The sequence below is a fragment of the Cytobacillus mangrovibacter genome (genome assembly GCF_042865275.1).
GTDB classification, from domain to species: Bacteria; Bacillota; Bacilli; order Bacillales; family Cytobacillaceae; genus Cytobacillus; species Cytobacillus mangrovibacter.
In genome coordinates this window covers 1-57,671 of the sequence record NZ_JBIACJ010000005.1, presented here as the reverse complement: position 1 = coordinate 57,671, position 57,671 = coordinate 1, and the positions used below count along the sequence as shown (strand labels likewise).

The 57,671-nt window shown below is 36.6% G+C and carries 55 protein-coding genes and 3 pseudogenes; 44 read left to right on the top strand and 14 right to left on the bottom strand.

Annotated elements, in window-relative coordinates; genetic code table 11:
* Positions 1-46 precede the first annotated feature (46 nt).
* Complete coding sequence (locus tag ACFYKT_RS10630) at positions 47-610, bottom strand: hypothetical protein (protein ID WP_389219277.1); 564 nt, start codon at positions 608-610, stop codon at positions 47-49.
* A 266-nt stretch (positions 611-876) separates the two neighbouring features.
* Here ACFYKT_RS10630 and ACFYKT_RS10625 point away from each other — a divergent pair, with 266 nt between their 5' ends.
* Together ACFYKT_RS10625 and ACFYKT_RS10620 are read left to right on the top strand one after the other, a co-directional pair.
* Complete coding sequence (locus ACFYKT_RS10625) at positions 877-1,089, top strand: DUF3951 domain-containing protein (RefSeq protein WP_389219276.1); 213 nt, start codon at positions 877-879, stop codon at positions 1,087-1,089.
* A gap of 68 nt (positions 1,090-1,157) precedes the next feature.
* On the top strand, positions 1,158-1,583 hold the full coding sequence (locus tag ACFYKT_RS10620; RefSeq protein WP_389219274.1) for a VOC family protein: 426 nt from the start codon (positions 1,158-1,160) through the stop codon (positions 1,581-1,583).
* An 86-nt stretch (positions 1,584-1,669) separates the two neighbouring features.
* Here the strand turns inward: ACFYKT_RS10620 and ACFYKT_RS10615 are convergent, their stop codons facing one another.
* On the bottom strand, positions 1,670-1,831 hold the full coding sequence (locus ACFYKT_RS10615; protein WP_389219273.1) for a hypothetical protein: 162 nt from the start codon (positions 1,829-1,831) through the stop codon (positions 1,670-1,672).
* 180 nt (positions 1,832-2,011) lie between these two features.
* Between ACFYKT_RS10615 and ACFYKT_RS10610 the strand changes: the two are divergent.
* From ACFYKT_RS10610 to ACFYKT_RS10600, 3 genes and pseudogenes are all read left to right on the top strand, one after another.
* Positions 2,012-2,212: pseudogene (locus tag ACFYKT_RS10610) on the top strand (RNA polymerase subunit sigma-70); the annotation flags it as partial.
* A 272-nt stretch (positions 2,213-2,484) separates the two neighbouring features.
* Positions 2,485-2,754, top strand: a complete 270-nt coding sequence (locus tag ACFYKT_RS10605; protein WP_066396186.1) for a helix-turn-helix domain-containing protein — start codon at positions 2,485-2,487, stop codon at positions 2,752-2,754.
* The gene (locus tag ACFYKT_RS10600) at positions 2,751-3,131 is read left to right on the top strand and encodes a hypothetical protein (RefSeq protein ID WP_066396183.1); all 381 of its coding nucleotides are present in this window, start codon (positions 2,751-2,753) and stop codon (positions 3,129-3,131) included. Before ACFYKT_RS10605 ends, ACFYKT_RS10600 begins: the two co-directional genes overlap by 4 nt.
* A gap of 533 nt (positions 3,132-3,664) precedes the next feature.
* Here ACFYKT_RS10600 and tet read toward each other — a convergent pair.
* Both tet and ACFYKT_RS10590 read right to left on the bottom strand, forming a co-directional pair.
* Positions 3,665-5,041 carry a Tet(L)/Tet(K)/Tet(45) family tetracycline efflux MFS transporter gene (tet, locus tag ACFYKT_RS10595; protein ID WP_066396181.1) on the bottom strand — a complete coding sequence of 459 codons (1,377 nt, stop codon included), beginning with the start codon at positions 5,039-5,041 and terminating at the stop codon, positions 3,665-3,667.
* A 33-nt stretch (positions 5,042-5,074) separates the two neighbouring features.
* Positions 5,075-5,137 carry a tetracycline resistance efflux system leader peptide gene (locus ACFYKT_RS10590; protein ID WP_157087879.1) on the bottom strand — a complete coding sequence of 21 codons (63 nt, stop codon included), beginning with the start codon at positions 5,135-5,137 and terminating at the stop codon, positions 5,075-5,077.
* 357 nt (positions 5,138-5,494) lie between these two features.
* On the opposite strand from ACFYKT_RS10590, the gene ACFYKT_RS10585 reads away from it, so the two are divergent.
* The 4 genes from ACFYKT_RS10585 to ACFYKT_RS10570 all read left to right on the top strand — a co-directional run bounded on the left by ACFYKT_RS10585 (position 5,495) and on the right by ACFYKT_RS10570 (position 9,264).
* The gene (locus tag ACFYKT_RS10585; protein ID WP_066396180.1) at positions 5,495-5,728 is read left to right on the top strand and encodes a hypothetical protein; all 234 of its coding nucleotides are present in this window, start codon (positions 5,495-5,497) and stop codon (positions 5,726-5,728) included.
* 169 nt (positions 5,729-5,897) lie between these two features.
* A complete protein-coding gene (locus ACFYKT_RS10580; protein WP_066396171.1) occupies positions 5,898-6,359 on the top strand; it encodes a hypothetical protein in 462 nt (153 codons plus the stop codon).
* Positions 6,360-6,580: 221 nt separating this feature from the next.
* Complete coding sequence (locus ACFYKT_RS10575) at positions 6,581-8,974, top strand: hypothetical protein (protein WP_066396167.1); 2,394 nt, start codon at positions 6,581-6,583, stop codon at positions 8,972-8,974.
* On the top strand, positions 8,971-9,264 hold the full coding sequence (locus tag ACFYKT_RS10570; protein WP_066396164.1) for a hypothetical protein: 294 nt from the start codon (positions 8,971-8,973) through the stop codon (positions 9,262-9,264). Before ACFYKT_RS10575 ends, ACFYKT_RS10570 begins: the two co-directional genes overlap by 4 nt.
* 74 nt (positions 9,265-9,338) lie before the next feature.
* Here ACFYKT_RS10570 and recJ read toward each other — a convergent pair whose 3' ends face one another.
* Positions 9,339-11,054 carry a single-stranded-DNA-specific exonuclease RecJ gene (gene recJ, locus ACFYKT_RS10565; RefSeq protein WP_389219270.1) on the bottom strand — a complete coding sequence of 572 codons (1,716 nt, stop codon included), beginning with the start codon at positions 11,052-11,054 and terminating at the stop codon, positions 9,339-9,341.
* 107 nt (positions 11,055-11,161) lie between these two features.
* Between recJ and ACFYKT_RS10560 the strand changes: the two genes are divergently transcribed.
* Both ACFYKT_RS10560 and ACFYKT_RS10555 read left to right on the top strand, forming a co-directional pair.
* Positions 11,162-12,205, top strand: coding sequence for a hypothetical protein (locus ACFYKT_RS10560; RefSeq protein WP_066396161.1), 1,044 nt, complete (start codon positions 11,162-11,164; stop codon positions 12,203-12,205).
* Between the two features lie 5 nt (positions 12,206-12,210).
* The gene (locus ACFYKT_RS10555) at positions 12,211-12,375 is read left to right on the top strand and encodes a hypothetical protein (RefSeq protein WP_157087836.1); all 165 of its coding nucleotides are present in this window, start codon (positions 12,211-12,213) and stop codon (positions 12,373-12,375) included.
* 25 nt (positions 12,376-12,400) lie between these two features.
* Here the strand turns inward: ACFYKT_RS10555 and ACFYKT_RS10550 are convergent, their stop codons facing one another.
* On the bottom strand, positions 12,401-12,586 hold the full coding sequence (locus ACFYKT_RS10550) for a hypothetical protein (RefSeq protein ID WP_066396158.1): 186 nt from the start codon (positions 12,584-12,586) through the stop codon (positions 12,401-12,403).
* 590 nt (positions 12,587-13,176) lie between these two features.
* Between ACFYKT_RS10550 and ACFYKT_RS10545 the strand changes: the two genes are divergently transcribed.
* The 4 genes and pseudogenes from ACFYKT_RS10545 to ACFYKT_RS10530 all read left to right on the top strand — a co-directional run bounded on the left by ACFYKT_RS10545 (position 13,177) and on the right by ACFYKT_RS10530 (position 21,378).
* On the top strand, positions 13,177-18,108 hold the full coding sequence (locus ACFYKT_RS10545) for a DUF4011 domain-containing protein (RefSeq protein WP_066396156.1): 4,932 nt from the start codon (positions 13,177-13,179) through the stop codon (positions 18,106-18,108).
* A 735-nt stretch (positions 18,109-18,843) separates the two neighbouring features.
* The gene (locus ACFYKT_RS10540; protein WP_389219267.1) at positions 18,844-20,457 is read left to right on the top strand and encodes a recombinase family protein; all 1,614 of its coding nucleotides are present in this window, start codon (positions 18,844-18,846) and stop codon (positions 20,455-20,457) included.
* Positions 20,429-20,965 (top strand): annotated as a pseudogene (gene sigK / locus ACFYKT_RS10535) (RNA polymerase sporulation sigma factor SigK); the annotation flags it as partial. The gene ACFYKT_RS10540 and the pseudogene sigK, both read left to right, overlap by 29 nt.
* 83 nt (positions 20,966-21,048) lie before the next feature.
* A complete protein-coding gene (locus ACFYKT_RS10530; RefSeq protein ID WP_389219265.1) occupies positions 21,049-21,378 on the top strand; it encodes an antibiotic biosynthesis monooxygenase family protein in 330 nt (109 codons plus the stop codon).
* A gap of 175 nt (positions 21,379-21,553) precedes the next feature.
* Here ACFYKT_RS10530 and ACFYKT_RS10525 read toward each other — a convergent pair whose 3' ends face one another.
* Positions 21,554-21,886, bottom strand: a complete 333-nt coding sequence (locus ACFYKT_RS10525; protein WP_389219263.1) for a hypothetical protein — start codon at positions 21,884-21,886, stop codon at positions 21,554-21,556.
* A 172-nt stretch (positions 21,887-22,058) separates the two neighbouring features.
* The gene (locus tag ACFYKT_RS10520) at positions 22,059-23,033 is read right to left on the bottom strand and encodes a F510_1955 family glycosylhydrolase (RefSeq protein ID WP_389219261.1); all 975 of its coding nucleotides are present in this window, start codon (positions 23,031-23,033) and stop codon (positions 22,059-22,061) included.
* Positions 23,034-23,505: 472 nt separating this feature from the next.
* Here ACFYKT_RS10520 and ACFYKT_RS10515 point away from each other — a divergent pair, with 472 nt between their 5' ends.
* A complete protein-coding gene (locus tag ACFYKT_RS10515; RefSeq protein ID WP_389219259.1) occupies positions 23,506-25,305 on the top strand; it encodes a M3 family oligoendopeptidase in 1,800 nt (599 codons plus the stop codon).
* 64 nt (positions 25,306-25,369) lie between these two features.
* On the opposite strand, the gene pssA is transcribed toward ACFYKT_RS10515, so the two are convergent.
* A complete protein-coding gene (pssA, locus tag ACFYKT_RS10510; protein ID WP_389219257.1) occupies positions 25,370-25,909 on the bottom strand; it encodes a CDP-diacylglycerol--serine O-phosphatidyltransferase in 540 nt (179 codons plus the stop codon).
* A gap of 122 nt (positions 25,910-26,031) precedes the next feature.
* On the opposite strand from pssA, the gene ACFYKT_RS10505 reads away from it, so the two are divergent.
* Positions 26,032-26,814, top strand: a complete 783-nt coding sequence (locus ACFYKT_RS10505; protein WP_389219255.1) for a phosphatidylserine decarboxylase — start codon at positions 26,032-26,034, stop codon at positions 26,812-26,814.
* Positions 26,815-26,870: 56 nt separating this feature from the next.
* Here ACFYKT_RS10505 and ACFYKT_RS10500 read toward each other — a convergent pair whose 3' ends face one another.
* Complete coding sequence (locus tag ACFYKT_RS10500; protein ID WP_389219253.1) at positions 26,871-27,011, bottom strand: sporulation histidine kinase inhibitor Sda; 141 nt, start codon at positions 27,009-27,011, stop codon at positions 26,871-26,873.
* A 519-nt stretch (positions 27,012-27,530) separates the two neighbouring features.
* Here ACFYKT_RS10500 and ACFYKT_RS10495 point away from each other — a divergent pair.
* From ACFYKT_RS10495 to ACFYKT_RS10460, 8 genes are all read left to right on the top strand, one after another.
* Positions 27,531-28,046, top strand: coding sequence for a YqeG family HAD IIIA-type phosphatase (locus tag ACFYKT_RS10495; RefSeq protein ID WP_389219251.1), 516 nt, complete (start codon positions 27,531-27,533; stop codon positions 28,044-28,046).
* Between the two features lie 3 nt (positions 28,047-28,049).
* Positions 28,050-29,153, top strand: coding sequence for a ribosome biogenesis GTPase YqeH (yqeH, locus tag ACFYKT_RS10490; RefSeq protein WP_389219249.1), 1,104 nt, complete (start codon positions 28,050-28,052; stop codon positions 29,151-29,153).
* 242 nt (positions 29,154-29,395) lie between these two features.
* Positions 29,396-30,226: a shikimate dehydrogenase gene (locus ACFYKT_RS10485; protein WP_389219247.1), complete on the top strand. Its 831-nt coding sequence runs from the start codon at positions 29,396-29,398 to the stop codon at positions 30,224-30,226.
* A gap of 5 nt (positions 30,227-30,231) precedes the next feature.
* Positions 30,232-30,528, top strand: a complete 297-nt coding sequence (gene yhbY, locus ACFYKT_RS10480; RefSeq protein WP_389219245.1) for a ribosome assembly RNA-binding protein YhbY — start codon at positions 30,232-30,234, stop codon at positions 30,526-30,528.
* Positions 30,529-30,552: 24 nt separating this feature from the next.
* The gene (locus ACFYKT_RS10475; protein ID WP_389219243.1) at positions 30,553-31,122 is read left to right on the top strand and encodes a nicotinate-nucleotide adenylyltransferase; all 570 of its coding nucleotides are present in this window, start codon (positions 30,553-30,555) and stop codon (positions 31,120-31,122) included.
* On the top strand, positions 31,112-31,678 hold the full coding sequence (gene yqeK, locus ACFYKT_RS10470) for a bis(5'-nucleosyl)-tetraphosphatase (symmetrical) YqeK (protein ID WP_389219241.1): 567 nt from the start codon (positions 31,112-31,114) through the stop codon (positions 31,676-31,678). The genes ACFYKT_RS10475 and yqeK overlap by 11 nt, the downstream gene beginning before the upstream one ends.
* Positions 31,679-31,682: 4 nt before the next feature.
* Entirely contained in the window at positions 31,683-32,039 is a 357-nt protein-coding gene (gene rsfS, locus ACFYKT_RS10465; protein ID WP_389219239.1) for a ribosome silencing factor, read from the top strand.
* A complete protein-coding gene (locus tag ACFYKT_RS10460) occupies positions 32,036-32,782 on the top strand; it encodes a class I SAM-dependent DNA methyltransferase (protein WP_389219237.1) in 747 nt (248 codons plus the stop codon). The genes rsfS and ACFYKT_RS10460 overlap by 4 nt, the downstream gene beginning before the upstream one ends.
* An 88-nt stretch (positions 32,783-32,870) precedes the next feature.
* On the opposite strand, the gene comER is transcribed toward ACFYKT_RS10460, so the two are convergent.
* Complete coding sequence (gene comER, locus ACFYKT_RS10455; RefSeq protein ID WP_389219235.1) at positions 32,871-33,698, bottom strand: late competence protein ComER; 828 nt, start codon at positions 33,696-33,698, stop codon at positions 32,871-32,873.
* 90 nt (positions 33,699-33,788) lie between these two features.
* On the opposite strand from comER, the gene ACFYKT_RS10450 reads away from it, so the two are divergent.
* The 3 genes and pseudogenes from ACFYKT_RS10450 (at position 33,789) to ACFYKT_RS10440 (ending at position 37,603) form a co-directional block, all read left to right on the top strand.
* Positions 33,789-34,415, top strand: coding sequence for a helix-hairpin-helix domain-containing protein (locus tag ACFYKT_RS10450; RefSeq protein WP_389219233.1), 627 nt, complete (start codon positions 33,789-33,791; stop codon positions 34,413-34,415).
* 93 nt (positions 34,416-34,508) lie between these two features.
* Positions 34,509-34,964: pseudogene (locus ACFYKT_RS10445) on the top strand (ComE operon protein 2); the annotation flags it as partial.
* Positions 34,965-35,278: 314 nt separating this feature from the next.
* Positions 35,279-37,603: a DNA internalization-related competence protein ComEC/Rec2 gene (locus ACFYKT_RS10440; RefSeq protein WP_389219231.1), complete on the top strand. Its 2,325-nt coding sequence runs from the start codon at positions 35,279-35,281 to the stop codon at positions 37,601-37,603.
* A 191-nt stretch (positions 37,604-37,794) separates the two neighbouring features.
* Here the strand turns inward: ACFYKT_RS10440 and ACFYKT_RS10435 are convergent, their stop codons facing one another.
* Complete coding sequence (locus tag ACFYKT_RS10435; RefSeq protein WP_066396109.1) at positions 37,795-37,929, bottom strand: YqzM family protein; 135 nt, start codon at positions 37,927-37,929, stop codon at positions 37,795-37,797.
* A gap of 351 nt (positions 37,930-38,280) precedes the next feature.
* On the opposite strand from ACFYKT_RS10435, the gene holA reads away from it, so the two are divergent.
* Complete coding sequence (gene holA, locus ACFYKT_RS10430) at positions 38,281-39,303, top strand: DNA polymerase III subunit delta (RefSeq protein ID WP_389219229.1); 1,023 nt, start codon at positions 38,281-38,283, stop codon at positions 39,301-39,303.
* 166 nt (positions 39,304-39,469) lie between these two features.
* Here the strand turns inward: holA and rpsT are convergent, their stop codons facing one another.
* Positions 39,470-39,736, bottom strand: a complete 267-nt coding sequence (rpsT, locus tag ACFYKT_RS10425; protein ID WP_389219227.1) for a 30S ribosomal protein S20 — start codon at positions 39,734-39,736, stop codon at positions 39,470-39,472.
* Positions 39,737-40,007: 271 nt separating this feature from the next.
* Here rpsT and gpr point away from each other — a divergent pair, with 271 nt between their 5' ends.
* The 13 genes from gpr to deoC all read left to right on the top strand — a co-directional run bounded on the left by gpr (position 40,008) and on the right by deoC (position 55,428).
* A complete protein-coding gene (gpr, locus tag ACFYKT_RS10420) occupies positions 40,008-41,132 on the top strand; it encodes a GPR endopeptidase (RefSeq protein WP_389219746.1) in 1,125 nt (374 codons plus the stop codon).
* Positions 41,133-41,292: 160 nt separating this feature from the next.
* Positions 41,293-42,495 carry a stage II sporulation protein P gene (gene spoIIP, locus ACFYKT_RS10415; protein ID WP_389219225.1) on the top strand — a complete coding sequence of 401 codons (1,203 nt, stop codon included), beginning with the start codon at positions 41,293-41,295 and terminating at the stop codon, positions 42,493-42,495.
* Positions 42,496-42,763: 268 nt separating this feature from the next.
* Positions 42,764-43,108, top strand: a complete 345-nt coding sequence (locus ACFYKT_RS10410) for a YqxA family protein (protein WP_389219223.1) — start codon at positions 42,764-42,766, stop codon at positions 43,106-43,108.
* Positions 43,109-43,312: 204 nt separating this feature from the next.
* On the top strand, positions 43,313-45,148 hold the full coding sequence (gene lepA, locus ACFYKT_RS10405) for a translation elongation factor 4 (protein ID WP_389219221.1): 1,836 nt from the start codon (positions 43,313-43,315) through the stop codon (positions 45,146-45,148).
* Between the two features lie 220 nt (positions 45,149-45,368).
* Positions 45,369-46,502, top strand: coding sequence for a radical SAM family heme chaperone HemW (hemW, locus tag ACFYKT_RS10400; protein WP_389219220.1), 1,134 nt, complete (start codon positions 45,369-45,371; stop codon positions 46,500-46,502).
* Between the two features lie 153 nt (positions 46,503-46,655).
* The gene (gene hrcA, locus ACFYKT_RS10395; protein ID WP_389219218.1) at positions 46,656-47,687 is read left to right on the top strand and encodes a heat-inducible transcriptional repressor HrcA; all 1,032 of its coding nucleotides are present in this window, start codon (positions 46,656-46,658) and stop codon (positions 47,685-47,687) included.
* A gap of 62 nt (positions 47,688-47,749) precedes the next feature.
* On the top strand, positions 47,750-48,346 hold the full coding sequence (grpE, locus tag ACFYKT_RS10390; protein ID WP_389219216.1) for a nucleotide exchange factor GrpE: 597 nt from the start codon (positions 47,750-47,752) through the stop codon (positions 48,344-48,346).
* Between the two features lie 26 nt (positions 48,347-48,372).
* Positions 48,373-50,205, top strand: coding sequence for a molecular chaperone DnaK (gene dnaK / locus ACFYKT_RS10385; protein WP_389219214.1), 1,833 nt, complete (start codon positions 48,373-48,375; stop codon positions 50,203-50,205).
* A gap of 138 nt (positions 50,206-50,343) precedes the next feature.
* Complete coding sequence (gene dnaJ, locus ACFYKT_RS10380) at positions 50,344-51,465, top strand: molecular chaperone DnaJ (protein ID WP_389219212.1); 1,122 nt, start codon at positions 50,344-50,346, stop codon at positions 51,463-51,465.
* A 21-nt stretch (positions 51,466-51,486) separates the two neighbouring features.
* Positions 51,487-52,425: a 50S ribosomal protein L11 methyltransferase gene (gene prmA, locus ACFYKT_RS10375; protein ID WP_389219210.1), complete on the top strand. Its 939-nt coding sequence runs from the start codon at positions 51,487-51,489 to the stop codon at positions 52,423-52,425.
* A 66-nt stretch (positions 52,426-52,491) separates the two neighbouring features.
* A complete protein-coding gene (locus ACFYKT_RS10370) occupies positions 52,492-53,241 on the top strand; it encodes a 16S rRNA (uracil(1498)-N(3))-methyltransferase (RefSeq protein WP_389219209.1) in 750 nt (249 codons plus the stop codon).
* 6 nt (positions 53,242-53,247) lie between these two features.
* On the top strand, positions 53,248-54,600 hold the full coding sequence (mtaB, locus tag ACFYKT_RS10365) for a tRNA (N(6)-L-threonylcarbamoyladenosine(37)-C(2))-methylthiotransferase MtaB (RefSeq protein WP_389219207.1): 1,353 nt from the start codon (positions 53,248-53,250) through the stop codon (positions 54,598-54,600).
* A 156-nt stretch (positions 54,601-54,756) separates the two neighbouring features.
* Positions 54,757-55,428 (top strand): deoxyribose-phosphate aldolase, encoded by a 672-nt coding sequence (gene deoC, locus ACFYKT_RS10360; RefSeq protein ID WP_389219205.1) that lies wholly within the window; start codon positions 54,757-54,759, stop codon positions 55,426-55,428.
* A 286-nt stretch (positions 55,429-55,714) separates the two neighbouring features.
* Here deoC and ACFYKT_RS10355 read toward each other — a convergent pair whose 3' ends face one another.
* Positions 55,715-56,635, bottom strand: a complete 921-nt coding sequence (locus tag ACFYKT_RS10355; RefSeq protein WP_389219203.1) for a Na/Pi symporter — start codon at positions 56,633-56,635, stop codon at positions 55,715-55,717.
* 229 nt (positions 56,636-56,864) lie between these two features.
* Here ACFYKT_RS10355 and rpsU point away from each other — a divergent pair, with 229 nt between their 5' ends.
* Entirely contained in the window at positions 56,865-57,038 is a 174-nt protein-coding gene (rpsU, locus tag ACFYKT_RS10350) for a 30S ribosomal protein S21 (protein WP_217039787.1), read from the top strand.
* 15 nt (positions 57,039-57,053) lie between these two features.
* A complete protein-coding gene (locus ACFYKT_RS10345; RefSeq protein ID WP_389219201.1) occupies positions 57,054-57,497 on the top strand; it encodes a GatB/YqeY domain-containing protein in 444 nt (147 codons plus the stop codon).
* The last annotated feature ends 174 nt before the right edge of the window (positions 57,498-57,671 follow it).

The window sequence follows — 57,671 nt, the reverse complement described above, 5'->3', positions numbered from 1 at the left end:
GCAGGGTAAGATACTAATTCACTTTGCTGGAAATTTCCCTTTTGTTTTATTGGATGATATCAGGACTCCATGGCGGAGGTTCGATTGATTTATCCTTTAAATTTTGTCTAACTAATCCAATCTTGTCCGCATAAAAATTCAGCATCTTAAAAACAGTAAATCGATGATAGTTACCGTTAAATTGTGGCTCATTTCTTGTAGTAGGATCTACTTCCCATAAAGGAAGGAATACGCTTGCTCTCTTATCCCCGAATTTATTAATAGGGACACTGAAATTTATATATTCGTTATAGCCATTAGCGATTGCAATAACAGTTACTTCGCCCATATTTTTCATAGGAAATCGAAGGTCTTTTGGAACTGTTACCTTAATATTGGCAATACCCTCCGAGCTTGTAAGCATATGTCCAATTATTTCTCCTAATGAATTAATTACAATTACTCTAGCACCTTTAATCGGTTTCCTTGTATGACCCGAAGGTTGTACAGTTGTTGATACTGTCATAGTAAGGGTGGCTGTTACTTTATCTTCTGAAGCGAGTATGGCACCACCCCCACTTGAAAATAGGGAAAAAATAATGATACAAGTTAATAAAAATTTTTTACACAAGGAGACCACAGCTTTCTGTTGTTTTCCTTTATTTTCTGCCTTACACGTTGAAAGCATGCATTCTGAAGGAAGGCTTTTATTTGCTAGGCTGTGTTAAAGCAAATTGTTGATTTTTACACCCTAAGGAAAGCGAGTGACTGGAGCGAAAATCAACAGGCTAGTTAAATAGAGCCTTTTGTAAAATGCTGTTTCTTTAGAAGAAAGGATTATACTGCCCTTCGATAGAATAGTATATTAAGTAAACTATTCTAGGAGTGATTTATGCAATGGCCTATATTTACACCTTGTTTATTATTGCTGTCATTGTTTATGCTTGCTACAGGGTTTTTAAGAAGAAATCTGCACCTTCCAATAGATACACGCCTTATGATGAAATTACTATGAGTAATAAAATCGATGTTAATCAGGGTTTGCCTATTCAAGACACAAAACATAACAGTGAATATGAAGAAAGAACTGATAATAACAAGACCGTATAATTGGCGTTCATTTATAGTTTGTGTTCCTAATTAGAGATATTAATAATCATTAGAAAGGAAACTGAAAAATGACTGAGAAATTATTAAGGATAGGAACTACGTATATACCAATATCCAATGTTGAGCAATCTTCTGATTGGTATATAAATAAATTGGGAGCAGAGTTAAGTTATAAAGATGAGGATAAAGCTATTTTAAACTTTGCTAATCAGAGCATTTTTCTTGTGAGGTCTAATGAAAATCAAAGCTCCAACTTTATTGATATTTACGGTAATGAGCGTTTTTCATTAACATTCGAAGTGAATGGATTGAATGCACTAGAGGCGATACATAGGGATTTTATAGAAAAGGAAATAAGAGTAGATGAGATTGAAGATAGGGGACACTCAGGAAGAAATTTTGTTTTTTATGATTTAGATGGTAATAAATTTGATGTATGGAGTGAACTAAGCCCAAGTTTTAAAGAAAAATATCTTATTTATAATGAAACTTAAAAGCGTGAATCCATATGTGAATTCACGCTAAAAACTCATTGTAATATACCTTTTCCCCCACATGGAGTAATTTGCAAACCACTTCGTTAATCCTTTTTCTCTGGTATCTTCCATAAGAAAGCAATAACAATAACGGTTGCAGCTAACAACAAAATCGTTTTTAAGGAAAAGCCTTCATAAATAATCTCTGCAAGGCTTGCTAATAACACAATTACAAAAACGAGGGCTAATACTACACGGTTAATCAAGTTTTTCCCACCTCAAAGTATTCTAACTTTATTTTAGCGAAAGAATGCAAGCGTTGTCCAATAAAAAGACGGTTGGAAATAATTCCCCATAGAAAATATATGAGTGGACAGACAAAAACAACTCCCAAGCTACATAGGAATTATGTATAGGCAAAAGTCCTTGAAAGCGGGGGTGGAAAAATGTCTGGGATTTTAACTGCACTTGGCTATTTAGTTAAGGAGATTGTCTTTCTTGTTTCTTATGTAAAGAATAATGCATTTCCTCAACCGCTATCTGCTGCTGACGAAAAAAAGTATTTGCAGCTGATGGCTGCTGGCGATTCACATGCCCGAAACATGCTGATTGAACATAACTTAAGGCTTGTCGCCCATATTGTCAAGACAATATGAATATGAAGCAATGTCAAAACCACATTAATATATCCTATGTTATTAATGCATCCTTTGAACTGATTAGAAAGGGTAAATCTAAGTTTCTTGTTGTAAAGGACAAGCCTGTATTGTCATTAATATAATTTTTGTTTATGTAGAAGAGTTGTCTAAATTATCATCTAATAACCTTCAATAAAAATCATCCTATATTGTATATGTTTTCCAATCAGGGGTCATATTATATATATGATGACATTACGGTCAAGAAAGGAGAAAAATACATGGAAGAATTAGTTAAAGAAGATAGGTTTGGTCTGACCCCTAAATTACCAAAAACATTAGAAGAAATTGAAGATGGCTGTATTTTAACTCCTGAAGATTTGGCAAATTATATGGGCTTATCTGTAAGGCAAGTAAGAAGGTATTGTGAGCAAGGAAAAATTAGATCTCTTTGTTTCGGAAGGAAATATGTAGTATACGGTTCTGACTTCAAAGAATTTTTGAGAAAATCATTAATACGACCTTCTTCAATCAGGGAGTTGGCAAATTGAGAAAGAACAGTCTCAAATTAATAGTGCTTTCTTTTTTCAAAGAAAATGAGATTGATTATGTTTTTCATAAACATGATTTGATTTTTAGTTGTTTTCAGTGTAATAAAGAAGCCAACATGGATGTTGCTACATCCTATTGGCATTGCATCAATTGTCATTCAAAGGGAAACTTAAAGGAATTAATCGAGAACAAAGAACTTTTCAAACGGGGTATAAACTTATACAACCCTAAAAAAGAAAAAAACGAATTACTAGGAAAATTAAAACAGCTTATTAGTAAACAGGATGATGACAAGTTAAAAAAACAACTTGAATCTGTATATGAAAAAACATATACTTTAACAAATTATTTGCTAAACGAAAAAGAGTCAATCTAAATAATAACTGATTAGGTTGGAAAGAGGATAATGGAAAAGTTAAAACAAAAATCAAACAAAAAGGGCAGCTATTCCCGCAATTGTTCAAATACCGAAATTCTTTTCCCTTAACAAGCAAAAATATTTTTTTTATACCAGGTGATGTAAATAAGGATTCATGGCAAGAGGCAACGCTTCTGTAGCTTTATAAAAAAGATTGATTATTTATAATAAAGTTTGATTATAATCATCTCATCTCTATAAATTTCTAGAGGTGAGATGATTTTTTGTTGGATATTAATGTTACTTTCATTGTAAAGATTGTGAAGAAATATACTTAAACTAATGGCGCAGGTTAGTGGAAGAAGGATTTTCACTTTTGATAGAAAATTTATAAAAAAAGAGTGGCTATTGCTATGCAGCTAAAGGAGCAGAATAGTTGAAGAAGGAAAATTTGCTATGTATAACAATTTAAAGAATTTAACATTGGATTCATTTTCTAAAGAAGAATCCATTTTGAAAAACAATTATTCAAAATGGATTCTTTGACTCTTTTATATATTTTTTCTTGAGTGTTTATATATATTCATAGTAACCAGCCAGCTAATGACGATGATTCCCGCAAAAAGAAGTAGCATATTACTGTACAAATGAGTGGATGGATCAGCGTTTATAAGTAGTAATTTTCGATCTAGCAAACGTATCGATAATAACCCACCTACAATTGCAATACCCATTCCTTCTGATAAAAAGCTTGTGAAATTAAGCAAACTCATTCCAGCACCAGCTTCCTTTTGTTCCAAACTACTTGAAACAATTGTGGATATAACTGTTTTCGTAAAAGAAAGCCCCCCAAAAACAAAAATTAATATAATTGTCATGAGCCATGGTGTTGTCTCTATAAAAAGGGCAGCTACTAAAAAGCTGATAGAAAGAAATGCAACTCCAATTGTTAACACAAATAAAGAACCTTTCTTATCAACAAGCAATCCACCAATATAACCGAAAATAATAACACTCATTGCCCCAGGAAAAATAATCCCATTTCCAATTGCGACAGTACTTAATTGATACACATCTTTCATCATATAAGGGACCATAGAAATAAATCCTGCTACAGTTCCAAATATAAGTCCTCCACAAATGATTCCAATCATAAATGAGACATTTCTTCCTAGCGCAGGATCAACAAAAGGATTAGATACTTTCCTAATATGTTTAACAAACATCATAAAAAATATTATGCTAACGATTAGGAAGAAAATTATATAAGATGTCGTAAACATCATAAAAAATACAATACCTACAGACATGAATATTATTCCTACAGTATCAAAAGAGCCTTTTATTACATCTTCCTGTTTTAATAATTTTGCAAGGAATGGAACAGTGATAATCGTCACAACTGGCAAAAGCAATAAATAAGACCAATGGATATATTCGGCAATCACTCCGCCAATAGATGGTCCCACACCTTCTCCCATTGCTACAATGGACCCAATAAGGCCAAATGCTTTACCCCTATTTTCTTTTGGAATATAGCGCGCGACAACAACCATTACAAGTGCTGGAAATGCAGCTGCACCCGCACCCTGAATAAACCGAGCCAAAATAAGTACGGGAAAGAAAGAATGTCCAACAAACCCGATAACTGATCCGATGCAGTTCACTATAATCCCAAATAGGAGTAGCTTTTTGATGCCTAGCTGGTCCGATAGCTTACCATATACAGCTGTTCCTATGGAAAAAGTTAATATGAACGCTGTGTTTATCCAATTTATACTTGCTGGTTCCTTATCAAAATAACTGGCGATATCAGGTAATGAAACATTCAAAACCATTTCATTTAAAACGCTGAAAAAAGAAAGAACACAGAGCCATAATAAAATTTGATTATGGCGCAAATTTGACTGTGAATGAGATATATTCACATTTTACCCTCCAATAATGAGGGTCTACGTAGTTTATAGGGTTATTGATACGTTCTCCCTCTTTAAATGTACCCAATTATATTTATTGCACTTCATAAATAACTCCTCCTAAAATATGATTCATATATTTTATCACATATAGCATAGGATACAAAACTATTCCTCGTTCTTTGAGAAGCTGTGATTACAGCTTCTTTTTAATGATTGTAATGAAGCAACATTCCTGTTATGAAAAGAGATTTAGAAATATCATTTTTTATTACAAGCCATTAAGTTTGTGAAGAAATACACTTAAAGTAAAGGGTGCTTTTATCCCAGAAGGATTAAGGCACTTTTTTGTTGAAGTTATTAAACTAAAGGAGCAGGTTAGTTCAATAACAAAACTTGATTTTTCTATGTATAACAGTGAAAATATTGTAAGAAATCACGAGTAACAAAGAGGACTGATTTAACTTGAAAAGTAGATTCTCAATCGCAAAAGCAGAATGGTCGGATGAAAGAGAAAACCAATATAAAAAGGACTGTTTTAACATTGTTTTTAATTTTGGAGATAAGATAAAAGCTAACGATAATACCGTGTATCTAATAAAAAATGGAGAGGAAATAGAAATAGAAAAACCATTAAAACAAAAAACATTTTGGTATGAAACATGGTTGAAATTGAAGGATTTTTACCAGATGGATTGAACGCATCTTTTTCACTAACAGGTGCGTTAGTTTAATAGCGATATTCAATAATCGGGAGCTATTCTTCAATAAGGAGAATAGCTCTTTCTTATTGAAGTAAAGGTGCAGGACAGTTCAATAGAGGGGTGGATTTTTATAGTAAAATCTTAGAAGGAGGGGGGAGAGAAAATTGAGCAAAAAGAAAAAAGTGCTGTTTTGTATTTCAATAGGTTTAAACATATTATTTATCGCAATTGTAGCTTGGGGAATTATTAAGATGAATTTTGTTAAAGAACAAGTTCTTGTCACAGAGGTTCAGCATAATTTAGTGGAATTGGAAGGTTTGATTGCACATCAGATTAATAATAATTGGTCAGAACCGAATTTGGTGACAGCTGAATTAGGAGATGTATTAAATGGGATTTGGCTCGGCATGACTACTGGGGAACAATTAGGAACACTTTCTAAAAGGGATAAAAAAACTTTGGAGCATTTGTATTATAAATTAAGCCAATATCCAAATGATGAATTATATAGCTTTGTTGATTTGACAGAAGAGGATAAAAAGAATTTTGAAGACCTACGGGAAACACTTCGTAAGGTAGGATTAGGATTAAATATCACTATAAGTGCTTATAAAAACATTCACTAAATCCCCTCATTTCATTATTTATTTTTCCAAATCTCTAAGAAAAAATTCGTGGTAAAAGATGGATGTTTTTTTGTTATGTATAGATATAACAAGACATTTATATAAACGGACATATCGGACATAAAACATACTTTTATGTTGATATTTCGAAATTTATATCGACAAAAAAGTATGAATAATGTCCCTTGTGTCTGAACATACTATATATAGAGGTGATAAGTATGGAAATTGATAAAGTTGGATTTAATCACAGATTAGTCTCAATGCTAAACGATCTCGGATTTCATACTGTCGAAGAATTGGTTGAATTGTTCAATAAGATGGGATATGAAGGAATAAACAAAGACCTTCCACTTCCTTCGACAGATGACCCCGATTATATGCACATCAAAAACAGAAGGAGAGACCGTTTAGCTAGCTTTAAAAAGCGGGTTGTCCCAAGGTTAATTGAATTAGGCTATATTGAGGATTTACCAAGCCCCGAGCAAATTGAACAAGAAACAGGCAGAAAATTACTTGGAATCGTTGATGCGGCAAAAATCATAAAATGCGATCCAGGTACCCTTGAACAAAATTACTTGGGGACTATTATTAAAGAAACTTCATATATTGTCGCTTATGAAGATTTTTTACCCCACAAGGTTCAGCAAAAATACCTCTTCTTTGAAGATGATTTAAAAGAAATTTCTTCAAGGTACGCATTTAATCTTACAGAAATCGCTAGTGAATTAAACATTAATTCTAAGAACCTGGCCCAAACATTAAAAAGAAAATTATCCGATGAAGAAATGAAATTTGCTCAGCTTAACATGAGACATTGGAACAAAGAATGGATTGTGAATAATATTGAGGAAATTATATCCAGGAAAAATAAGTCATATTTAGAAGGTGTAGATTATACGATTTACTTTAGTAATCAATTGAACAGTTTAATCGATTCTTATTTCAAGGATCGTTTAAAAGGCGTTGAAATTGAATTTGATGGAAAGACATATTTTCCTGAACCAATAAAAAAAGAGACAGCTGCTAAACGATATAGAGGTGCACTTGAGAGATACTTTTATAAAGTTCTTTGCGGAAGAGCAGGAATTGAAAATTATTGGGGAATGGTAACAAAAAATTCATTTAGGGAATTAATGCCAGAAGAAGAGGCTCGGATTCGTGAATTGAATTTTGACCTTTCACAATTTGAATCGAATGACCTCCTTTCAATTTATAAAGGGTTAAAATCGGATGGTTCTAAAAAGGCTTGTACCAATGTATTAAAGCCATTTCTCTATTATTATCTTATGAAAAGGGAAGAAGAATATTATGAAAAACTAGAAAGAAGTTATAATGAAAGCTTCGTATTTGACAGTAAAATGGAGCGTGACAAACTATTCTTAATGAAAAGGCGCTTTGATAAAGCCCTTAAAAACGAAACACCAACAAAAGCTTCTAAGCCACTTAATCCAAGAGTAAAGTTTTACGGTACTAGAAAAGACATAGTTGAATGTTTTAAGACTTTGCTTCGGAACGAAGTTGGTGCGATTAATGGAGGTTTACGGTTTCCGATTAAGAGTGCTGCTGTAATGTTAACTGGATTTTTAACAGGTATTCGTCCACTTGAAATGATTGAAATTGATATTGACAAGCATTTAGATATTGAAAAAGATCCAAATCACCCAGACTTTGGATTTCTAAAAAAGTATCTCTTTTCTGAAACTGAAAATGATTTTGTGCGAACAAACATTAATGACCCTGAAGGTTGGTCTAGACTTTGGATTGATGAGGAAATAAGTAAAGGGACATATTCTCCATCCCCTGAATATGGGACTATAATTGTTCCAAGACTTGCTGATTTCTTAAATTACTATCTACGTTGGTTGTATGGAAGACAATTAAGCAAATTCGATAAAGGAAAAGGTTACCTCTTCCGTTCCGATGAACGTATTCCAAGTATGCAGTACCGTAATCCGAATTCACTAACTACGTTCATTAGAAGATGGAGGCACGAATTTCCTTTTCTTGATCCAGAAGAGGTATCAAATTTTGCTTATTATGAAACACGTCATACAGTCAACAATTTAATTATCAACAAGACCTTGATTCGCGATCCCCAGATTAACGAATGGAAGGTAAGGGTAGCCGAGATTCATTGTCGTCACAGTATAGGAAATGATCAAGGATTTACTCACAGCCTAAGTTCAATAAACAAAGAGCACTATCAAGAAGCTGTCCCATTGAAAATTTATTATAGTGTTCTTAAAAATGCACTGGACTTTCCTTTCGAACATTCTAAATTAATAAAATGGGAAAAAGTGAATAATCCATTGGGTGTTGCCGAATATAAGGGGAAAGATTTATCAGATGGCGAGGTTATGAATGAGGTTCAAATCGAAACGGAAGAACCAATTCAAACTATAAATGAAGTTGATTTTGAAGCATTTGAAGCACTGAACTTAGAATTACAAAAGAACAAAGAAATGCTTCAAACACTTGGAATTCCGCGTCTCGCTAAGAAAGAATATGGTTTAGAGAAAAAAGATCGATTAAGCAAGATTGAGGAAGTTAAGAAGATTATCGCCAATTTAGAGAATGACATGGATAAATTAAAGGAGCGGTCATTAACATGATGAGTTACACCGATTTTATGGATTATTGTCAGAGGATGGGGTTAGACCCATTCTCTTACTTAATGCCAACCAATGTTTTTAAAAAAGTAGACGATAATGCTCAATATGAAACAAGTGACATTGCAGAGTATATGGAATTAAGCGATCGCCAAGTAAGACGCATTTTGTTAAAGGGTAAAGCTAAACTGATTCGCATGAAGCCTTTTACATGTACAGGGCTTGAGGTTAAACAGGCAGTTTTTCAAAATTATTATAAATACATAATGAATAATTTTCCGTTAAAAAAATGAAATTGATTAAAAAAACCACCAGACAGTATAGGTGGTCTACGAATTTGATAAATTCTCTCTATATGGTTTATATTCTATTGAAATGTGTGAATGTCATGAATGAGGAAATTTCGTTCAATTGAGCAGTTTGGCGTGTATAAAAATTCAAATGAAGAGAAGTTATTTTTGAATATTTTTCCTTTGGAAAAAGCCAACAAGCTTTTCTTTTTGATTGTCAATTTGGCATGCTCTTTCTCTTTGCCAAATAATTCAAGGCGAAACCATTTGATAGAAGGAGAATAAAAAATCGGTTTGGGATTTCCAATTCCAAAAGGTTCTAAAGCAGCTAAATCATCAAAAAGTGTGTCAGGAAATTGTTTAATATCCATTTGATCTGCGTAGTGAATGATTGATTCAATCTTTGCCCCATTTCCCGTTGTAAGCTGTATGTCTCTTCTAAATGCGTCTATTTTCTCTAAATCAATCGTTAGACCAGCTGCCCCTTGATGGCCTCCGTACCTTTTTAAGTGTACTGAGCAGTCATTAATCGGCTTTATAATAGAAAAATTTGAACCCTGTAAGGTTCTTGCGGAACCAATGCCTGATTCTGAAATCACAATTGCGGGTTTTTTGAAATTCTCCGTTATTCTTGCCGCGATAATCCCAATAATCCCATTGTGAAAATCTCCATCTATCACAATAATCCTATCTTGGTTCCATCCTTTCCTGATAATTTCTTGTTCCGCTTGCTTGTATTGCTCGCTCGTTAACGCTTGTCGCAAACGATTAATGGCGATTAAACTTTTCAGCTCTTGTTGGCTTGCAAAAGGATTCGTTAATAACTGAACAGCGATATTTGGATCATCAATACGACCAACAGCGTTAAAAATGGGGGCGATTTGAAATCCTATTTTGCTGCTGTCAATATGAGAAATATGCAACAAATCAAATAAATTTTCTAAAATTGGATTGGGATTATTATTCATCTTTTGAATCCCAAGCCAACAGATGGCTCTGTTTTCTCCATTAAGAGGCATTAAATCAGCAATGGTTCCAAGTGTTGCCCATTCAATGTAATCCCAACAATATTTTTCCCAAGAGAAATTGGATGTTGCTTGAAAGAGTGCTTGTACTAATTTGAAAGCAACTCCTGCTCCAGAAAGATTAGGGTAGGGGTATTTATTATCAAAGCGCTTTGGATTAATAAAGGCATAAGAGTTGGGAAACTCGCCTAGAATTTCATGGTGATCAGTGACAATCACGTCAATTCCTTTTTCTTTCGCCACTTTCATAGCGTCATACGCACTCGAACCATTATCAACGGTAATGATTAGCGAAACGCCCCGATGAGATATTTCCTCGATTGCTTTTGGAGAAATTCCATATCCCTCATGTCTAATCGGTAAACGAAAGGATACATTTGCTCCAAAGAATTTGAGACCTTTATAGAGTAATGTTGACGAACTAATGCCATCCACATCGTAATCTCCAAAAATCATGATGGGTTCCTTTTGCTTCAGAGCTTGTATAATTCGTATGACTGCTTTTTTCATATCATTTAATAAAAAAGGGTCATGTAAATCACGAATGGAGGGATATAAGAATTTCCAAATTTGGTCTTCGGTTTGGATTCCGTTCTTAACTAGCCCAAACATTAAGATTGGATTGATTGATGTTTGTCTTGCTAAATAATGAATCAAATCTTTTTTTGAATGAGTATCTAGCGATGGGATAAAGGGTTGCCAGATAGTATGATTACTAATCGTCACATGAACAACTCCAAAAATAATTGTTATCACAATTATTTCCAAAATTAGTCAACTTTATACCTTCAGTTTTGATTTTGGAAAAATATGAAATTTAATAAGATTCTTGCTATAATTATATTATACAAAGAATGGAAAGTAGGTTAACGATATTGGGGGATATTGCAACTAAAAAAACACTTACACTAGAAAATTTAGAAGTGGCATGTGACAAGTTTGATCCATACATAAAATCTATTAGAGAGTCTATACCAAAAGTTGGTGAGGACGATGTACATTTTGAACATGATTTGAATAAGAAAAAGTGGAAGAAGGCTTATGTCATTGCTAAAGAAGTGTTCAGCTGGAGATCACTCATTATCTTTCCTGTTACTGGTTTAATCTGGTGGTTTTTCAGCATAGATATTTTGTTTGGATTTATTATATTATCGTTTGTACTTACAGTTATTGTGCTTTTTTTAATAAATTATGTATTAAAAATAAAAACATTGTTTGATATGACTGATGAAAGTAAAAAGGATTTCTTCCATTTTCGTGCCTATGCAAATCACCGAAGAGAATATGATGTGTTTGCACATTTTTTAATTAATGGCAATGTATTTCGGTTCAAACAAGCGCTTGAGTTATTTAAAGATTGGGATAAAGAAATTGAAAAGAAAGACGAAATGATATTAAAATTTGAAAAAGATTTGAAAAAGATGGCGAATGATTCTGTAAGATTACCTGCTGAAGCAGAGCAAGAAATAGAATTTGTAAATTCCTTGTCTGAAAAATTATTAGAAAAGATTCGTCGAAAAACAGAAGGCGTATTGTCTTTTAGTACGATGGAATTAGTGGGGAAATATGCTATCTATCGATTAGAACAAGAGCAACTTATCATTGAGTATGCCTCTGTTGTAAGTAAAAGCATCCCTAAAACAGTGGATTTGGATGATAAAGAAATGAAAAATCGTTCATTCATTAAGATTTTAGAGTCAATCTATGATTGGGAAACGGACAATCATTCAACCATTTCGTTTGTTGTTGAATTGAATGGTGTAATTTATGTCTATACTGTAATTATTAATGAACGGAATAAGCATGCATTGAATCCTCAATCATCTTCAGGTAAAATGAATATAGATAGACTTGCGGATGTAGTTTCAACAGCCTTTAAGTTGTACGAGTATAACACTAGTAAAAAGAAAAGGGGCTGATTCGTATGGGTAATGTAATTGTTAAGGTTAGTGGACGCAAAAAACGATCAAGCAACGCTGGAAAAAATATCAGTGCTTTCGAAAGAATCAGACGGGAAAGACAAGAGGAAAATAAAAAATTACTAGAACAATACGATAAAGAAATCAGAAGAGTCGTAAATACTCGATAAATATAGCAAAGAAAAAGACGAAGGATTATGTTCTCCTTGCGTCTTTTTTTGTGTACTTATTATCGATGTATTCTATATGATTTTTTAATGCTTCCAAGTCTTTAAATAGGTTAGAAAACTCTTCATTAAGTTTAGCCATTTCTTGTTGTAGATATGAAGGTTCGTTATAATTGCCTCTTTTTTTTCTTAAGTGTAATGGGTAGACTTTCATCTTAAAACTCCCCTTCGATATTTCCATTTATATTTATATTTACCCTACTACCTAACATAATATGTTAGTTTTTGAAAATATCCTTCGCTTTCTGATTTAAAATCAATCCCCAAAAAACATTAAAATAGGGGGGCTGACACTATGGTAGTTAAATCATTTAAAATGAAGAAAAAATGAGATTGAAATTTTAGGGGGAGACGAGAGTGTTCACCGACTCATTATCGATATTTTTTGAAAGTAGTGGACTAGGAAGTTATTTGGAAAAATAGGAATTACCTTTCGGAGGTTTGAAATGGCACTGCTTCATTATGTTTTTTTTATTGACGTATAAAATTAATGAATTTGTGTTGATATAAGGAACCGATAAAAATCCAATCAGGACAATAGGAGTTATGAAAAGGAGCGCAAGCTCCTTTTTTTTAAAACTTCTAATCATAAAAACTTGCATTTTTGATTACAATTTAACAATTAAGGCAGCTTAAATTAAAGAATTCAGGCAATTCCCTATTATTAGCCGATATGTCATAATAGTAAAATAGACATAGGAATAATATGGCATTCTTTTATCGAGAAGAAAGGAGAATTTTTCCGTGAATGATGTGAAATTGGACAAGAAAATTGAAATGTGGAAATCACGACTTTTAGATTTCTCTAAAAGAAATCGATTAATAAATTTTAAAACTACTAAATCAACGATAAGAGTTGATGCTAAAACTTGCGAGGTATTTGATCTTTTAAATAATGAAAAAGAATTAATGGTGAATGCTCACATTGATTTAGAGAGAGAGGCAAGGAAACAAATCCAAGTCGCTAATAAAAAGGAACTCAGCAAAGAAGAAACAGACGAAATGGTTTATAAAAATATCATCAAATTAAAACAGAAACTTGAAAAACAATTAAATGAGATTCGATTAAAAGGAAAGTCATCAATTGATGAAAAAGGGGTCAACACGCTTTATTTGGCGTGCGGTTTTTTAAATTGGACAGAGGCTGAGCAAAGCAATATTATTCTAAAATCTCCCCTGTTCCTAGTTCCATTATCTTTATATCGAGATACGGCAAGAGAACCTTACTATATGTATAAAGCAGATGAAGTGATTTTTAATCCAGTTTTGGAACAAAAACTAAAAATCGATTTCGGAGTGAAGATAAGTTCCCTTGAAGATTTAGAATACGAATCATTTGATGATTTGTTAAAAATATATTCAGAGCAAGTAAAAATTGAAGATAATTGGATGGTTACATCGGAGAGCTATATCGGGTTATTTTCTTTCAATAAGTTAGTCATGTTTAAGGATTTTGAGCAATATGAAGATTATGTAAAGGGAAACACTTTTATACAGACCTTGGCTGGCATTAAGCAAGAAAAAGACATATGTGACCGCGAAAATATTGAGGATATCAAAATAGCTGACCATAAGGGAACATCGGAGCAATCATTTCAAATATTAGACGCAGATTCGAGTCAGCAGGAAGCTATTTTAGCGGCGAAAAACGGTGTTAGTTTTGTGATTCAAGGACCTCCAGGAACTGGAAAGAGCCAGACCATTACAAACATTATCGCTGAATCGTTAGCACAAGGAAAAAAAGTATTATTTGTCAGTGAGAAAAAAGCTGCATTAGAAGTGGTGAAAAAAAGAATCGATGAAAAAGGTCTTTCGGATTACTGTTTAGACTTGCACAGCCATAATGCCAACAAAAAAGCGGTTTTAGAGGAATTAAGAAAATCAATCGATCAAAAACAATCGCCTGATTATAAGTCTCCATCTTTCTCAGAATTTGACGAGATTAAGCATAAACTAAATCTATATGTGCGAGCACTGCATCAAACGGTCGATCCATTGAACGAAACAGTGCAAAAAATACATGGAAAATTATCAGCGTTGCATGATACACCTGTGGTGCTTTTTGATATTCCCGAAGTTCAAAAAATTAATAATGAACGATTAACGGAAATGAAAAAGACCTTAATCAGACTTGAAAAAATGAAAAGTTTAATCGGTAAAGAGGATGAACATTTATGGAAAGGAGCAATTCCAAAAGACTCAACATTTGATTTGGAATCCAATATTAAAGCAAATTTTATTATTTTAGCAAAAAATATCAGAGATTTATATGATGAGTTTAAAAAAACCGCGAATATGGTGTCTTTTGAAGGGGAACTCTCTCTAGGTGGTATTGACCATATCCTTGACTTAAATACAATGATTATCAATAAACCTGACGCACCGAGCAATTGGTTCGGTTCAAATGGAAGAGAATTATTAGAAAAAGCTAAGGATCAATTTGAACACTTTGAATCCTTATTTTCATCTATAAAGATTATAAAAGAAGAACTTTTTTTGAAATATAAAAATGATATTTTGAATATCGATCATCATAAAATTCACGATACTATTACTTCAAAATACAAAAAAGAAATTCTGAATTATACAGATGACTATGAAAATTTCATCGATAAATCATTTAAAAACGAGCAGAAAATCAAAAGTTCAATCGAAAAAATAATTCAGTTCTATTATGAAATAGACAAAATAAATAAGAAATTTCAAACTTTAACCAGGGTACATACGAAAAATATAAATGAGAAAGACATCTTTTTTTTGGAGAAACTTTATGATTTTATCAGAGATAATCCTCAGCCGACAAAAGAATGGTTTGAAATGGAGAAAAAAGATGAAATCAGAAAGATAATTAAAGAAAATATTCAATTATTCCAATCATTCCATGCAGAAAAGCAAAAGCTCGAAACAGATTTTGATTTAAAAATTTTAGAAGAGGATTTAGAAGGGATTTTAAATCGATATATCCAAGAATACTCTTCTTTTCTTCGCCATTTTAATAAGAATTTCAAAAGAGATAAAACATTAATTAAATCGTATTTGCTTGATAAAAAGAAACTGCAACATGAAAAAATAATTAAAGAACTTCGTTCATTAAACTCGTTAAAAGAAATGAAGAATCAAATTGCTGAGCAAAACAGCTACTTATCGGAGCTTTTCGGAAGAGGATTTAATAGCGAAAAAACAGATTGGGAAATGATTTCATCACATGTTGAAAAGATATTTTCGTTGAATACATTCTTAATGAACGAAGACAAAAAAGACATTTACTTATCATTTGTTCTGCAATTAGAAAATCAGACAATCATAGATTTTAAAGAAATTATCGATCAATTAAGGTCTCTATATCAAAGTTTTCATGAAGAAGTCCAAAACTTGCGAATAGAATTTATGCCAAAGCTATGGGAACTAGATGAAAATACAAATTTCTTAAACTTTGAAAGTGAGTTTCATGAAATAATTGTTTTTATCAATGAAATCATTAACGCTAAAAATGAAGTGGAGGCTTTGTTATTAAACAGTTCCGATATCCATTTGAAAAAAATTGAGGAATTGTTTTCTACGGTAAATGACATAAACCACATGGAAGGGGAAATAGAAAATCAGTCAGACACCCTTTCATTGCTCTACGGAAAGATGTTCAAAGGCTATGAAACAGATTGGTATTCGGTCAAAGAAGCGATCAATTGGACTGTGAACGCTGAAAAGAATTATCAGGGATGGTTTCCAATAGCTTTCGTTGAAGTAATTAATGACCCTGATAAATTTGCTTACTTCTCATCAAATTGTTCTCAGCTAGAAAGAAAGAGAGAATCATTGGAAAAGCAAATCAATTTTTATCAAAAAATATTTCCTTTCGATGAAAAGAAATTCAATGGACAGGCATTTTTTAATGCACAATTATCTCAGATGGCTTTTATTCTAGATTTGCTAGCGGAAAATGCAAATAAACTTCAAGAATGGATTACCTATCAGGAAGCTCGTAGCAATGTATATGAATTAGGGCTTAAAGATTTTATTAATAAAATGATCGAAGAAGATCAGTTAAATGCTTCATTTGAAAAGGTCTTTTTAAAACGGTTTTATCAATTATGGCTAGATAATGTGTATAGTGTATTGCCAGCGTTAAAACATTTTCGAATCGACCAGCATGAAAGATTGCTTAAGGAGTTCAAGGAATTTGATGTGTTGCAAATTGACATTAATAGTGCTAGGGTACATGAAATATTAACAGATCGAAAAGAAAATTACGTAGAAACTACTGCTCACCTAAGTTCCGAGTTCGCTATTTTAAAACGTGAAATTCAAAAGCAAAAAAGACATAAATCGATTCGGAACCTTTTTTCAACCATGCCAGACTTAATTATGGCACTTAAACCTTGTATGATGATGAGTCCGCTTTCTGTCTGTCAATTTATCGATCCATCAATATTGAACTTTGATGTGGTCATCTTTGATGAAGCCTCCCAAATCAGACCAGAGGACGCCATCGGAACAATCATGAGAGGAAAACAATTAATTGTTGCTGGGGACGATAAACAGCTTCCTCCGACATCCTTTTTTGCAAGCCAAATTGAAATGGATGATGAATTTATCGAAGAAGAAGACGAAGAGATTTATGAAAGTTTTGAGAGTATTTTGGATGAATGCTTGTTATTTATGCCTCAAATTTCATTGAAGTGGCATTACAGAAGCAAGCAGGAGTCATTAATAGCTTTTTCCAATAAAGAAATTTATAACAACGAATTGTACACTTTTCCAAATTCTATTCAAAGTGAACATGATGGCATATCAAATATTTATGTAGAGGATGGCGTTTATGACCGAGGAAAGTCAAAAAAGAATTTGAAAGAAGCAGAGAAAGTTGCGGAGCTTGTTTTTGAACATATTAAAAGATCAAAAGATCGTTCACTTGGAATTATCACATTTAGTGAACCCCAACAAATTGCTATACGGGACAAGATTGATGAATTTAGAAAGCAGCATCCTGAACATGAAGATTTCTTTAGCGAAAATCATCTTGAATCGTTTTTTGTCAAAAACATTGAAAATGTTCAAGGAGACGAAAGAGATACAATCATCATAAGTGTAGGATACGCAAAAGACGTTCATGGTCAAATGTATTATAACTTTGGACCGCTTAATCATGATGGGGGAGAAAGAAGGTTAAACGTAGCTGTCTCTCGGGCAAAAAAGGAAATCAAAGTTGTTTCAAGTATTCTTGATATCGACTTAGATGATGCTAAATTAAACAAACGGGGAACAAAGTTATTGAAGAGTTATTTAGCATATGCGAAAAGCAATGGGGAATTCAGCTATAATGCTGGAATCGAAGATGATGCTGATTTTGATAGTCCTTTTGAAGAAGATGTTTATCGAACACTACAAAGAAAAGGTTTAGAACTAAGAAAACAAGTCGGATGTTCTGGTTATCGCATTGATTTGGCGGTCGTTGATCCACAATTTCCAGGTCAATATATTTTAGGCATTGAATGCGATGGTGCAACCTACCACTCTTCAAAAACTGCCAGAGACCGTGATAGATTAAGACAATCCGTTTTAGAGTCTTTGGGTTGGAAAATCGAAAGAATTTGGTCACAAGATTGGGTGAAAAGGAAACAAGAGATAGCAGATTCGATTGCAAATAAAGTGAGAGATATAAACAGTGTAACTACTTAATTAGAAACACAAATTTATAAAGCAACCCAAAAAGAGATCACCATGAGATTCGATGAAAAACTTGGGATATATCGCCAAACTCTTTTTGTACTAAGACAAGTTGGTCACCTCATAGATTGTCTTAGAGGTGATTGGAGCTTGGGAAAACAACTTGAATTTGTCTATCACCCCAACCCAAGGAAAGTTGATGAGGAAATTGTCAGAGAGGTTCATTATATGCTAGCGCAGTTCCTCGTCAAAAAAGCCTTGAAGAAAGCCACTTAACCTTGTGTTAGGTGGCTTTTTTATATTAATTTACGGGTGAAGATTTGTGAAAGAAAGGATACTTTTGAAGTATATCCATGGTTTTACCAGAATCTTTTTTAAATGATATTGCGTTTGAGTAGCATGATGTGTGAGTGAGCGTATTTGCCTCATCTAATACCACCTCATCTGCGTAATCGAAATAAATACCACACTCAGGACAACGAATATCCAATTCTTTTTCCCTCCCTGAAATATTTCATACTTGCTTCGATAACTGTCATGTCGAATCCTGCCTTTCCAAACAATTGTCAAAAAGGTGTTGAAAACTGAAGTGGTAAGTTATTCCCTTGTCTTGTTTCGATTGCAAAAAACACCCTATACTTTTAATGAAAGAAGAATCTTTGAATATACATAGGTATATGTAAGGGATTTAACAGAAGAAGGTTTATGAAAAGGCACAGAACGATAAGAATAATGATATCAAGGTAAATGCGAGGAGATATATCAATGATAGGAATTTACTCTCGTGTAAGCACACAAAATCAAGCTGAGGAAGGTTATAGCTTAGAGACACAAGAAGAACTTTGTATGAAACGAGCCAAAGAACTGGGCTATTCAAAGTCTCAAATAAAAGTTTATCGAGAAGAAGGTCGAAGTGGGGAAGACATTGATCGTCCTAAGATGAATGAACTCAGAGAAGATACTGCGAATGGTATCATCCATAAAGTTATTATTACCGATCCAGACAGACTGACAAGAGATTTAACGGATAAATTGATTGTTTGCAAAGAATGGGACAGACAAGATGTAGAAATTATTTTTATCGATACGGAATACCAAAATACCCCAGAAGGACAAATGTTCTTTAATATGCGTTCTGTTTTTGCTCAATATGAATTGGCTCAAATTAGAAAGCGTACTATTCGTGGACGACTTCGTGCGGTTGAAAAAGATAAAAAGATTATGCCCATGCGTACACCTCCATACGGATACGATTATAAAGATGGAGAGCTTTATATTAATGAAAAGGAAGCTGTATTTGTAAACAGGATATACAAGTGGTATTTAGAGGGATTAACGCTTCGTGAAATAGGGGAGAAGTTGTTTAAAGAGGGTGCGGTACCAAAACGAGCTCAAAGTAACAATTTTGGTGCTACATCTATCCGAAGGATTTTAACTTCCGAAATCTATATCGGTAAATATATTTACAACAGACGTGAAACGAAAAAAGTCTGGGGAGAAAGAACAGCATCAGGAAAACAGAAAAAAACATATAAAATCCGTGATGAATCCGAATGGATTACGGTAGATGTTCCACCCATAATTGATAAAAAAATATATAATCTAGCTCAAAAACAAAAAGAAAAGAATATAAAAAAGCGTGGAAATGTGAGATTTAATTATTTATTTAAAGGGATGATACGCTGCAAGCACTGCGGACGCATGTGGGAATGTACTACCTATAATGGGCGCGTGGATAAAAAAACTGGTGAAAAGAAAAAATACGCCGTTTATAGATGCCCGAATCTAAATCCAAAGCGGTACGGTGATGGAATAGAAAAATGTGAATCCCAAACGATTAGAGTTGATTTGCTTGACAAATATATTATGAACTTGATTTATGATACGTTAGGCAATCGTGAAATGTTTGAAGAAGCTGCGAAAGACCTTTTGATAAAAAAAGATGACGGATTAGATAATGAGTTGATGGAATTAGAGAAACAGCTGAAGCAAAAAGCAGATGAAAGAGACCGTGTGAAACGCATGTATGTGGTGGCTCAAGTGATTACAGAAGATGAGATGCTAAAGGATATGAAGAAAATCAATCAAGAGATAACGAAAATTACTAATGAGATTGATGTATTAAATAGGAAGAAAGAAAGCCAAGAAAGCTGTGTAATGACGAATGAACAAGTAGATATGATACTTAATACAATAGAGAACATGTTTGAGAAAGATGAAATGACATTCGAGGATAAGCGTGAATTAATGGAATTGCTAATTGAAGAAATAACGATTGATGCCAAGAGTGAAAAGGTTGGAATCGCAGTTAAAGGGCTCTTAGATGACATTGCTTCATGGTCACATCGTCAAAAAATTTGAAAATACGGGTGAAGATGCGGAAGATCTCATCTCCATCGGTACGATAGGGTTGATCAAGGCAATTGAGAGCTATTCAGAAGGAAAGGGGACGAAGCTTGCGACTTATGCGGCTCGTTGTATTGAAAACGAAATCCTCATGCATTTAAGAGCCTTGAAAAAGACCAAGAAGGATGTTTCACTTCATGATCCAATTGGCCAGGACAAAGAAGGGAATGAAATTTCCTTGATCGATGTCCTTAAATCGGATTCAGAGGATGTCATCAATACAATCCAATTAAATATGGAGCTTGAAAAAGTAAAGGAATATATCGGTGTTCTGGATGAGAGGGAAAAAGAAGTCATTGTAGGCAGATTTGGCCTTGATTTGAAGAAGGAAAAAACGCAAAGGGAAATTGCCAAAGAGTTGGGTATATCTCGAAGCTATGTATCGCGGATTGAAAAGCGGGCGTTGATGAAGATGTTCCATGAATTTTACCGGGCAGAGAAGGAGAAGCGGAAAAATAATTGAGAACTTGATAAAAACATATTAGTTGACATTGAAAATCATTATCAATTACTATATGAGTATCACTAGTGATTGGAGATGTTTTCATGTTTGTCCAAATGAAAAAAATTGTTGTAACTGAAGGAAATGCAGAGCAAGTCGTTAACCGTTTTGGCAGCCAAGGAATTATCGAGAAACAAGATGGGTTTATTGATTCAACGGTAATGGTGAAAAAAAGCCGCCGTGGGGATGAAGAGGTAATTGTGATGATTCGCTGGGAGTCAGAAGAGTACTGGAAACAGTGGGAGAAAAGTGAAGAACATATCGCTGGACATAAAGCAAATCTAGGAAAACCAAAGCCGGAATATATTGTTAGCTCTGAAGGCGGATTATATGAAGTAAAGGCAGTCAAAAAAGCAGCAGTACAGCAGAAATAATAAAGAAGGGGTATCGCCTAAGTTGTTTTTTGACTGGAAGATGCCCCTTTTCAATTATAATTATGCATCAATGATTTAGGCACTGTTAAGAAACTGAAGTTACTAAATGTGGTGGTGATGAGAGTAAAATAACGGTGATTAAAATATATGGGGTAGGTAATAATTAAACTTTATTTTACTGATTTGTGACTCGCTCTACAGCAGATTCGACTTTAAATAAACGTTTATTTAGTATATCAATGGCAGAATCATTATTATCTTGTTTTTTATTCATTCTTTTTAAGAGTGCAGTAATATCATTTGGTTCATTTTCTTCAATTCGATGAACTCCTGCTTTTATATCAGTAAGGTCATCTTTGAAATCTTTCAATTTTACGTCCATATTGGCTATTCTCATGTCTATTGTATCAAAACGACTGTTCATTTGGGAATTAACATCTTGAAGCTCGTGTTTAATAGTATCTAGTTCATTAAGCTTTCGAAGTATTAAATCCAGCTTTTTTTCCATGGGAATCATCCTCTCATTTGATAAATTGCTCCATTGAATCATCAGGTTCTAATAGAGTAATATCATTTTAACATGTTTTAATTAAAGAAGGTAGTTAAGAAATCCTGTCCTAATCCATGTATAGTAATAAAGAACCTCAGGCAAAGTTACTTGCCTGAGGTTCTTTATTAAGCTACTCAATCTTCCCATTCTTCAATAACAAATTCCAATTTTCTCCGCCATCTGTTGACTCATAAACATCATTTAAGTAGGTTGCAAAGGACAGGGTTTGCTCCTCTCTATGATTAACAGAAATAAACGTAACCGGATTATCGTAATTTAGATAAGGGATATTAAGTGGGATAGACTCTTTTGTTTTCAAATCCATTCGATAGAAAAGAACTTTATTATCCTTTGCAGCAGAATAATAAAGGGCATCTTCTGAAAAGGCTAAGGCTGTTGCCATGACAGGCTCTGTCACCATTTTCATATGTTCCCCTTTATCCTCAGACATAAATATTCCGCTTCTTGTGGACATGGCCATTAGGCTGCTGTTTGTTGGATGAGCGGCAATCATACCGAGTGTATCAGCATCAAAACCATTTAATCCAACTGGCTTCCATGAACGTCCCTCATCCTCTGAATAAAATACGCCAGGTTCAAGTGCAGAATTTTTCTCTTGGTTGATGATATAAATGATGTCACTCTGATAGCCCGATGACAAAAATGGGAAATTACTTTCACCGTAAAAAGCAAGTTTTTCAAGTGATGCGCCTTTATCAGAGCTTTTCACTAGTCCAAGCGGTGCCTTCGTATCTGAATCCTCTTCTTCTGGAAAACCGCTTGCATAGAATCCCTCTTCACTTGCTTGAAACCCCATGTACTCATGTTTTTCCGATGTTCCCTCGAGCCAGCCTTCAGCAGAGAATATTTTTATTCCCTCATGTGAAGCAATATAAAGTCCTTCATCATTTCCAGGGTATCCCAACCCATTTATGCGTTCGATCCGCTGGGGAACGGCTTGTTTGATTTCAAAATTGCTTTCCTGAACAGATTCACTTTTTTTCTTAGCCTGCTTGTCTTTATCTTGTCCATCGTTTGAACAGCCCGCCATTACTAAGGCAAAGCCAATCATACATGATAGAAAATACTTTTTTGACTTGTTCATGCTTTTCACTCCAACTGATGATTATTCATACTATCTTTCCTTACCCTTCCCATAGTAACGGATATAGCAAGGCAGAAGCAAAAGATTCATCCCTAAACAGGATATAAAATACACATGCGCCTATGCCATCCCGTTTTTTGAAGCATATTTTACTATAAAGAGAAGGGAGGTAGAATGTTTGTGCCATATGGATACCCATACACCTATTGTTGTCCTCCACCTCCGCCCCCGTGTCCTGCCGCTTATAATGGAGGAGGATTCTGGTTAGCTTTGGCAGTAGTGCTGCTCATTTTATTACTCGTTTTCGGTGGGTGGTTTTATTATAATAATGACTGCTAGTAAAGAGCTTATGCTTCTAAGCATAGGCTTTTCCTTTTTAAAAGAAACCCTATTGATAGAAATTTCCGAAAAGTTACCTTATAATATAGCTATGCCAAATGAAAAATGAATGTAGATAGAAGGAGGAAGATTCATGACAGCAACAACCTATTCACCAGTATGGGACTTGGACGTCTTTTTTAAAGGAGGAAGTTCCTCCGAAGCATTTATAAAGCACTTAAAGGCCACTGCAGAAAAAATAAAAGAGTTTGAGCAAGCTGTACATAATTGGGAACCAACTAATTCGATAGCAGATCAGAAGGAATTAGTAGAATTAATTGAGTTATTTCAAGCAGGGACAAAAAAGCTGAGGGAAGCAGGTGCGTTTGTCAGCTGCCTTCAAGCCCAAGATACAACAGATAAGAAAGCAGCTGAACATCGAGCTGCGATTACACAGTTAAGTGCTGTATTCCAGACGGTCTTAACTGTTTTCGATGAAAAGCTGACAAGCTATGATTCCGACGTTTGGAGGGAATTGCTCGCAACAGATGGGCTGAAGGAATTAACCTTTGTTCTAACTGAAAGAAGGAAGACTGCTTCAGAAAAGCTGTCCAAAGAGGAAGAAAGTTTGATTAATGCACTTGGAGTCGATGGCTACCATAGCTGGAGTCAGCTGTATGACACCATAGTTGGGAAGATAAAGATCCCATTCACTGAAAATGGGGAAGAACAGAAATTGTCTGTTGGTCAAGCAGCAAATAAATTTTCGAACCCTGATCGCAGTATTCGAAAAGAAGTATTCGAAAAGTGGGAAGAAGCATGGCAGGATCAATCAGATTATTTATCGAAGGCTTTGAATCACTTGGCTGGATTTAGGTTAAATGTGTATAAGCAGCGTGGGTGGGAAGACGTGCTAAAGGAACCACTTGATATCAATCGGATGACAAAAGAAACGCTTGATACGATGTGGGATGTCATTTCGAAGAGTAAAGAACCGCTCGTTCGATTTCTAAATAGAAAAGCAGAGCTTCTTGGGCTGGAAAAATTGAGCTGGTATGATCTTGATGCACCGATTGAACAAACGGAATCCAAAGTCTCCTATCAGGAAGGTGCAGAGTTCATTCTCGAGCAATTCTCTAAATTCGGTGATGAGATGACTTCATTTGCTAAAATGGCCTTTGAGGAAAAGTGGATTGAAGCGGAGGATCGGCCAGGAAAATCTCCAGGCGGCTTTCACACATATTTCCCTGAGAGCAGGCAGTCAAGGATATTTATGACTTATTCAGGCACACCATCAAATATTTCAACTTTGGCACATGAGCTTGGACATGGGTTCCATACGTATGCGATGAGAGATCTCCACTTATTAAATCGCAATTATGCCATGAATGTAGCGGAAACAGCATCAACGCTAGCGGAAATGATTGTAGCGGATGCATCGGTAAAAAATGCACAAACAGAGCAGGAAAAAATCACGCTTCTTGAAGATAAAATTCAACGAACAGTCGCATTGTTAATGAATATCCATGCCCGATTCTTGTTTGAAACACGTTTTTATGAAGAGCGTAAAAATGGAACAGTAAGTACTGAAAGATTAAATGTACTAATGGAAGAAGCGCAAAAAGAAGCTTATGGCGATGCCTTGGCTGAGTACCATCCATCCTTTTGGGGTTCAAAGCTACATTTCTATATTACAGGTGTTCCATTTTATAATTTCCCATATACATTTGGTTACCTCTTCTCACTTGGCATTTATGCAAAAGCGCTAGAGGAAGGAAAGGGATACGAAGAAAAGTACATTGCATTATTGAAGGATACCGCTTCAATGACGGTAGAAGAGTTGGCAGAAAAACATCTCAATATTGATTTAACAAAGCCGGATTTCTGGGAAAAAGCTGTCCAACTATGTATGGATGACGTTGAGGAATTCCTCGCTTTAACAGAAAAGAAATAATAAAAAGGCCGCACACTTTAAATGAAAAGGTGCGGCCTCTTTTGTCTGTCTAGCGTTTTTCTAATTAAATCTTCTTTAATTTAAAAGGGCTGACCATTAGGAATGATACTAAAAACATAATAAATAAGAAGAAGGGGGCAGGAAAGAAGGGAATCGCCAAAAAAGTGAGAGTGGCTAAGCATCCAGCTGCAGTAATAGGAAGACCTGTAAAATAGCCGTTATTTTCACTAATATTAAAACGAGCAAGGCGAAAAGCACCGCAGCCTATGTAGAAAATCGTAAAGAACGATCCCGGAACACCGTATTCAAATAAAATTCCTTGATATATTAATAGTGCAGGGGCTACTCCAAATGATATAATATCACTCATGGAATCTAACTGCTTGCCTAACTCAGATTCAATCTGAAGCCTTCGTGCAACCATGCCGTCCAATCGATCAACCAATGCGGCGATAAAAATAAGGAGTAAGCTTAAATTGAGCTCACCCTTTAAGATGAAAAGAATGGAGAATCCACCTAAGAATAAATTGGCCAAAGTTAAAACATTTGCTGTCTGTGATTTAAATTTTTTAATCGTTTGATCAAGTACATTGGATAAAAACATTTCCGTTACACCTCATTCATTTAGAAGCAAAAGCTTCTACTTTACTTATATAATAATATTTTATTTTAATTCTTTTATGACTATTGATAAGGATGAAATTTACATCATTTGGAGGTGAGATTTTGATTCAGCCGTTATATCGCTTTATGATTGAACTTACGAATGGGAGATGGACTTCTGGAATACTTAAGAAGTTTGCACGCTCAAAGGTGAGTCGTTATTTTGTTCCTTCTTTTGCAAGAGTTTATCAAATCAATGAAAGTGAAATGGAGAAAAGCCTTGCTCAGTACTCTACCTTACATGACTTTTTTACCCGTAAGCTTAAAGAGGGTGCGCGAAATTCTGATCAGAATCCCGAATCGATAATAAGTCCTGTGGACGCAGTAATTGAAGATCTCGGGTTGATTGAGCCTGGACACGTCATTACTGTGAAAGGGAAGGAATATTCGATAAGGGAAATGTTAGGCAATGAGAAGAAACTAGAAAAGTATTCAGGCGGGCATTATATGATTTTTTACCTTAGTCCAAGCCATTATCACCGTATACATAGTCCAGTTTCAGGAACAGTTGTCGATCAGTGGACATTGGGAAAGAAATCATATCCAGTGAATAAATATGGATTGAAATATGGGAAGAATGCATTATCGGGAAATTACCGAACAATTACAGAGGTAAAGCATAGCGGTGGAGGGTTCGTGTCGATCGTGAAGGTGGGAGCGATGTTTGTTAATTCAATTGAAGTGATCCATGAAGGAGAGGAATTAGTAAAGGGAAATGAAATGGCTTATTTTTCCTTTGGCTCCACTGTTGTGCTCCTTTTTGAAAAAGATAGCTTCCAGCCTCTATCTACGATAAGAGTTCCTTTTGATGTAAAGGTTGGGGAGAAAATTGGCACTATGCTGTAAAAAGGTACCTTCCTTCTAAAAAGAAAAAAAGCCCGAAATGGGCTTGTCCGATATTTTTATGAAGAAACTTTTATTCTATTTGATAAAGACCGTCTGTGAATTTCTGTTTCAATAAGGCGGATGAAATCGGGACTCAGTTTCAGCTCTCTAGCCTTGTGGTAAGATTCGATTAATAACTCGTCTGATAGCTTGCGCATGTCCTTTCACCTCCAATAAAAATTAAAAGGTCTATTTCATTAGGTTCTTACATATAATGTAGTTTTTATGTTATACCCTTACTCTAGCAAAAATAACCGGTTAGAACAACCGTTCTGTTATCCACAGTAATTAGTGGATAACCTGTGACTAAGTTGTTTATAAAATGAGAAATGGTATATAAATGGGTGTGCTTAATGTGTATAAAGTTATCCACAGCTCGAGAGAAAAAGAAAAATGTCGAAAAACTTTTTCGTTTAAAAAGGATATAATAGGATTGAAAGGCACTTCCGCTTTTCGTGATGTCCAGCTCCAGCGCCTAGGAGCTCGAGTCATAAGCCAATCCGACAAGAAGGTTAAAGAACAACCTTCCTGCCGACTTGTCTTATGCTTGTCGCCCCTGAACAAGGCGCTTTCGCTTTTCTTGTTTGATAGAACGGTTTAAATTGGTTATGATGAAGTACGAAATATTTGGTTGGTTATTTAGTTTTTATTACGAATTTAACTGAGGTGTAAATATAGTGTTAAAGCATTTTTTGCCAGATCAGCATGCAAAAAGCATTTTTGAAATTACTCCTGAAAGCTTGAAGGAAAATGGAATTAAAGGGATTATTACTGATTTAGATAATACTTTGGTTGAGTGGGATCGGCCAAATGCTACCCCTAGATTAATTAAATGGTTTGAAGAAATGAAACATAGCAATGTGAAGATTACGATTGTTTCAAATAATAATGAGGACCGTGTAAGGTCTTTTTCAGACCCTCTAAATATCCCGTTTATCCCTGCAGCAAGGAAGCCTTTAGGACGAGCATTTAATCGAGCGCTTCAAGAAATGGACCTTGCCAAGGAAGAAACGGTTGTTATTGGTGATCAATTATTAACAGATGTACTCGGTGGCAATCGCAGTGGGCTCCGGACAATCCTTGTCGTTCCGGTTGCACAAACAGATGGGTTTGTGACTCGGTTTAATCGGAAGGTCGAAAGAAAAATATTAAATTGGTTCCGAAAAAAAGGAATGATCCAATGGGAGGATTAAAAAGTGAGTGAACAATATTCGTGTATAGGCTGCGGTGTGAAGATCCAAACTGAAGATCGTGAAGCAATTGGTTACGCACCGCAATCAGCTTTACTAAAGGAAGATATTATTTGTCAGCGATGCTTTCGTTTAAAGCATTATAATGAAGTGCAAGATGTAAATCTAACAGATGACGATTTTCTAAAAATCCTAAATGAAATCGGTCAAAGTGATGCATTAATCGTTAAAATTGTTGATATTTTTGACTTTAACGGCAGCTGGCTTCCAGGTTTGCATCGATTTGTAGGGAAAAATAAAATTCTTCTTGTCGGGAATAAAGTTGATTTGCTTCCGAAATCGGTGAAACCGAATAAATTAATCAATTGGATGAAGCAGGAAGCGAAAGAACTTGGTTTAAAGCCTGAAGAAGTCTTTCTAGTAAGTGCTGCTAAAGGTCAGTTTATTCAAGAAGTAGCTGCAGCTATTGATGAATATCGTGAAGGAAAAGATGTTTATGTTGTCGGCTGTACAAATGTAGGAAAATCAACGTTTATTAACCGAATTTTAAAAGAAGTGACTGGAGAAGGTGATGTAATTACTACTTCACATTTCCCTGGAACAACCCTTGATATTATTGAAATTCCGCTCTCTGACGGAAAAGCACTTGTCGATACACCAGGGATTATTAACCATCATCAAATGGCACATTATGTAGATAAAGGTGATCTGAAAATCATTACCCCGAAAAAGGAGATCAAACCAAAAGTCTATCAGCTAAATGAGGGACAAACCCTATTCTTCGGCGGTCTTGCACGGTTTGATTATATCACTGGTGGACGCCGATCATTTACCTGTCATTTTTCAAATGAAATCAATATCCATCGAACAAAATTAGAAAAAGCAGATGAATTATATAAAAATCATGTCGGTGAATTATTAACTCCGCCGCGAATGGATGACAAGGAGAATTTCCCTGAATTAGTGAAGCATGAATTCACAATTAAGGAAGGGAAAATGGATATTGTTTTTTCAGGCCTAGGCTGGATCACAATCAATGACCCAGGTGCCAAAATTGCTGCCTATGTACCAAAAGGTGTCCATGCGCTCATTAGAAAATCATTAATCTAGGCTTTTTTTAAAAGATTGTTGTTTTTGAATAAGGCTGGTTGATTGGAGCGGAAGGTTGCGAGACTCCTGCGGGAGGAGTGGGACAGGTGAGACCCCGCAGGCGCTTATGCGCTGAGGAGGCTCACCGCCCACCCCGCGGAAAGCGAGCGACCTGGAGCGGAAATCAACCTCTACTAACTACGTTCAATTCTAAAGAATGCCGTGTTTAAATAATAGATCATAGATATAGGGAGATGTAGAGTATGAAGAAGCTTTATGCTGTACTGGGAGATCCGATTGCTCATTCAATGTCTCCCGCTATGCATAATGATTTATTTCAATTATATGGAATCGATGCCCATTATCAGCCCTTTCATGTGAAAAGAGACAATCTAGAAGATGCGATTAAAGGATTGAAAGCATTGGGAGTGGCGGGATTTAATATTACCGTTCCACATAAAGAATCCATTCTTCCGTTATTGGATAAACTAGACCCGCTTGCAGAAGCCATTGGGGCAGTTAATACAGTTGTGAATGAAAACGGAACATTTGTCGGCTATAATACAGATGGCGCCGGTTATTTAAGAGGGCTGCTAACTGAATTGCCTTCCATTAATGATAAAAATGTTTTGATTATTGGTGCTGGTGGGGCTGCTAAGGCACTTTATTATACATTGGCTCATTCAGGCGTTCATAAATTGGACATATATAATAGAACTGCACAAAAAGCACAGACTATTATCAATGAATGCCCTTATCCTATCTCCTCGACTGTTATAGGACTAGAGGAGGCAGAACAGAATCTTGCAGATTATCAATTACTTATTCAGACCACTCCGATTGGAATGTCTCCTGATATAAATAAACTTCCGCTTTCATTACATAATTTGAACGCAGATACATTTGTAAGTGATATAATATATAATCCGCTTGAGACGAAAATTTTGCGGGAAGCTAAAAGAAATGGTGCGAAAATACAAAATGGATTGGAAATGTTTGTGTTTCAAGGAGCGCTAGCTTTTGAGAAGTGGACAGGCATTTTTCCAAATACGGAACGTATGAAAACGAATGTACTTGCACAACTGGGAGGATAAATAAAATGTTAACAGGAAAACAAAAGCGTTTTTTACGCTCAAAGGCTCACAGCCTGAACCCAATTTTTCAAGTTGGTAAAGGTGGAGTGAATGAAAATATGATTAAGCAAGTTCGTGATGCGCTTGAGGCTCGTGAATTAATGAAAATCAGCATCCTGCAAAACTGTGATGAGGATAAACACACAGTTGCAGACCAATTGGCAAAAGGAACGAGAGCACAGCTTGTACAAATAATCGGCAATATCATTGTTCTCTATAAGGAATCAAGAGAAAACAAACAAATTATCTTGCCAAAAAGCTAGCCATAAAGATCAGGAGGAGAGCAATTGAAGAAAGTCGGCATTTTAGGAGGCACTTTTGATCCCCCGCATCTTGGTCATTTAATTATTGCGAATGAAGTGTTGAACGCGCATGACTTAGATGAAATTTGGTTTATGCCGAACCAAGAGCCTCCACATAAAAAAAAGACAAATGCGGTTACAGATGAAGATCGAGTGAATATGCTAAAGCTGGCAATCAAAGGACATTCCCAATTTAAAACGGAATTGATCGAACTAGAAAGAAAAGGTCCTTCATATACTTACGAGACAATGAAGATTCTTACAGAAAAGCATCAAGACAAACAGTTCTATTTTATCATTGGTGCTGATATGATTGAGTATTTGCCCAAGTGGCAAAATATCAATCAACTTGTTGAAATCATTCAGTTTATTGGTGTGAAGAGGCCTTCCTATAGCCATGAAAGCACTTATCCTATTCTTTATGCGGAAGTCCCGGAAATGGGAATATCCTCAAGCCTTATTCGAAGCCGTTTAAAGGAAGATCAAACCATCCGCTATCTTGTTCCAGATCCGGTAAGGGTTTATATTAAGGAGAAAAATTTATATGGATCGTAATCTTGCCTTATTAAAAGTGAAGGATCAATTGACAGAGCATCGCTATAATCATACGCTTGGTGTTATGGAGTCAGCGATTGCCCTTGCTAAAAGGTACGGAGCAGATGAAAAGAAGGCTGAGCTAGCTGCCATTTTTCATGATTATGCAAAATTCCGTCCGAAAGAGGAAATGAAACAACACATTATTGACCAAGGAATGCCGGTCGAGCTTCTTCGATACAATAGTGAACTTTGGCATGCTCCAGTTGGGGCTTTTCTTGTTCATAAGGAAGCCGGGATCGAGGATGAAGAAATACTTGATGCCATTAGATACCATACTTCTGGCAGGGTTGGCATGACCTTGTTGGAAAAAGTCATCTATTTGGCCGATTATATTGAACCTGGAAGACATTTTCCTGGAGTAGAAGAAGTGCGGGAAATCGCGAAAACAAGCTTGGATCATGCTTTAATTAAATCGATCCAAAATACTATCTTTTTTTTAATGAAAAAGGATCAGCCAATATTCCCTGCTACATTTAACACATACAATGACCTAATTATGAACCTGGAGGACTGATTGAATGAGTGAAAGAAATTTACTATTAACTGCAGTTAAAGCAGCTGATGATAAGAGAGCAGAACAAATCGTTGCATTAAATATGAAGGGTGTCTCTTTGATTGCCGATTATTTTCTTATTTGCCACGGAAATTCTGATAAGCAAGTTCAGGCAATTGCGAAGGAAATGAAGGAAAAAGCCGAAGAACTTGGATTTTCAGTAAAGAGAATGGAAGGCTTTGATGAAGCTCGTTGGATCCTTGTTGATCTTGGAGATGTAGTTGCTCATATCTTCCATCGTGATGAAAGAAGCTATTATAATTTAGAACGCTTATGGGGCGATGCAGCGATTGAAGATATTCAAAGTGAGCTTAATCAATGACCTATGGGAAGTTTGCATATGTCTATGATGAGTTGATGAAAGATGTTCCCTATGATAAATGGGTAGACCTTGTTATGAAAAATACCCAGAAATATAATATTCAAGGGAAGAGACTTTTGGACATTGCTTGTGGAACGGGTGAGCTTTCTATTAAATTTGCCAAGAAGGGCTATCATGTAACAGGTGTTGATCTTTCAGAAGATATGCTGATGGTTGCTCATTCAAAAGCGGCTGATAACGGAATGGATATCCAATTCTATCAGCAGAATATGGCTGAGCTTGAAGGGCTAGGACAATTTGATATTATCGGCATTTTTTGTGATTCTTTAAATTATTTGCAGTCAGAGCAAGAAGTTTTAGATACCTTCATGCATGTTTATGAGCATTTGGATGATAAAGGCCTTTTCATTTTTGATGTCCATTCTATTCATAAGATCTTGCAGATATTTATGAATCAAACCTTTACCTTAAATGATGAAGAAATTAGTTATATTTGGAATAGCTATCAAGGAGAGTTCCCGAATAGTGTGGAACATGATTTAAGTTTCTTCGTTCTTGATCATAAATCTGGGATGTATGATCGATATGATGAACTTCATTTCCAGCGGACCTATCCAATAGAAATCTATGAGACTTGGCTAAGAGAGGCTGGTTTTGAGGTTGTGGAAGTAGCGGCAGATTTTGAGTCTGTCTCACCACAAACACAGTCTGAACGGATCATCTTTATTTGTCGGAAAAAATAAACAAGCAGAGCCGGATTTAATTCTGGCTCTGCATTTTTTGTTATAAAAAATAAAAACAAGAAGGATTCGTTCGATTCTTGTCGAATAGTTAAGATTGAATGGTGTAGTGACTTTTTACTTGTTCTCGATCCTCTGCAAATTTTGAATGGGTTGCTTGAAAGATATGTTCAAATACATTTCCTAATTCATTTTCCAGCACCTTGATGCCTTCACCGGTAATACCTCCTTTTACACATACCTTTTCCTGTAATGTCGGCAATGTATAAAAGCCCTTTTTCATGAGTTCTCCCATGCCAATCAGCATTTCTTCAGCAAGAGTTGTAGCGGTCTCTTGATCGATATCTGTCTCCTTTACCGCAGCAAGAATAAAACGCTGGGTTAAGTAGCTAAAAAAGGCAGGACCACAGCTTACAATGTCAGAGGCAACCCGTGTAATATTTTCCTCAATCTCAACTGGCTTTGACACTTTCTCAAATAGACTTTGTATCTCCTTTTTCCACACTGTCTCACATCTGGCACCAAATGATACTAATGAAACACCTGTAAGTGCCCTGTTAGTTATACTGGGAATAACCCTTGCAGCTGAACAAGGTGTAATGGATTCTAATTGTTCAACGCTGATTGGACTGGTAATAGAAACAATACATTTCTCTTTCGTTAAGACTGGATAAATATCTTTAATGACTTTATGAACATCATGTGGCTTTACGCATACAAAGATAAGCTCGGATCGCTCTGCCACATCTCTTCCACTTTCACTGACATGTATGTCCTCGTAATTTTTCTTGATTTCCAATGCTTTTGATAACGTTCGATTGGTAATCGTCATGGAAGAAGGGGAAACGGCTTTTCCATCAAGTAATGCCTCTGCCAGAATTCTCCCCATATTACCTGTACCAATGATTCCTATTTTCATTGTTCCATCCCTCCTTCGGACCCAAAGCTTCCTCCTATACGATATGAACTTCTATAATTGAATATGCTAAAAAAAGAAAGGAAGATTTCAATGATTGATTGGCTAAAAGCAAATAAATTATATGTAGCAGGGGGTATTATCATTGGGATTGTATTCATTTATTTCTTAATTGATCCACTAGAAGATCAAAGCAATATGTTTGAAGATGAAGAAGAATGGCTAGATGATGAGGAAAATGTTTTGAAGGGAAATGTGGAAGACGAAGCAGAAGTGGTGATGAAGGTCATTGTCGATGTAAAGGGAGCTGTTAGAAAACCAGGTGTGTATGAGGCTGAATCAGATGAACGGGTAATTGACATGATCAATAAAGCGGGAGGCCTAACAGAAACTGCGGATGAAGCAAAGATAAATTTTGCTATAAGAGTAGAGGATGAAATGGTTATTTATGTTCCAGAAGTTGGTGAAGAAATGGAACAAGTAGAAGGAACAGTTACCGCTGCCGGCAGTACAGAACAAGCGGATGGCAAGATTAATATAAACACAGCTGATGAATCACAATTGCAAACTTTACCAGGAATTGGACCTGCTAAAGCTGCGGCCATCATCGAGTTTCGTGACAAAAGCGGCCCTTTTAAAGCCATTGAAGATTTAAAAATGATTAGCGGCATTGGGGAAAAGAGCTTTGAAAAATTACAGGATAGTATAAAGGTAAAGTGAAAGAACCATTGACCCATTATTGATAGGGGCTTAAACTAATTTTTAAGGTGACTTTTTAAAGAATTGTCGGATAAAAGAAAAGGGGAGTAATGAATGGAAAGAATATCTTGGAATCAGTACTTCATTGCGCAAAGTCATTTGCTTGCTTTAAGGAGTACTTGTACTAGACTATCTGTAGGAGCAACGATTGTAAGAGATAAGAGAATTATTGCTGGTGGATATAATGGCTCCATTACCGGTGGGGAGCATTGTATAGACGATGGCTGCTATGTGATTGATAATCATTGCGTTCGGACGATCCATGCTGAAATGAACGCTATTCTACAATGTGCAAAATTTGGTGTGCCAACAAGCGATGCTGAAATATATGTAACTCACTTCCCTTGCCTGCAGTGCTCTAAAGCAATTATCCAGGCAGGAATTAAAACCGTTTACTATTCAAAGGATTACAAAAATCACCCCTATGCCATCGAACTCTTTAAAATGGCAGGCGTAAAGGTAGAACAAGTGGAAGGTAATGATATATCTATTGAATTCCATTCGCAAAAAGATAATACCTTGATTTAAATCAGTCTAATAATAATAAGGGAGAATCGTTGCTACATGATTACTCGCTTTATTTATATAGGTTGTGAAAATTTATACTGTTGACAAAAAAGATTGTTGATTGTAGCGGAAGGCGCGAGACTCCTGCGGGAAGTGTGGGACAGCTGAGACCCCACAGACGCTTTAGCGTCGAGGAGGCTCAGCGCCCACCCCGCGGAAAGCGAGCGACCTGCAGCGGAAATCAACTTTTACCGATTGATGTTAAAAGCAACAATGTTAGCGAAAACAGCCAAAAATAAAAAGGAGAATAATTGAAGGTGCAAGGAAGATGGATTTATTTCACTGTTGCAGCACTTCTTGGTATACTAGCTATTTTTGTTCATCTCTTTTTCTTTTCAGCTTTATTCATATTGCTATTCACTTTTCTGTATAAAATGAAAGCCTTCCCCTCCAAACAACTATTCATTTTATGCTTGATCTTCATCCTATTTCTCGCTCGAAGTGAAATAGCTGAAAAAGCAAATAAGACGAAGTTTCTAGCGGAAGAAACTAATTTCTATGTCCAAATACAAGAGGATGTAAAAATAGATGGAGAGTTATTTTCAGCAAAAGGAAAAGAGCTCAACCGCAAAGAAAAACTTGTCCTATCCTATAAAATAAAAACAGTACAAGAAAAAGAATGGCTTTCAAGACATTTAAAAACAGGCATGGCTTGTAAGGTAACAGGCAGTCTTATTGAACCCAATCCATCCACAAATGAGAATGCTTTTAACTATAAGGATTATTTAAATAGAAATCAAATGTATTGGCTGCTTAAAGTGGAGCAGCTGGACCTCTCGCAATGCAGTCCTCAGACCAATTCTCTGTTCACTTTCTTTCGTATTTTAAGAGTAAAAGGAATAACCTATGTACAAGAAAATTTCCCGATAGAAACAGCTCCGTTAGCAGCAGCTTTACTTTTTGGTGAACGTGATTTCATTGATCCTGATGTATTGCGGTCATACGAAAAACTTGGCATTGTCCATCTGCTTGCCATTTCAGGGCTCCATGTTGGCATGCTTGCAGGGATGATTTACTTTCTTGGCATTCGTGCTGGGATCAGAAGAGAAAGGATGACCACAGCCTTATTGCTGTTCTTGCCTTGTTATGCCTTACTGACGGGTGCAGCTCCTTCAGTGATTCGTGCTGTATTTATGATGATTCTCTTTTTAGCACTGAGGAAATGGGGTTTATTTTCATTAAATACAATCGATATTATTAGTATTGTCTTTATTATCTATACTTTTTTCACACCATATGTGATTTATGATGTAGGGTTTCAGCTATCCTTTGGTGTAAGCTTTTCCCTCATTCTTTCCGCACCCATTCTCTTACCGAGATTTTCTAATCCTATTTCCCTCCTGTCAGCAACTTCGTTTATATGTCAATTAGCGGCTACACCTATTATGTTTTATTATTTTTATGAAGTATCTCTCATCTCAATATTAGCAAATGCTATCTTTATTCCGATATTTTCACTAATTGTACTACCTGCACTTTTCTTCCTGTTCCTTTTACATTTATTATTTGGGACAATAATTAATTTATTGATTCATCCATTGAATCTAATCATTATGTGGATGGATTATGGAGCATTAAAGCTTTCACTTCTTCCATTTTCGATGCTTACCCTTGGGCGGCCCCCCATGCTTATCATGTTTATGTATTTATTAAGTACACCACTGTTTTTTTCATTATGGGAGCATATAAAAGGAATCAAGAGGTTTGTTCAAATCTTATGCGTTCCGTTTAGTATTATGCTTATCCACGCAATCAGCCATATGTTCTCTCCGTACGGAGAATTGACCATTATTGATGTAGGGCAAGGGGACAGCATCTTTATTAAACTGCCTTATGGAAAGGGGAATTATTTAATCGATACAGGTGGGAATATTCGATTTAATACGGAGGAATGGAGAGAAAGGAAGGAACCTTTTGAGGTTGGAAAAGATGTTATTGTCCCATTTTTGAAAAGCAAGGGAGTGACGAGGATTGATAAGCTTGTTTTGACACATGGAGATGCAGATCATATAGGCGGGGCTGCAGAGGTGATCAATGAGATAAAGGTGAAAGAGATTATTTTGCCGAAAAGCCAAGAGCTCTCGGAGCTGGAAAAGAAGGTATTAGTGACAGCCAAAAAGAAAGGGATCCCTTGGCAATTTGTATCTGCTGGGGATAGCTGGGAATCACAAAATATTATATTTCATGTCTTATCACCACAGGAGGGAGTGCAATTAGAGAGAAATGATCAATCAATCGTTCTCTTTGCTGCAATTGGAGGATTGAAATGGCTTTTTACAGGTGATTTGGAGGAAAAGGGGGAAGAGCAATTAGTAGAGCACTATAATAATTTAAAAATTGATGTACTAAAAGCTGGGCACCATGGCAGCAAAACGTCCACAACACCCCTTTTTCTTGATCAGGTGCAGCCGAAGCTTGCTGTTATTTCAGCTGGCAAAAACAATCGCTATGGACATCCGCATCAAGAGGTATTAGAAAACTTAAAGGAAAGAAGGATTAGGATATTACGAACGGATATTCATGGGGCAATTACCTATATTTTTTCAGGTGATCATGGAACCTTTTCGGCGCAGCATCCATAATATATAGTAATTAAAATGAAAAAGAAGCTGCACAAAGCAGCCTCTAAGTAGCACCATATTGTCTAGCTTCAGGTGCCATCGGCTCGAGGTCATGAGCCAATCCGTCAAAAAGGTTAAAGAACAACCTTTCTGCCGGCTCGTCTTATGCTTGTCGCCTAAACCTAAGCACCTTCCGCTTTTCTATGTAGTCATTAAGAACCTATGATTTTAATGACTGTCCCAATGATGAATACAGTTGCGAAGAAACCGAAAGATACGATGAATCCAATTCCAGAGTCAATGGCATCATTCTGCTTATATTGGACGTCTTTTTCAAATTCGTTCACAGTCTACCCCTCCTATTTCCTATATAGTATAAGGCATTAGATTGAAAAAATCTAGCGTTCCTCGCCGCTTTTCTCTTATTGACAAGAGTTGTCACAAATAAGTAAAAAACAAGTGGAAAGAATAGTATTACAATGGTGCACCCGTCAAAACATGAGTATCCTAGGCCTTATGTTTTGACGTTCTATATAGATGGAGGAATTGGCACTTTATATAATGTGTCAATTCCTTTTATGCTGCAAAAAATAAGTAGTCATGAATCAAATAAATTTCCTTTTTGTTTACCTTGTCAAACTGTCCAAGCTTCTTTAGGATTAAGGATAGGTAAACTTTTGTGATCGGAGCGAAGGAAAGTGATTTTTGATATTTGGAAACAAATTAAAGCAAAGCAATTTAGCTCTTTATATTTATTATATGGTCCTGAGGCATTTCTTATTAATGAGACAAAGCAGCTATTAATAAATCATGTATTAAACGAGGATGGCATCGATTTTAACCTGTCTTCTTATGATTTAGAGGAAACAACAATTGATGCGGCACTCGAAGATGCAGAAACATTTCCTTTTATGGGTGAAAGAAGATTAATTTTTTTGCAAAATCCCGTATTTTTAACAGCTGCGAAAACGAAAGAAAAAGTGGAACATAATCTGGCAAAGCTTGAAGCCTATCTGAAAGAGCCCTCACCCTATTCCATTGTTGTATTCAGCGCTCCATACGAAAAGCTTGATGAACGAAAAAAGATAACTAAGGAGTTAAAAAGAAAAGCAGCAATTTTAGAAGCAAAACAGCTTAATGAGGGAGAGCTGAAGGCATGGATAAAGGAACGTTCTGCCTATAATGGAGTAGAAATTGATGCGCCTGCAATGGATTTACTGCTCAGCTTAGCTGGAACGAATTTATTTACGCTAACAAGCGAGGTAGACAAGCTTGCTTTATACTCAGGAGCGGAGAAAAAAATTGATGAAGAGTCAGTAGAAAAGCTTGTTTCTCGTTCACTAGAACAGAATATTTTTGCACTTATAGATAAAATTGTTCATCGTTCAATTGAGGATGCTTTAAGAATTTATTATGATCTGTTAAAGCAAAACGAGGAACCAATAAAAATCCTTTCGATTATTACTGGCCAATTTAGACTGATTTATCAGGTGAAGGAGCTTGCAAGAAGAGGCTATGGTCAACAACAAATTGCCAGTCATCTAAAGATTCATCCTTTTCGTATAAAGCTGGCAGCTGGACAGGCAAAGCTATTTAAGGATGAAGAACTAGCAAATATTATGAAGTTACTGGCAGATGCAGATTATCAGATGAAAACAGGTGGGATGAGCAAAGGTTTGCTGATTGAGATGTTTTTATTTCGTTTAAACGATCATGTATAAGTAAAAAGGCTGACCGAGTTTATCCGGTCAGCCTTTTTCGAGCAAATAAATATCGGTCAGCCTCAGGTCACTGCACCCGATAGTACTGCTTGTTCAGTACCGGGTCGACCATATATTTTGGATACAAAAAAAGGCTATCCACAAAAGATAGCCGTTATCTTTAAACTTAAGCGTTTAAAGAGTTCATTTTTTTCATTAAACGAGATTTTTTACGAGCAGCAGCATTTTTGTGGATAAGACCCTTTGCAGCAGCTTTATCTAATTTACTAGCAGCATCAGCGAAAGTTGTTTTTGCAGCAGCAGCATCGTTACTAACGATTGCAGCATCAACTTTCTTAACAGCTGTACGCATAGCAGATTTAACAGTAACGTTTTGAGCATTTTTAGCTTCATTCGTTTTTACACGCTTAATAGCAGATTTAATGTTTGGCATTCCATTCACCTCCTACAAAAAAAGCATCGAGATTATATTAACTCGACATTCACATTCATTAACAATTATTAAGAACAAGTGATATTTTATCAAATACTCGAGGCTTTTGCAATACTCTCCTTCTAAATAGATAGAGTGACTTTCATGAATAGGATAAACAGTATGTAATAATCACTTGCCTTCATATGAATGTTTTACCAATTAAACGGAAAAGATAGGAGGAGGTCTTGTAATTATTCAATAGTAATTAGTGAAGAATGCGAGGGGGATCATCTTGGAAGAACTAGATTTAAGCAAATATGCAATCAGAACTGATCTGGCAATTGAGGCGCGTGAAATGGCAATAGCTGATCGGCAAAAGCAAGTTCAAGAGCAAGCTAACCTTTCACAAATAGAAGGCGTGATTATAAAAGAAAAAGAAGAGGACGAGATTAAAGTTTCCTTTGTGGAGGTAACAAAGGAAGGGGCTGCCGCGCTAGGAAAGAAAGAAGGAAGATATTTAACTTTGGAGGCTGTGGGAATTCGCCAGCAAGATACAGAAATGCAGAAAAAGGTAGCAAAAGTATTTGCTGAAGAGCTTTCTCAATTTTTAATACAGCTTGGAATAAAAGAAGATTCGTCTTGCTTAGTGGTCGGTCTTGGGAACTGGAATGTGACACCAGATGCATTAGGTCCTCAAGTATGTGAGAATTTGCTCGTTACAAGGCATCTTTATCAATTGCAGCCAGAAAGTGTTGAGGAAGGCTATCGTCCAGTTAGTGCTATTGCACCAGGAGTAATGGGTTTAACTGGAATCGAAACAAGTGATATTATCTTTGGTATTGTTGAAAAAACAAAACCAGATTTTGTTATTGCGATTGATGCGTTAGCTTCACGGTCAATTGAGCGGGTTAATTCAACCATCCAAATTTCTGATACGGGAATCCATCCTGGTTCCGGGGTTGGAAACAAACGAAAGGAAATCAGCAAAGAAACTTTAGGTATACCTGTTGTTGCGATAGGTGTTCCAACAGTGGTAGATGCTGTTTCGATAACAAGTGATACGATTGATTTTATCTTAAAGCATTTCGGGAAAGAGCTTAAAGAAGGGGACAGACCATCAAGAGCACTGGCTCCAGCTGGAATGACCTTTGGCAAAAGAAAGAAATTAACGGAAGAAGATCTGCCTGAAGAGCAGCATCGCAAAACATTCTTAGGCATGATCGGCACATTACCAGAAGAAGAGAAACGGAAGCTAATTTATGAAGTCTTATCACCAATTGGCCATAATCTCATGGTCACACCAAAAGAAGTCGACGTATTTATCGAAGACATGGCCAATCTCATTGCCAATGGACTAAATGCAGCCTTACACAACAACGTAAAACAGGAAAATGCAGGTTTCTATACGAGATAACGGGACAGGTCCCTTGTCCTAAGTGGCAGTAAGGTGTTAATGCACCAGTCAATATCCTCATACTGGTATAGGAAATGATAACCAAGTTAATTGTTTAAGGTTCTATCTTCTCTAGCAAAGTCATATGAATTACTAGACTTGCTTAAAGAGAGGTGGAACGATGAAACCTTTAAAACCAAATGGATTGATTGTTTTTGTACAAGGGACGAGCTTACTGAAAATCTGTGGAGGCTTTATTTTATTTCTGTTCTTAATCTTTGCAATTAGTGGCGTGTTAACATCCTTAAAGCCTGAATTTAGAATTAGTTCTGCATCTGTAAACACAGCGACGAATAAAGTGACAGGAGAAATGCTGTATCACTTGCTTGGGTGGGAAAATCACCATTTATTGAAAGGGTTAGGGGAAGAAAAAGACAAGCCAACATTAATGAACTTTATTTTTAAACTTTCAACAAATATTAATTTAGACGATCCTCGAAGTTTATTAGGAAGAGAGCTGCCATCTTTTTCTTTATACGATAGTGAGATTGTTGTAGCGAGTGAAGGAACTGACTATACAAATATGCCAATGGAGTCTACCCCTCCTCTAGAGGTGTTGAGGGCAGAGCAAGAAGCAACCTTGCAGAATACGGAAAATATCGATCAGCCACCGAGTGAAGGAAACCAAGTTCCTAATACTGGGTTAACTACTGGAGAAAGAAAAGTCGTTCATCTTTATTTTACTCATAACCGTGAATCCTATTTGCCGTATTTAAAAGGAGAAACTGATCCAGATCGAGCGTATCACTCTCAATTAAATGTGACAAAAATTGGAGATAAGTTGAAAGAAGAGCTTGAAAGCCGCGGTGTGGGCACATCCATTGATAAGACAGATATCAATGCAATTTTAAATCAGAAGGAACTTGGGTATGGTGCATCATATCGTGAATCTAGGCCTGTTGTTCAGGCAGCGATGGCTGGAAACAAAGATTTACAATATATTATTGATATTCATCGAGACTCAAAAAGAAAAGAAGATACAACTCTTTCAATCAATGGGAAGAATTATGCCAAATTAGCATTTGTCGTAGGAAAGAAGCATGCGAATTTTGAAAAAAACCTGCAGCTTGCAGAGAAATTGCATAAGCTGATTAATGAAAAATATCCGGGGTTAAGCAGGGCTGTAATTGTGAAGTCCGAGGGGAATGCCAAATATAATCAGGATTTATCCGAAAATGCAATGCTTATCGAATTTGGCGGTGTTGATAATACTTTTGAAGAGCTTTATCTATCAGCTGGAGCTCTCGCTGACGTCTTTAGTGACTTTTACTGGCAGGCAGAAAAGGTGAATCAGCCTGTACAAGATCAAGCGGATAAAAAATAAGGCTCTTCTCTAAAAGATTGTTGTTTTTGCATAGGTTGTGTAAGTGAATAATGTTGACAAAAAAAGTTGTTGATTGGAGCGGAAGGTGCGAGACTCCTGCGGGAAGTGTGGGATAGCTGAGACCCCACAGGAGCGTAAGCGACGAGGAGGCTCAGCGCCCACCCCGCGGAAAGGGAGCATCCTGGAGCGGAAATCAACTTCTACCTAATGTTTCATTACAACAATGTTTGTGAAAACTACCAAAAATAAAATTGATAGGTGATATATTATGAAATGGTTTATGGTGAAAGCCTTTTTCCTTCTCTCATTTATGTTTATTGCGGTGCTATTCGGTATGCAGCTCGCAAATGAAGGCATTAACAATATGAAAGGCTATGATGATGCGAATTTCAAAGATGCCTTTACCGTAAATGAAAATGAAGGTGGAGAGCTTCAAGCATCCATTCTTGGCAATAATATATCAAGCCATGATCTTCAGCAAAAAAAGGAAAAGCTTGAAGAAATGAAAGCATATAATTTCTTCTCCTCTCTTGGTAAATCCCTTTCAGAAGGCATATCAGGTGCAACGGAAAAAGGCATTGATCATCTAACCAATTTAATAAATGGGGAATAAGCGGCTGTATGAATGCAGCCGTTTTTTTTTGATTGCTCTTTCTATTCTCAATAACGAGCATTGAATCTTCATAAACGTACTGCTATAATCAAAAAATAGTGCGTGTTCGATGAAATAGAAAGAATAGCTTATAAAGTTAGATGGAAGTTTAGCTCTAGGCACTAAAATGATGGTGCCTGATGCTTTTCTAGTAGGAGTGAAACAATGAATAGAGAAGAAAGATTAAAGAGACAATCAAAAATACGGAATTTTTCCATCATTGCTCATATTGATCATGGAAAATCAACATTAGCTGACCGCATTCTTGAAAAAACGAATGCATTGACCTCACGTGAAATGAAGGCACAGCTTCTTGATTCCATGGATTTAGAGCGTGAACGTGGAATTACAATTAAACTTAATTCCGTTCAATTGAAATATAAAGCAAAAGATGGCGAAACATATATTTTCCATTTGATTGATACACCGGGACATGTCGACTTTACATATGAGGTTTCGCGCAGCTTGGCTGCCTGCGAAGGAGCAATCTTAGTAGTTGACGCAGCACAAGGGATCGAAGCGCAGACGCTTGCCAATGTTTATTTGGCTCTTGATAATGATTTGGAAATTCTGCCAATCATTAATAAAATTGATCTTCCGAGTGCAGACCCAGAGCGAGTAAGAAATGAAATTGAAGAAGTAATCGGACTTGATGCTTCTGAAGCTGTTCTTACTTCTGCAAAGGCTGGAATAGGGATTGAAGAAATATTAGAACAAGTGGTTGAAAAGGTGCCTGCTCCAACAGGTGACCCTGATGCACCATTAAAGGCGCTCATATTCGATTCCCTCTTTGATGCCTATCGAGGAGTAGTTGCCTATATTCGAGTTGTTGAAGGAACAGTTAAGGCCGGAGACAAAATAAAAATGATGGCAACAGGGAAGGAATTTGAAGTCGTTGAAGTAGGTGTGTTTTCACCAAAAGCGCTAGTACAGGATGAACTGACTGTTGGAGATGTAGGCTTCTTAACAGCAGCCATCAAAAATGTCGGTGATACACGTGTAGGGGATACGATTACAAGTGCAAAGAATGGTGCAGCAGAAGCCTTGCCTGGTTACCGTAAATTAAACCCAATGGTATATTGTGGACTTTATCCAATTGACAGCGCTAAGTTCAATGATTTGCGTGATGCACTCGAAAAGTTAGAATTAAATGACTCAGCCTTGCAGTTCGAGCCAGAAACTTCTCAAGCTTTAGGCTTTGGCTTTCGCTGTGGATTCCTTGGATTGCTTCATATGGAAATTATTCAAGAGCGGATCGAACGTGAATTCAAAATCGATTTAATTACTACAGCTCCAAGTGTTATTTATGATGTTATTATGACTGATGGATCTAGAGTGAAGGTCGATAATCCTTCGAACATGCCTGAACCGCAAAAAATTGACCGGGTAGAAGAGCCATATGTAAAAGCAACAATGATGGCTCCAAATGACTATGTTGGTGCAATTATGGAACTTTGTCAGGCAAAACGAGGAATCTTTATCGATATGCAATATATGGATGAATCCCGTGTAAATATTATCTATGAAATTCCATTATCTGAAATTGTCTATGATTTCTTTGATCAGCTGAAATCAAATACAAAAGGGTATGCATCTTTTGATTATGAGTTAATTGGCTATAAGCCATCCAAGCTTGTAAAGATGGATATTCTATTAAATGCTGAAAAAGTAGACGCGTTAAGCTTTATTGTGCATAAGGACTTCGCCTATGAGCGTGGAAAAATTATTGTTGAAAAATTAAAAGGGCTTATACCTCGTCAGCAATTTGAGGTTCCGATTCAAGCAGCAATCGGCCAAAAAATTGTTGCACGTTCAACCATCAAATCGATGGGCAAAAACGTACTTGCTAAATGTTATGGCGGTGACATTTCCCGGAAAAGAAAGCTTTTAGAAAAGCAAAAAGAAGGGAAAAAGCGGATGAAGCAAGTTGGATCTGTTGAGGTTCCCCAAGAGGCATTCATGGCAGTCTTGAAAATGGACGACAACGGTACGAAAAAGTAAATATCATTGCTTTGTACAGGGAGGTTGGATATGCTTTTGTCATAAAGCAGATACAACCTCTTTTCATATGGAAAATAAATGGTCGGACTGATTCAAGGAATAAGCTTTTATGTACGGAGTAATAACCAGCGCATTGAGTTGAAGCAGTCCGACATTTACAATCTACATTAGGGTGTGTCCCTTGGTTTAACAAGATTTATTAAATAAAGGTAGTGAAAAAATGATTCAAGCAGCATATATACATATTCCCTTTTGTGAGCATATTTGCCACTATTGTGATTTTAATAAAGTATTTCTAAAAGGACAGCCAGTCGATGAGTATCTCGATTCCCTTGCAAAAGAAATGGAACTTACGCTTTCTACATCACCAACTGTACATTTAGATACGATTTTTATTGGCGGAGGCACGCCGACTGCATTAAATGAACAGCAGTTAGAAAAGCTTTGCCACATAATTAAGGAACACCTTCCTTACAATCAAGAAACCGAGTTCACATTTGAGGCAAATCCGGGTGATCTTTCAGAAGAAAAGCTCCAAATCCTTTATAATGCTGGAGTTAATCGAATTAGTTTTGGTGTTCAGACTTTTAATGAAGAGCTGTTAAAAAGAATCGGACGAGTACATCGGGCAAAAGATGTATTTCAATCCATTGAATCCGCGAAGAAGACAGGTTTTAAAAATATTAGCATCGATTTGATCTATAGCTTGCCTGGGCAGACACTCGCTGATTTTAAAGAAACACTTACGACCTCCTTTAGCTTAGATATCATGCATTATTCTGGTTATTCCTTAATTATCGAACCAAAGACTGTCTTTTATAATTTAATGAGAAAAGGAAAGCTTCCATCACCAGGTGAAGATGTCGAGGCAGAAATGTATCGAATATTAATGGAAGAAATGGACAAGCATGGATATAAGCAGTATGAAATCAGTAATTTTTCGAAACCAGGCTTTGAAAGCAGGCATAATTTAACGTATTGGAATAATGAGTCCTATTACGGGTTTGGGGCTGGAGCCCATGGATATGTAGACGGCTTCCGAATCTCCAACCATGGTCCGTTAAAGAAATATATGGAATCAATTAATAATGGTAAAATGCCGATTTTGGAAAAGCATAAGGTGACTATTGAAGAACAAATGGAAGAAGAAATGTTTCTTGGACTAAGAAAAACAGCAGGTGTTTCGATTGTGAGATTTGAAGAAAAGTTTGGACAGAACCCTACTGCCTTATATAAAAAGGAAATAAACGAGCTGATTTCCCGAGAGCTACTAAATGTAACTGAGCATCAGATCCAATTAACCAAAAAGGGGCGTTTTCTTGGAAATGAGGTTTTTCAATCATTTCTTAGATAGTTGATGCAGCCTTTTCTGACAATAAATCTATACCGGAAATTTTAATTTATATGTAAAAATCTAGTCAAATGAATTGACACTGCCCCTGTCATTTGATAATTTATTATTAGAATTAGCACTCGCTATTCAAGAGTGCTAACAGAGGTGATAACCGTGTTGACTGATAGGCAATTATTGATACTTCAGGTTATTATTGATGATTTTATTCATTCTGCACAGCCAGTAGGCTCTAGAAGTTTGTCGAAAAAAGAAGAGATTTCTTTTAGCTCAGCAACGATTCGAAATGAAATGTCTGACTTAGAAGAGCTCGGCTTTATTGAAAAGACACATACATCTTCTGGAAGGATTCCATCTGACAAAGGCTATCGATACTATGTGGATCATTTGCTTTCACCGCAAAAATTAAATCAGCAAGATGTTTATAAAGTAAAATCGATATTTGCAGAGAGAATTTATGAGTTAGAGAAGATCGTTCAAAATTCAGCAAGAATTCTTTCTGAATTAACGAATTATACTGCAATTGCATTGGGCCCGGCAGTCAGGGAAAATAAGTTAAAAAAAATTCAAATTATCCCTTTAAATAAGCAAACGGCTGTGGCGATCATTGTAACTGATTCAGGTTATGTTCAAAATCGGATGTTCCAATTACCAGAAACAATGGATTTAAGTGAACTTGAGAAGCTAGCGAATATTTTAAATGATCGTTTATCCGGTGTATCCATTGATAGCCTAAATGATAAAATTTATAAAGAAGTTGCGATTCTTTTAAGGCAGCATATAAGTAATTATGATTTCATTCTTCAGTCAGTAGCGGATACGCTTCTTATCCCAGCTCATGAAAAGTTATTCTTTGGCGGTAAAGCAAATATGTTAAGCCAGCCAGAATTTAATGATCTCGACAAGATTAGAAATCTAATGATGATGATTGAACAAGAGGACAGTATATACGAACTTATTCGTAAAAGTCAGTCGGGGATCAATATAAAAATTGGCCGAGAAAATAATAATTCGGCTATGGAGAATTGTAGCTTGATCACAGCGACATATTCAATTGGTACAGAACAGCTTGGCTCGATTTCCATTTTAGGACCGACTAGAATGGAGTATTCTAGAGTAATTAGTTTGCTGGACTATATCAGTCGTGATCTAACGGCTGTTTTGACAAAGCTGTACGATAGCAAGTAACCGAGTAATTCTGATGAAGGATTGCTTGCCATTCGAATTGCATTTTAAGGGAGGTGAATAAGTTGACAGAGGAAAAAAACACGTTAAATGAAGAAGTGAATGAAACGATCGAAACGGACGAAAATACAGTTCCTACAGATACTGAAACAGAAGATTCTTCAACCGAAGTCAATGAAGAAATTTCAATTGAGGATCAATTGAAATCCACTCAGGAGAAAGCGGAAGAATTGGAAGCAAAACTAGCAGAAGCTGAAAATCGCTATTATCGTCTTCAGGCGGATTTTGAAAATAGCAGACGTCGTGCAAGATTAGATCTTGAAGCGTCTGAAAAATATAGAGCACAAAGTTTAATTTCAAATCTATTACCAGCAATGGATAACTTCGAAAGAGCCCTTCAAATGGAGGCTGACACTGAACAGGCTAAATCGATTCTGCAAGGAATGGAAATGGTTTATCGCGGCCTGCTAGAAGCGTTGAAAAATGAAGGTGCCGAGCAAATTGAAGCTGTTGGGAAAGAATTCGATCCCCATATCCACCAGGCAATAATGCAAGTGGAAGTAGAAGGCTTTGATTCAAATCATGTTGTAGAAGAGTTCCAAAAGGGATATATCCTGAAGGACAGAGTGATTCGTCCATCAATGGTAAAAGTTAATCAATAATTACATATTCTTAGGAGGTAAATAATATGAGCAAAATCATTGGAATTGATTTAGGTACAACAAACTCATGTGTCTCTGTCTTAGAAGGCGGAGAAGCAAAAGTAATTCCAAATCCGGAGGGTAATCGTACAACACCTTCTGTTGTGTCATTCAAAAATGGTGAGCGTCAAGTAGGAGAAGTAGCCAAGCGTCAATCAATTACAAATCCAAATACGATTATGTCAGTAAAGCGTCATATGGGTACTGATTTCAAAGTTGAAGCAGAAGGAAAAGAGTATTCACCTCAAGAAATCTCTGCTATCATTCTTCAATATTTAAAATCATATGCGGAAGAATATCTTGGTGACAAAGTAACTAAAGCCGTTATTACAGTTCCAGCTTATTTCAACGATGCTGAGCGTCAAGCAACAAAAGACGCAGGGAAAATTGCAGGTCTTGAAGTAGAACGTATTATCAATGAGCCAACTGCTGCTGCATTAGCATATGGTATGGATAAAACAGATGAGGACCAAACAATCCTTGTATACGACCTTGGTGGTGGTACATTTGACGTATCCATTCTTGAATTAGGGGATGGCGTGTTTGAAGTAAAATCAACTGCTGGTGATAATCGCCTTGGTGGAGATGACTTTGACCAAGTAATTATTGATTATTTAGTAGAACAATTTAAGAAGGAAAACGGCATTGATCTTTCTAAAGATAAAATGGCTGTACAGCGATTGAAAGATGCAGCTGAGAAAGCTAAGAAGGACCTTTCTGGTGTTACTTCTACTCAAATTTCTTTACCGTTCATTACAGCAGGAGAAGCAGGACCACTTCATCTTGAAGTGACTTTATCAAGAGCGAAATTTGATGAGCTCTCTTCTAGTTTAGTAGAACGCACAATGGGACCAACTCGACAAGCGTTAAACGATGCTGGCCTATCTGCTTCTGAAATTGACAGAGTTATTCTTGTTGGAGGATCTACTCGTATCCCAGCTGTACAAGAAGCAATTAAGAAAGCGACAGGGAAAGAGCCTCATAAAGGAGTTAATCCTGATGAAGTAGTTGCAATGGGTGCAGCTATTCAAGGTGGAGTAATCACTGGAGATGTTAAAGATGTTGTTCTTCTAGATGTTACACCATTATCACTTGGTATCGAAACAATGGGTGGCGTATTCACGAAGCTAATCGATCGTAATACAACGATTCCAACATCAAAATCACAAGTGTTCTCAACTGCTGCTGATAACCAATCAGCTGTAGATATTCATGTTCTTCAAGGTGAACGTCCAATGTCTGCAGATAATAAGACATTAGGCCGCTTCCAATTAGGAGATATTCCTCCTGCACCAAGAGGAATTCCGCAAATTGAAGTATCTTTTGATATCGATAAAAACGGAATCGTAAACGTACGTGCAAAAGATCTTGGAACAAATAAAGAGCAAGCTATCACAATCAAATCTTCAACTGGATTATCAGACGAAGAGATCGATAAAATGGTAAGAGAAGCTGAAGAAAATGCTGAAGCAGATAAGAAGCGTAAAGAAGAAGTAGAGCTTCGCAATGAAGCAGATCAGCTTGTCTTCACAACAGAAAAAACATTGAAGGATCTTGAAGGCAAAGTAGATGAAGCTGAGGTTGCAAAAGCAAACGAAGCGAAGGATGCTTTAAAAGCAGCAATCGAGAAGAACGATTTAGAAGAAATTAAAGCAAAGAAAGACGCTTTACAAGAAATCGTTCAAGCTTTAACAATGAAGCTTTATGAAGATGCTGCTAAGCAAGCTCAAGCTGCCGGGGGAGCAGAGGGCCAACCTGGAAAAAGCAGTGATGACAATGTAGTTGACGCAGAATTCGAAGAGGTTAATGACGATAAATAAGTTAAGACCTTTGTTCTATAAAAGTCAAAGTCAGGAATATCTTGGCTTTGACTTTTATATTTTTCTTTTGTTGCACAAGCAAGAGAGACAATGATAAAATAATCTTTATGTGAAATGATTCGGGGAGTGGTAATCAGTATGAGTAAAAGGGATTACTATGAAGTCCTTGGTGTTAGCAAGAGCGCATCCAAGGATGAAATAAAAAAGGCTTATCGAAAGCTATCCAAAACATATCATCCGGATATTAATAAAGAGCCGGATGCAGATGAGAAATTTAAAGAAGTGAAAGAAGCTTATGAAGTATTAAGTGATGACCAGAAAAAGGCTCATTACGATCAATTTGGCCATACCGATCCGAATCAAGGCTTTGGCGGTGGTGGTTTTGAAGGCTTCGGTGGATTCGAAGATATTTTCAGTTCGTTCTTTGGCGGCGGCGGTTCAAGACGCAGAGATCCGAATGCACCAAGACAAGGCGCTGATTTACAATATACAATGACCCTTTCTTTTGAGGATGCCGTTTTTGGCAAGGAAACTGAGATTGAAATCCCTCGTGAAGAAACATGTGAAACATGTCACGGATCAGGTGCTAAGTCAGGTACAAAGCCTGAAACATGTGGACAGTGTCATGGATCAGGTCAGCTGAATGTGGAGCAGAATACACCTTTTGGCAAAATTGTTAATCGTCGTGTATGCCATCATTGCAGTGGAACAGGTAAACAAATTAAACATAAATGCTCTACATGCGGTGGCGCAGGTAAAGTGAAGAAACGCAAAAAAATTCAAGTGAAAATTCCGGCTGGCATTGACGATGGTCAACAGCTTCGTGTGACTGGTCAAGGCGAACCAGGTGTAAATGGCGGACCTTCTGGTGATTTATATGTCGTATTCCACGTTCGTTCACATGAGTTCTTCGAGCGAGACGGGGATGACGTCTATTGTGAGATGCCAATCACATTTGTGCAAGCTGCTTTAGGGGATGAAGTAGAAGTACCTACTCTTTATGGCAAGGTGAAATTAAAAGTACCTGCAGGCACACAAACAGGTACAAAGTTCCGATTAAAGGATAAAGGAATTCCAAATGTAAGAGGCTATGGAAAAGGCGATCAGCATGTGATTGTCCGATTGATTACGCCAACAAAGCTAACGGAAAAACAAAAACAATTGCTTCATGAATTTGCAGAGGTAAGCGGTCAGGTACCACAAGGAGAGCATGAAGAAAGCTTTTTTGCTAAGGTGAAACGAGCATTTAAAGGTGAATAAAGGGAATGGAGTTGGTAGAAAGTGAAATGGTCAGAAATCAGTATTCATACAACAAATGAGGCAGTGGAGCCGATTTCGAATATTTTACATGAGGCCGGAGCAAGTGGAGTTGTTATCGAGGATCCATTTGAGCTTATAAGGGAAAGAAGAGATCAGTTCGGCGAAATCTACCAGCTCAATCCGAATGACTATCCTGAGGAAGGGGTAATCATTAAGGCTTATTTGCCTGAAAATAGCTTCCTTGCAGAGACTGTTGAAGAAATGAAAGAAGCGATCAATAATCTAGTTTTATATAATATTGATATTGGGAAAAATGATGTTAGCATTAGTGAAGTAAATGAAGAAGAATGGGCAACAGCTTGGAAGAAATATTACCATCCTGTTAAGATTTCTGAACGTTTTACAATTGTTCCAACTTGGGAAGAATATACGCCAGTATCAAGTGATGAACTCATCATTGAACTTGATCCGGGTATGGCGTTTGGAACAGGGACTCACCCCACTACAGTTATGTGCATCCAAGCTTTAGAACGTACAGTAAATACTGGGGATAGAGTAATTGATGTCGGCACAGGGTCTGGGGTTTTAAGTATTTCTGCTGCCATGCTTGGAGCAGAGAAAGTTATCGCTTTAGATCTTGATGAAGTGGCAGTAAATTCTGCGAGACTTAATATCGAACTAAATAAAGTACATCAGATCGTTGATGTCTCACAGAATAATTTGCTTGATGGCGTGGAGCCTGGTGCTGATATTGTCGTTGCAAATATATTGGCCGAAGTGATCCTTCGATTTACTAACGATGTAGCATCTGTCGTTAAACAGGGCGGCTACTTCATTGCTTCGGGAATTATTCAGCCGAAAAAGCAAGAAGTGAAAGAAGCAATCATTGATGTTGGGTTTGAAATTGTTGAGACTCTTCAGATGGAAGACTGGGTTGCAATTATTGGAAAACGAAAGTAGTTTTTCATTAAAGTAGGGGGACTTTTATTGTCCTCCTTTTTATGCGTTAGAAAGAAGGTGCGAAAAATGCAGCGATATTTTGTTAGTCAGCCTGCTGTTAATAACCGTTTCTGCATTATTGGTGAGGATGTTCACCATATTGTTCGGGTGATGCGCATGAAGGAAAACGATCAAATCATATGTGTTGATCCATTGAAAAAAGCAGCGATTTGTACAATTGCAGAAATTACCGATGAACAAGTGGTGGCAGAAGTTGTACAATGGATTGAGAAATCATCCGAGCTGCCAATCGATATAACAATTGTGAGCGGATTGCCTAAAGGGGATAAGCTTGAATGGATTATCCAAAAGGGAACAGAACTTGGCGCATATAAGTTTCTCCCTTTTATTTCAGCGCGCTCAGTAGTAAAATGGGATGAGAAAAAGGCTGCAAAGAAAATAGATCGATGGCAGAAAATTGCAAAAGAGGCTGCTGAACAATCCCATCGGACGAGTCTTCCTGAAGTAATGAGTCCACTGCAAATCAAGTCCTTGCTCAAAATAAGTGAGGGATATAACCATAAATTAATCGCATTTGAGGAAGAAGCCAAACAAGGTGAAGCTTCCGTCCTTTCAAAAACCTTGGCGAAGATAGAAAAAGGGCAATCATTGATGATTGTCTTCGGACCTGAAGGTGGTTTAACAGAGCAAGAGGTTGCATTGCTAAAAGAAAATGGGTTTGAGTCTTGCGGATTAGGCCCAAGAATTTTAAGGACAGAAACGGCCCCGCTTTATGCGCTTTCAGCTGTTTCCTATCATTTTGAATTAATGGAGTGAAAAAATATGCCTACAGTTGCATTTCATACACTTGGTTGTAAAGTTAACCATTACGAAACAGAAGCCATCTGGCAATTATTTAAAGAAGAGGGATATGAACGGGTTGACTTTGAATCCATGTCAGATGTTTATATTATCAATACATGTACAGTGACGAATACAGGGGACAAAAAAAGTCGCCAGGTGATTCGGAGAGCAGTAAGAAAAAATCCTGATGCTGTTATTTGTGTAACAGGCTGCTATGCTCAAACATCACCTGCAGAAATCATGGCCATTCCTGGGGTAGATATTGTTGTTGGGACACAGGATCGGGTAAAAATGCTTGGTTATATTAAGCAATACAAAGAAGAGCGTCAGCCGATTAATGGTGTAGGTAATATCATGAAAAGCCGTGTATATGAAGAGCTTGATGTACCTGCGTTTACTGACCGTACCCGTGCTTCTTTGAAAATTCAAGAAGGCTGTAATAATTTCTGTACTTTCTGTATCATCCCATGGGCACGCGGATTAATGCGTTCAAGAGATCCACAGGAAGTCATTCGCCAAGCACAGCAATTAGTTGATGCTGGATACAAAGAAATCGTTTTAACTGGGATTCATACAGGTGGCTATGGCGAGGATATGAAAGATTACAACCTTGCGATGCTGCTTCGCGATATGGAAGCACAGGTAAAGGGACTGAAGCGAATTCGAATCTCTTCAATTGAGGCAAGCCAAATTACGGATGAAGTAATTGAAGTAATTAAAGCATCTAATATGATAGTTAGACATCTTCATATCCCAATCCAATCAGGCTCCAATACAGTTTTAAAGAGGATGCGCCGAAAATACACGATGGAGTTTTTCGGAGAGCGTTTAGAGCGCTTAAAGGAAGTACTCCCTGGTTTAGCTGTAACTTCAGATGTCATTGTTGGTTTCCCGGGAGAAACGGAAGAAGAATTTATGGAAACATACAATTTTATAAAAGAGCATAAGTTCTCTGAATTACATGTATTCCCATATTCTAAACGTACAGGTACACCAGCTGCAAGAATGGAAGAGCAAGTAGATGAAGAAGTGAAAAATGAGCGTGTACACCGTTTGATATCCCTATCTGACCAACTTGCGAAGGAATATGCTTCCCAGTTTGAGGGAGAAGTGCTTGAAGTCATTCCTGAAGAAGAATATAAGGATGAGCCAAATAGCGGCCTTTATGTTGGGTATACAGATAACTATCTAAAAGTTGTTTTCCCAGCGACAGAAGAAATGGTTGGCCAAATCGTTAAAGTGAAAATAACAAAAGCCGGATATCCTTATAATAAAGGGGAATTTGTGCGGATTCTTGATCTGCTGGAAGTGCAAGACGAGGCTTGTGTATAAGTGCTAAGAAGGAATTACCTTATAGGTAGTTCCTTTTTTATTGGAAACTAATGAATTTGGAAAAGCTAACATTGTGTTCGAACTCGATATTTTTGCTTTGACATGGTATGATGTGAGAGGTACGGACAACTCTATATTTGAAAAGGAGTAATAAAAATGACAACAAATGTAGCGAGAATGATCGATCATACATTATTAAAAGCAGATGCAACGAAAGAGCAAATTGAAAAAATATGTGTAGAAGCAAAGGAATATAATTTCGCATCTGTCTGTGTAAACCCTGCTTGGGTAAAGGTTTCTGCAGAAATTTTGCAAGGCACTGAAGTAAAGGTTTGCACAGTAATCGGATTTCCTTTAGGAGCATCAACACCTGAAACAAAAGCATTTGAAACAAAAAATGCAATCGAAAATGGTGCAACAGAAGTTGACATGGTTATTAATATTGGTGCCCTAAAGGGTGGCGATTTAGAATTAGTTGAAAGAGATATCCGTGCTGTAGTTGATGCAGCAAAAGGTAAGGCTCTTACAAAAGTTATTATTGAAACTTGCCTGCTTACAGAAGAAGAGAAAGTTACAGCATGTGAACTATCTGTTAAAGCTGGTGCTGACTTTGTGAAAACATCTACTGGTTTCAGTACTGGAGGAGCAACAGCAGAGGATATCGCACTAATGAGAAAAACTGTGGGTCCTGATATCGGTGTCAAAGCTTCAGGCGGAGTCAGAAGCGCAGAAGATGCAGAAATGATGATCAATGCAGGAGCAACAAGAATCGGAGCAAGCTCTGGAGCAGCTATTGTCAAAGGTTTAACAAGCGACTCTGACTACTAAAAAAAAGAAATGCCGAATTCCGGCATTTCTTTTTTTTAGGCTCTCTTCCAATAAATTGTTTTTTTGAAAAAAGTCTAAGGATGAAAATTATTGACAAAAATGGTTGGTTGATTGGAGCGGAAGGTGCGAGACTCCTGCGGGACGCGTGGGACAGCTGAGACCCCGCAGGCGTTCACGCCGAGGAGGCTCAGCGCCCACCCCGCGGAAAGCGAGTACCTGGAGCGGAAATCAACTTCTACCAACTACATCTCCATTAGCAACAATGCATACGATAACAACTCTATTTTTATCGATCATGAATCTTCATAATAAATTTCCCAAATGGTGTAGCAAACGGAAGGACAAGCAATGATGTGACTACATTAAATATCACACTTATATGTGCGAGTTGGACATCCACTTCTGCTGCTAGCTGAAGCCCGATAGAAGTGAGCATACCAATAAATGGATAGAATACAATCACCCCAATGATGTTTAGCCAGATATGTGCATAGGCAGAAAGCTTTGCTTCCTTCCCAGATCCAATTGAAGCTAAATAGGCATCTACACATGTCCCAATATTAGAACCGAGCATAATAGCAATTCCCGTATCTAAATCCATCGACCCAGCTGTTAGAAAGCCCATAATAATTCCTGTTGTTGCAGTACTTGATTGAATAATTGCTGTAATTAGAATGCCGGCTGCTACACCATACAGAAGATTTTCATCTAAAGTAAGAAGCAAACGATTAACAATCTCAATATTTTTTAATGTACCTGCAAAATACTCAAATCCTCTCATAGCTGCAAATACACAGGAGATTCCCAATAAGATAAATCCAGTGCTCCGAAGATTCTTCTTTTTAGTTAACGCAAGGATAGCTCCAATTACGGCTAAAGGAATGATATAGGATTCAATATTGAAGGTAATTAATTCTGTTGTAAAAGTAGTTCCAATATTTGTGCCTAAAATAATTCCAATTGATTGGGGAAAACTAAGCATTCTAGCCGAAATTAACCCAATGGTAATAATCATTACTGCGGAACTGCTTTGCAAGACAGCCGTAATCAAAGTACCGATTATTACACCTTTCCAGGGAGCATTTGTTAATTTAACAAGCCATTTTTTTAGTGAGTTTGCAGATAGGTTCATTAATCCAGATCTTAAAAGTGTCATTCCATAAATAAAAAGACCGATTAAAAGAATAAAAAAAATTAGCTGGGCCAAGCTCCCACCCCCTACATTATATGTATGGCTAGAGGATGAGGGACATGCTATAAGAGTGAAATTTATTATGCTTGTTCCTAATAAATAGGATTCTCAATATTTTCATGGTAAAAACACGTCCATTACAGGCGAAATACAGTTGACCTTAGGTATGCTGTTATATTATAATTGCAAAGTACATGGAAAACATGTTGTGTTAGTGTGTTGTGCTCGGAGGGAGGGAAAGAGAATGTCTAAAACCGTCGTTCGTAAAAACGAATCGCTTGAAGATGCTCTTCGTCGCTTCAAACGTACAGTTTCTAAAACTGGTACTTTGCAAGAAGCTAGAAAGCGCGAATTCTACGAAAAACCTAGTATTAAACGTAAGAAAAAGTCTGAGGCTGCAAGAAAACGTAAGTTCTAAGAGAGGGTGTTTGTCATGAGTCTTCTCGAGCGTTTAAATGAGGATATGAAACAAGCGATGAGGAATAAAGAAAAAGATAAGCTTACTGTTATTCGGATGATTAAAGCTTCTTTGCAAAATGATGCAATTAAGTTTGGGACTGATTTATCCGATGAGCAAGAGCTTAGTGTCCTTTCTCGTGAAGTTAAGCAACGCAAGGATTCCCTCCATGAATTTGAAAAAGCAGGTCGTGAAGATCTTGTTGAAAAAATTCGTACTGAGCTTCAGTACGTCGAATTATATATGCCTAAACAGCTCTCTGAAGATGAGGTTTCAAAAATCGTACAAGAAACGGTTACTGAAACAGGTGCAAAATCAAAAGCTGATATGGGTAAAGTAATGGCTGCCATTATGCCGAAAGTTAAAGGAAAAGCAGATGGAGCACTTGTAAATAAACTTGTACAACAACATCTTTCATAAAAACCTAACTAAGTACAAAAGACCGAAAGCACTTGCCTTTCGGTCTTTTTATTGTGCGCCCGGCATGGGTGTAATCTCTAGGGTGAAAGTCCCGAGCCGTGAAGGCAGAAGTAGCGGTTAGCTTAGCGCAAGGGTGTCCGCGGTGACGCGGAATCTGAAGGAAGCGGGCGGCAA

Excerpts from the sequence above, each read along its gene's own strand:
- ACFYKT_RS10625 (WP_389219276.1), top strand. The coding sequence starts at position 877 with ATGGCCTATATTTACACCTTGTTTATTATTGCTGTCATTGTTTATGCT.
- ACFYKT_RS10620 (WP_389219274.1), top strand. The coding sequence starts at position 1,158 with ATGACTGAGAAATTATTAAGGATAGGAACTACGTATATACCAATATCC.
- ACFYKT_RS10605 (WP_066396186.1), top strand. The coding sequence starts at position 2,485 with ATGGAAGAATTAGTTAAAGAAGATAGGTTTGGTCTGACCCCTAAATTA.
- ACFYKT_RS10575 (WP_066396167.1), top strand. The coding sequence starts at position 6,581 with ATGGAAATTGATAAAGTTGGATTTAATCACAGATTAGTCTCAATGCTA.
- ACFYKT_RS10570 (WP_066396164.1), top strand. The coding sequence starts at position 8,971 with ATGATGAGTTACACCGATTTTATGGATTATTGTCAGAGGATGGGGTTA.
- ACFYKT_RS10555 (WP_157087836.1), top strand. The coding sequence starts at position 12,211 with ATGGGTAATGTAATTGTTAAGGTTAGTGGACGCAAAAAACGATCAAGC.
- ACFYKT_RS10550 (WP_066396158.1), bottom strand. The coding sequence starts at position 12,586 with ATGAAAGTCTACCCATTACACTTAAGAAAAAAAAGAGGCAATTATAAC.
- ACFYKT_RS10540 (WP_389219267.1), top strand. The coding sequence starts at position 18,844 with ATGCGAGGAGATATATCAATGATAGGAATTTACTCTCGTGTAAGCACA.
- ACFYKT_RS10530 (WP_389219265.1), top strand. The coding sequence starts at position 21,049 with ATGTTTGTCCAAATGAAAAAAATTGTTGTAACTGAAGGAAATGCAGAG.
- ACFYKT_RS10525 (WP_389219263.1), bottom strand. The coding sequence starts at position 21,886 with ATGGAAAAAAAGCTGGATTTAATACTTCGAAAGCTTAATGAACTAGAT.
- ACFYKT_RS10520 (WP_389219261.1), bottom strand. The coding sequence starts at position 23,033 with ATGAACAAGTCAAAAAAGTATTTTCTATCATGTATGATTGGCTTTGCC.
- ACFYKT_RS10515 (WP_389219259.1), top strand. The coding sequence starts at position 23,506 with ATGACAGCAACAACCTATTCACCAGTATGGGACTTGGACGTCTTTTTT.
- pssA (WP_389219257.1), bottom strand. The coding sequence starts at position 25,909 with ATGTTTTTATCCAATGTACTTGATCAAACGATTAAAAAATTTAAATCA.
- ACFYKT_RS10500 (WP_389219253.1), bottom strand. The coding sequence starts at position 27,011 with ATGCGCAAGCTATCAGACGAGTTATTAATCGAATCTTACCACAAGGCT.
- ACFYKT_RS10485 (WP_389219247.1), top strand. The coding sequence starts at position 29,396 with ATGAAGAAGCTTTATGCTGTACTGGGAGATCCGATTGCTCATTCAATG.
- yhbY (WP_389219245.1), top strand. The coding sequence starts at position 30,232 with ATGTTAACAGGAAAACAAAAGCGTTTTTTACGCTCAAAGGCTCACAGC.
- yqeK (WP_389219241.1), top strand. The coding sequence starts at position 31,112 with ATGGATCGTAATCTTGCCTTATTAAAAGTGAAGGATCAATTGACAGAG.
- rsfS (WP_389219239.1), top strand. The coding sequence starts at position 31,683 with ATGAGTGAAAGAAATTTACTATTAACTGCAGTTAAAGCAGCTGATGAT.
- ACFYKT_RS10460 (WP_389219237.1), top strand. The coding sequence starts at position 32,036 with ATGACCTATGGGAAGTTTGCATATGTCTATGATGAGTTGATGAAAGAT.
- comER (WP_389219235.1), bottom strand. The coding sequence starts at position 33,698 with ATGAAAATAGGAATCATTGGTACAGGTAATATGGGGAGAATTCTGGCA.
- ACFYKT_RS10450 (WP_389219233.1), top strand. The coding sequence starts at position 33,789 with ATGATTGATTGGCTAAAAGCAAATAAATTATATGTAGCAGGGGGTATT.
- rpsT (WP_389219227.1), bottom strand. The coding sequence starts at position 39,736 with ATGCCAAACATTAAATCTGCTATTAAGCGTGTAAAAACGAATGAAGCT.
- spoIIP (WP_389219225.1), top strand. The coding sequence starts at position 41,293 with ATGAAACCTTTAAAACCAAATGGATTGATTGTTTTTGTACAAGGGACG.
- ACFYKT_RS10410 (WP_389219223.1), top strand. The coding sequence starts at position 42,764 with ATGAAATGGTTTATGGTGAAAGCCTTTTTCCTTCTCTCATTTATGTTT.
- lepA (WP_389219221.1), top strand. The coding sequence starts at position 43,313 with ATGAATAGAGAAGAAAGATTAAAGAGACAATCAAAAATACGGAATTTT.
- hemW (WP_389219220.1), top strand. The coding sequence starts at position 45,369 with ATGATTCAAGCAGCATATATACATATTCCCTTTTGTGAGCATATTTGC.
- dnaK (WP_389219214.1), top strand. The coding sequence starts at position 48,373 with ATGAGCAAAATCATTGGAATTGATTTAGGTACAACAAACTCATGTGTC.
- dnaJ (WP_389219212.1), top strand. The coding sequence starts at position 50,344 with ATGAGTAAAAGGGATTACTATGAAGTCCTTGGTGTTAGCAAGAGCGCA.
- ACFYKT_RS10370 (WP_389219209.1), top strand. The coding sequence starts at position 52,492 with ATGCAGCGATATTTTGTTAGTCAGCCTGCTGTTAATAACCGTTTCTGC.
- mtaB (WP_389219207.1), top strand. The coding sequence starts at position 53,248 with ATGCCTACAGTTGCATTTCATACACTTGGTTGTAAAGTTAACCATTAC.
- deoC (WP_389219205.1), top strand. The coding sequence starts at position 54,757 with ATGACAACAAATGTAGCGAGAATGATCGATCATACATTATTAAAAGCA.
- rpsU (WP_217039787.1), top strand. The coding sequence starts at position 56,865 with ATGTCTAAAACCGTCGTTCGTAAAAACGAATCGCTTGAAGATGCTCTT.
- ACFYKT_RS10345 (WP_389219201.1), top strand. The coding sequence starts at position 57,054 with ATGAGTCTTCTCGAGCGTTTAAATGAGGATATGAAACAAGCGATGAGG.